Origin of the sequence: Bradyrhizobium stylosanthis, assembly GCF_001641335.1 — a bacterium.
Lineage (GTDB): Bacteria > Pseudomonadota > Alphaproteobacteria > Rhizobiales > Xanthobacteraceae > Bradyrhizobium > Bradyrhizobium stylosanthis.
The window spans coordinates 284,111-340,381 of the sequence record NZ_LVEM01000005.1; the positions used below are offsets into that span (position 1 = coordinate 284,111).

Below are 56,271 nucleotides of genomic sequence, written 5' to 3' on the forward strand. Positions count from 1 at the left end.
GTCCATCGCTTCAGCGCGGTCTCGGTCGGCAGCGTCTGCGTGCCCGGATAATCGATATGCTCGGTGGAAATGCCGATGGGCTCGACGGGGAGGAAGCTGGCCGGAACGGATGCCGGCAACAGCGCGCGCACGCGGGCGAGATAGGCGTCGGCGATCAGCACGTCGGTTTCGAGCGGCAGATGCGGGCCATGCTGCTCGGTCGCCGCCAGCGGCAGCACCGCGATCCAGCGCGACACATCCGCCGGGGCAGCATCGGCCCAGTTGATGTCGATCCAGTCGCGGGACGGCGTCATTGAATTGTCCTTGGAGGTTTCTTTGCCCGAATTTGTCACGTAATTTGGGGTAGGAGGGGACGCGGGCCTGGCCGGCTCGCGTCCCCGAACTTCATGCGGTTCTATCGCGTTGCCCTCACTTGAGCCAGACGCGATTGGGCCAGCCACGACGGAGTGCCATCATGACCCCCTCTCATCTGCGGCGAGCGCTGACGGCAGGCCTGCTGGCCGCTGTGGTCTCTCTTGCACCGGTTCACGCCGAGACGCTCGACAAGGTCACCTTCGGCACCAACTGGGTCGCGGAGGCCGAGCATGGCGGCTTCTTCCAGGCGGTCGCGGACGGCACCTACAAGAAATACGGCCTCGACGTCACCATCGTCCCCGGCGGTCCCAACGAGAACAACCGGATGCTGCTGATCGCCGGCAAGATCGATTTCTTCATGGCCGCGAACACGCTGATGTCGTTCGACGCGGTCGCCAACAACGTGCCCGTCGTCACCATCGCCGCGGTGTTCCAGAAAGATCCGCAGGTGATGCTGACGCAGCCCGACGCCAAGGTCGCCAAGATCGAGGACCTCAAGCCGCTGACGCTGTTCGTCTCCAAGGAAGGCATGACCAGCTATTTCCAGTGGCTGAAGTCCGAATACGGCTTCAACGAGAAGAACGTCCGTCCCTACAATTTCAACCCGCAGCCCTTCATCGCCAATCCCAAGAGCGCAATGCAGGGCTATGTCACCTCCGAGCCTTTCGCGGTCGAGAAGGCCGCAGGCTTCAAGCCGAACGTGCTGCTGCTCGCCGATTACGGCTTCAACACCTACTCGACGCTGATCGAGACCCGCCGCGACGTCGCCGAGAAGAAGCCCGACCTCGTGCAGCGCTTCGTCGATGCCTCCATGATCGGCTGGTACAATTACATCTACGGCGACAATTCCGCCGGCAATGCCATGATCAAGAAGCTCAATCCTGAAATGACCGACGATCTGCTCGCCTATTCCGTCGCCAAGATGAAGGAATACGGCATCGTCGATTCCGGCGACAGCTTGAAGAACGGCATCGGTGCGATGAGCGACGAGCGCTACGCTTCCTTCTTCAACAAGATGGTGAAGGCCGGCGTCGTGAAGGCCGATCTCGACTTCCGCAAGTCCTACACGCTGCGCTTCGTCAACAAGGGCGTCGGCGTCGAGCGGCGCCCGAACAAGCCGTAGCGCACGGTCGATGTCCGCTGCCCAAACCTCCTCGACCGTCGAAGCCGGCTTGACGCATCTCGCCGTCAGCCTGCGCGGCGTGACCAAGGCGTACGACAACGGCGTCATGGCGCTCGGCCCGCTCGATCTTGCCGTGCGCAAGGGCGAGTTCATCTCGCTGCTCGGTCCATCCGGCTGCGGCAAGTCGACCGCGCTGCGGCTGATCGCGGAGCTCACGGCGCCGTCTTCCGGGATCGTGCGGCTCGCACGTCACGAAGGTCCCGCGCAGCCCGGCCATGGTATCGGCTTCGTGTTCCAGGAGCCGACCCTGATGCCGTGGACCAGCGTGCGCGATAATGTGCGGCTGCCGCTGAAGCTTGGCGGCGTCCCCAAGGCGGAAGCGCGCGCGCGCGCCGATCAGGCGCTCGCCAGCGTCGGGCTCGCCGATTTCGCCGATGCCCATCCGCGCGAGCTCTCCGGCGGCATGAAGATGCGGGTGTCGCTGGCGCGCGCGCTCGTCACCGATCCCGATATCCTCCTGATGGACGAGCCGTTCGCAGCCCTCGACGAGATCACGCGCTTTCGTCTCAACAACGATCTGCTCGCGCTGTGGCGCAGCCTCGGCAAGACCGTCATCTTCGTCACCCATTCGGTGTTTGAATCCGTCTATCTGTCGCAGCGCGTCGTGGTCATGACGGCGCGGCCCGGCCGCATTCAGGCCGATATCCGCATCGAGACGGTCGAGCCGCGCGGTGAGGAGTTTCGCACCTCGGCGGCCTATTCCGATTATTGCCGGCGCGTGTCGGCCGCGCTGGCGCCGTCCTATTCGGGGCAGTCGACGCTATGAGCGCGCAAGCTGCCGTCACCGCAAAGCCATCCGGCGCCCAACGGGCGATGCGCTTCGTGCTGCCGATCATCGTGTTCGCGGCCGGTCTTCTCGCCTGGGAACTCATGGTCCGCATCAAGGACATCCCGCCTTACGTTCTGCCGGCGCCCTCGATCATCGTCCTGACGCTGATCAGGGATTGGGCGGTGCTGTCACAATCGCTCGCGACCACGCTTCTGACGACGCTCGAAGGTTTCGTGGCCGCCAGCATCGGCGGCATCGCGCTGGCGTTGCTGTTCAACCAGTCGAAATGGGTCGAATATTCGCTGTTCCCCTATGCAATCGTGCTTCAGGTGACGCCCGTGATTGCGATTGCACCGCTGCTGCTGATCTATCTGGAGCAGCAGACAGCGGTCGTGGTCTGCGCCTTCATCGTCGCCTTCTTCCCGGTGCTGTCCAACACCACGCTGGGGCTCAATTCGGTCGATCGAAACCTCGCCGGCCTGTTCCAGCTCTATGGCGCCTCACCGCCGCAAACCCTGCGGTTTTTGAAGCTGCCTGCGGCGCTGCCCTACATCCTCGGCGGCCTGCGCATTGCCGGCGGCCTGTCGCTGATCGGCGCGGTCGTGGCCGAGATCGCGGCCGGCACGGCCGGGGCGGGCTCCGGTCTGGCCTACAGGATCGCCGAGTCGGGCTACCGCTTGAACATACCCCGCATGTTCGCCGCGCTGCTTTTGTTGTCGCTCGCCGGGATTGTCATCTATGGGGTGCTGGCGCTAGTTTCCCACCTCGTTTTACGGCGCTGGCACGAAAGCGCGCTTGGAAAGGAAAGCTGATGTCTACCGGTTCGATTTCGTCCGACAAGATCGATCTTTTGATTTATGGACCGGTGCGGCCGATCCTCGAGAACGGGTTTTCCGACCATTTCGTCGTGCACAAGGCCGAGACGCGCGGTGACCTCGAACGGCTGACCCCGGCGATCCGCGAGAAGATCCGCGGCGTGGCCGTGACCTATCACACGGTCCGCGCGGACAAGGATTCGCTGTCGCAATTGCCCAAGATCGAGATGGTGGCGAGCTTCGGCGTCGGCTACGACCATATCGACGCGAAATACGCGGCCGAGCACAACATCATCGTCACCAACACGCCCGACGTGCTGACCGAGGAGGTCGCCGACGTCGCGATGGGCCTCCTGATCTCGACCCTGCGCGAGTTCATCAAGGCCGACCGTTACGTCCGCTCCGGCCTCTGGCAGACCCAGAACTATCCGCTCAGCGTCGGCTCGCTGCGCGACCGCAAGGTCGGCATCGTCGGCATGGGCCGCATCGGCCAGGCTATCGCGCGCCGCCTCGACGCCTCGCTGGTGCCGGTGGTCTACCACTCGCGCAACCCGTCCAAGGACGTCTCCTACAAGCACTACCCCGATCTGATCGAGATGGCGAAGGCGGTGGATACGCTGATGGTGATCGTGCCCGGCGGCGCCTCGACCAACAAGATGATCAACGCCGACGTGTTCAAGGCGCTCGGCCCGCGCGGCGTGCTGGTCAACGTCGCGCGCGGCTCGGTGGTGGACGAGGAGGCCCTGGTGCAGGCGCTCAAGTCCGGCACCATCCTCGCCGCCGGCCTCGACGTGTTCGCGGCCGAGCCGAACGTGCCCGACGAGCTCAAGTCCATGCAGAACGTCGTGCTGCTGCCGCATATAGGCTCGGCCTCGGTGGTGACGCGCAACGCGATGGACCAGCTCGTGGTCGACAATCTCAAGTCATGGTTCGCCGGCAAGGCGCCGCTGACGCCGGTCGCGGAAACGCCGTTCAAGGGGCGCTGATGAGAGCTCTTCAGGCCGTCGCATTCGCCGTCGTGGCCTCCTTGGCCGCGATCGGCGTCGCGCATGCGCAGGATGCGGCGAGCCTGAAGAAAACGATGCCCGGGCAGTGGGAGCTTTCCACCACCGAGCGCAGCAAGACCTGCGTCGTCACGCTCAAGGCCGACGCCGCGGGCCAGGGCTACAAGCTCGAGCTCGAGCCGGCCTGCAAGACCGCGCTGCCTTTCACCAAGGACATCGTCGCCTGGAGCGTGAAGGGCCTCGACATCGTCCGCCTGCAGGACGCGACCGGTGAAGCCGTGATCGACTTCACCGAGGTCGAGGCCGGCATCTTCGAGGGGCTGCGCCAGGGCGAGGGCGTCTACATCCTGCAGGACCTCGCTGCCGCCCGCTCGATGGCCAAGTCGATGGACCAGATGATCGGCGACTGGTCGATGGTGCGCGGCAACGGCCAGCCGGTGTGCGGGCTGACGCTCACCAACACGGAAACGGGCCAGGACAATTTCCAGGTCTTCCTCAAGCCGAAATGCGATCCGGCGATTGCGCAGTTCAACCCGACGCAATGGCGGCTCGAACGCGGCCAGATCATCCTGATGTCGAAATCAGGCGATGTCTGGCAGTTCGAGGCCGACGACAACGCGCAGTGGCGCCGCGTTCCCGACACCGCCGATCCCCTGATCATGCTGCGCCAGTAGGGGCGAGACGCCGCTTCATCCTGAGGGCCCGCCGCAGGCGGGCGCCTCGAGCGATGGCCGCGACTACGTCGTCACCTTCGGCGCCGGCGCGGTGCCCTGCGCCCATTTCTCCAGCTTGCCGAGCACGCCCCAGGCGGTGAGCGCGAGCGAGATCGGCATCGCGAACTGGCCGAGGCCCGGCACCGCCGAGACGATCGTGCCGAGCAGGCCGGCGATGCCGCCCGCATTGGGGCTTGCCGTCACCGACGACAGCAGCGCGGTGGCGAGCGTACCGCCGATGCCGAGCGCGGTCTTCCTGCCGTCGAGCAGCTTGCCGATGGTCTCGCCGAGCGCACCGTTGACCTGCCCGAGCATGGGCTTGCCGTTCTTGTTGAGCAGCGTGCTGAGCAGGTCGACGACCTGCTTCAACTGATCGACCGGGGCGGCGCCCGCCGGGGTGACGGGTCCCGGCACCGGCGTGGTCTTGTTGACGAGGGAGAACAGCCGCTCGAACAGGCTGATCGGATCGTTGGGAACCGGCAGCGTGTTGCCCGGCGTCGTCGGCACCGGAAGCGTTCCGCCTGCCGGCGGCCGCAGCACCTGCGCGAGGTCTTCCAGCCGTTTCAGGACCTGGGACAGGTCGCCGTTCTGCATGGCCCCTCCCGATTGCGCCGCGCGCGTGATGGCCGCGATCGTGGCGCCGTCGAGCAGGCCGGTGTCCCTGAGGCCGTTCTGCTGCTGAAACTGCGAGACCGCGGTTCTGGTCTTCGGACCGCTGATGCCGTCCTCGGCAAGCTGTGGATTGGCGCCGAGCCTGTTGAGCGCCTGCTGCATCAGGACGATCGTCGAGGCCGCATCGTCCTCCGGCTCGACGCGGCCCGCGAATTGCGGGTTGCCGTCGAGCGTGATCGAGGAATCCAGGTCCAGCATCGCATGCAGGATCACGGCCGTGCCGAGCTGGGAATCGACGTGGCCCGAGTCGAACACGTGATCGCGGACGAACTTGCCGGCCCTTGCCTCGGGCGGGCCGTACAGGTTCGAGCCGCCATAGAGATAGGGCGAGTTCACGCCCTTGGCGTGGTAGCCGAAGCCGTTGAACGCCTCGAGCCGGAACAGCATGCGCGCGATGCTCCAGTCCTGCGCGCCGATGAAATTCTCGATCCTGAACGCGTCCACAGCGCCGTCCACGAACGTGGCAAACGGGCCGCGTCCCTTCGGCACGAGCGTAGTCGTGCGATGAAGCGTCTCGCCGTTGCCGAGATAGGTGTCGAAATCGAAATTGGATTCGCGGTAATGGCAGAGCGCCGTGAAATACCAGGGAACGCCGGTCAGCCGCTCGATCTGCTGATAGGTCGCCTTGCCGTTGATCGCCTTGCGTGCGACCCCGCTCGCATCGGCGTGGCGTCCTGGCCGGATCTCGAGATTGGCCCAATTGCGCTCGTATTCGTTTTTCAAGCTCTCGAAGGACACCATGTCTCGCTCCCGCAATTAATGAATTATTGAATCTCCGTGCAGTCAGGATGAACCTGGCGCCGTGATCGGCGCGTGAGCCCAGCGTGATTGCCGCAAATCTGGCAGGTTGCCGGCGTTGTGCATGTGAACTGGGTTACAGCATCCGCGCGAAAATCAGCCGAAGGTGGCGGGATCGCCGCGAGGGAACCGGCGGCGTCGTTCGCCCGTTAGCTATGGCACAGGATCCTGCAAGGAGGCCTGCATGGCCAAGCGCGTCCTCGCGATCGGCATCGAACCCGGCGTTGCGGATTACAGCGCATTCCCGCAGCTCACGCCGGAGCTCGTGCGCGGCTACATCGAGGCGCAGCTGTTGCGGCTGCGCGATCGCGGCTTCGAGGTGACGAGCTGCCTGATCGATCTCGATGCGGCGGCCGAAGCCGCCGTCACCGCCGCGCTGCGCGAGGAATGCTTCGACTGCATCGTGATCGGCGCCGGCCTGCGCGAGCCGAAGGAGCGCTTGGTGCTGTTCGAGAAGGTGCTCAATCTCGTCCACCGCCTCGCGCCGGACGCCGCGATCTGCTTCAACACCACGCCGGCCGACACCGCCGAAGCCGTGCAGCGCTGGATCGAGCCCTGATGCCCGGTGTGCGCTCGCCCCGAGACCGGTGAGCATCGATTTCACCGATGCAACCACCCGTTGACGTCGCCAACGTTATCGCCAATCATGGTCGCGGGGTCGTCGCTGTCAGGGAATCCTCATGTCCAGATTTGTGCTGCTGCTCGCCTGCGCAATGATGCTCGCGGGCTGCGACGCCTTCAGCACGGTGACGGAGGGGTTCACGCAGTCGAAGGCCGTGGCGGCCGATCTCGAGCAATCGACCGGCGTCAAGCCGCAGGTCGGCTTCAACTGGCACAATGGCCGACTGGTGTCGGTCACGGTCCAGTTTCCGCGGCCCTATGAAGACAAGCCCCTGAACGAGCTCGCAGGGTTGGTCCGCGAGGCCGTCACCAGCGAATTCAAGCAGACGCCGGAGCACATCGTCGTCGCCTTCGTGCTCGTCAAGTGAGGCTGCCGCGACCGCAATCCTGATAGATCGCGTCGCTTCGCCTATTGTCCGTCCACGGAGAAGGCGAGCAGCACGTTGCCGGGCGTGGTCCCGTAATTCGTGTAGCCCGAGTTGACGTAGAGGATGCCTCCGGCGATCACCGGTCCCGGTCCATCGAGCGAGCCGCCATGCGCCGACACACCGTTGACGGTCGCATAGTCCCTGATGGTGTCGACGTCCCAGATGATTTCGCCGCTCTTGGCGGCATAAGCCCTGAGATGTCCGTCCAGCCCGCCGGAGAACACCACACCAGGCGTCGCCGTGACTGCAGCCGACTGCGCAGGGCTGCATCCCGGTCGATCTCCACAGCCCGGATGCGCGGTGTGCCAGACGATCTCGCCCGTCGCCTGGTTCAGCGCGTACAGCCCGCCGCCCTGACCTGGATCGAGCTTCATGGGGACCCCGAAGACCGATTTCTGCGCGCCGGCGGTGGACGGTGGCACGGTCTTCAGTCCGACATCCGACACCGCGACATAGACGTTCGCATCGTCCGCAGCCGAGCCCCATTGCACGCCGCCGAGCGTGCTGCCGAGTCCCACCCGGCGCTGCCAGATGATCGCACCATCGCGGTCCGGATCGAGCGCGTACACGATGCCGGATTTCTGGCCGGCAACGAGTGCACGGCGTCCGTCGGGTAGATCGACCAGGATCGGAGAGGAGCCGAAATCGAAATCGGGTCCCTTGGTGCCGGGGCAGTTGGCGCGATACTGGCCGCTGCATGCGATGTTGTAGGCATCGCCCTCGGTCATCTGTCGCGACCAGGCGAGCCGTCCCGTGCCCAGATCGAAGGCCACAAACGCGTCGGAGGTCGTGGAAGCCGGGTCCAGATAGCTGTCGCCCGTCGTCGCATAGATCCGGTTTGTCTTGAGGTCGACGGTCGGCGACGACCAGATCGCGCCCCCGGAAGGTCCGAATAGTTGGACGCCGATCTCGTTGAGGCGGATCGGCTGGGCCGGCGGGCTGACATAGCCGCGCCACAGCACCTCGCCGGTCCTGGCGTCAAGCGCGGCAATCAGTCCGCGGAACGTGCAGCAGGGATAGCGCGGATCGATCGCCAACACCTCCTCGACGGAGGAGACCGGCACGTAAAGCACATTGTTGGCCAATGTCGGTGCGCCCGTGATCACGGCTCCCGCATGCGTATCGACACGTCTCCTCCACAGCAGCTTCCCGCTCTCGGCATCGAGCGCATAGGCTTCGCCGCGCTGATCGCCGAAATAGGCGGTCGCGCCGCGCTCGTCCTCGCCGATGGTGATCGCGGTGCGTACGCCGAAGCCGGCGTCGAACACCCAGCGCTGGCAGCCAAGCCTGGCATCCAGCGCATAGACCTTGCCGCCCGCACTGCCCACGAAGATCCGGCCGCCCCAAACCGTCGGCTGCGCGTAGGCTCTGGTATCGCCGGGGAAGCCGAACGCCCATTTGAGCTTCAGGCGCGGAACATCGTCGGGCGAAAGCTTGGCCATGCCGGCGGGTTGAAACCGGTGCTGGGCGATGTCGACGCCCCAGCCGTTCCAGCGCGGCAAAGAAGCGTCCGCAAGCGCGGGGCCGCGTTCACCACAGGTGGAATCCGGCAGCGGCTGCTGCTGCTCCGGCGTTGTTCGGACGAGATACCGAACGATAGCCTGAATGTCTTCCTGGCTCAGGTCGCGCCCCTGCTGGCTCATCATGCCGAACATCAGAGTAAGCCCTATCCGCTCAGGCCTGAATTGCCGCAGCGCGCTGGTGTCAGGCGCGCGTGCCACGCCACCCTCGTGGCAGGATGCGCAGTGCGTGCGGTAGAGCGCCTCGCCACGCGCGTTCAGCGCCTCCTCCGCGTGATACGGACGCACGCCCATGAGCAATATGCCAACGCCAAGCAGGAGGCGTGCGGAGAGACCAAATCCGAAGCGGTGCCCGGCCGTACTCGTCATTCTCGCCACCCTCGCACAAATGAAGCGTGTTTCGGCAACAGAAGATCAGCGCGCGGTCGTCAACGCGTACCACGAATACACAACCAAAGCGAGCGCGAGGGATCCGGGTGACCGCTAGCTGACAGGTGGGCGGCCGACGGCCCGGCCTTCGTTCAATTCGACAATGGTGTCCGGAGCCGCAAGGTGCGCGAATTGATCTGGCTCGAATCCGCGCGAGGCGTTAAAACTCGCGTCTCCAAAAGGTGAGGGTGGCCATGCCTAGAAGTCTTCGCATTGGAAGTTTTTCGATCGCGGCCTGTCTGGCCGTTGCCATGACGATGCCGGTCCATGAAGCATCCGCCCAGGATGCCATCGGTGGCGCGATCATCGGCGGAGTCGGCGGGGCGATCCTCGGCGGCGCGCTCGGCGGAGGCCGTGGCGCTGCCATCGGCGCCGTCGTCGGTGCCGGCACGGGCGCCGCGATCGCCTCGGAAGGCGAGCGGCGCCGCTCCGGCTACTACGCCTATCAGCGCGGCTGCTACATGCAGCGCCCCGACGGCTATTACGTCCGGGTCGATTCCCGCTATTGCTATTGATCGATCGGCCGCCGGCGATCATTGGATCGGCGGCGGCCTGCGGATTGGACTGGGACGGGTGAGTGTCGGCCGGCGAGCCGCCATCCCGGGATGGTGGATCGCATGAGCTTTCGGTCTCGCATGTGCGGGTGGCTGATCGCCCTGTTTGTCGCGGGCGATCTCGCCGGGACCGGGGTCGCCCGGGCACAGCAAATTCCCACCGACGAGCCCGCGTTCACCGCTTTCGTGGCGGCGCGCATCCGTGCTGCGGTTCGTGACACCCCGGTCGATATCAAGGGGCCGCTGACGCTGTCGATCGGCCCCCTGCAAGCCAACCTCGACCGCGTCTATGCCTTCTGCAAGGCCAATGCGAGCGCCTGCAGCAAGGAGATCGGCACCTATGTCAGCGGCGTCGTGGCGACCACGGGCAATCGCAACGATCCCCCGAGCCGGGCAAACCTCCGCGTGGTGGTGCGCTCGGCCGACTATATGCGGCAGGCGCTCCGGGAGGTTGATGCGCGCGGCCCGGCCTTGATGCGGCCGCTCGCGGAGGGGCTGGTGCTCGTCCCGGTGCTCGACTCGCCGCAGACGGTCAAGGTGTTCAACGACAAGGACCGTGCCGCGCTCGGCCTGACGCCGGACCAGGTCTTCGACATCGCCATTGCCAATGTACGCAGCAATCTGAAGCCGCTGATGTCCGCTGCGAAGCCGGCCGTGCCAGGGCAGTTCGGCACGTTGCAGGGCGACTACTACGCGACCAGCCGGCTTGCGCTGGTCGACAGCTGGGCTCCGCTGGCGCAGGCCCAAGGCGGCGTGCTGATCGTGGCGGTGCCGTCCCCCGATCTCGTGATTTATTCAGGCCAGGACAGCAGCACCGCCATCGATGCGCTGCGGACGCTTGCGAAGAACATGATGGCGCGCACGCCGAAGCCACTGTCAGCCACGCTGCTGCGCTGGACACCGAAGGGCTGGCAGATCGTCCGGTAGGAAGCCCGCCACGGGGCGCTCCTGCCGACGACGAAGTGGGGTGCACGACATGCACCCCACCGATCCGCTCATCCGCGGAACGAAGTCAGCCTAGTTTCTTTTCTTGAAGACCTGCATCCTGCTCGAAAAATTGGCGAAGCCGACCACGCGTCCGTCGGCAATACCGGTCGCATCCGTGACTGCGCCGGCGGTCGAGGTCAGCTTCTTCAGCGTCTGGCCCGTATTCGTGCCGGTCGCATTGTAGGGAATGTCGTCGCCTTCCTCGGCAACGATCACATTGCCTCCCGAAAACGCGCAACTCGTTCGCGCCAATCCGATGAAGGCGCCGACAGCCGTATCCGTCGCAGGCTGAACGCCATAAAACAGATTGCAGACCGCCTGCTGGGCTGTAACGGCATGACCGTTGTAAGTCGCCCACACATGCCCCTTGTAGCAACCAAGCGCACCATCTCCATGCGTATGCTCGACCGCCATGCGCTTGCAGGCAAGGTCGATCGCCCTGAACAAGAGGGGCGTAGAGCCGGCTGTCCCTCCGATCGTGAATGTTGCGCCCGAACCGGAGCCGCTGGTCGACGCCTGTGTCGCGGTCGTCGGCAGGGTCGAATAAAGGCCGGTCCCCCAGATCGTGACCGATGCGACCGCGGTCCCCGTAACGGTCGCGACGCGCAGGATTGCGGCATTTGCATTGCCGACCAGGGTGCCGCCGGCCAGCACGATGAGGTCGCCAACCGCATAATTCGAACCGCCCGATGCGACCGTGACGGCGGAATAGATCCCTTGACCGCCGACGGCGTTGCAACTCGCGATGATGGCTTCGATATCTCCCGTGAGAACGCTCTCGCCATACATCGACCCCTGGACATCGATGAGAGGACGCGTGCAGCCGGTCGCGTCCAGCTTGGTGACGTTCTCGAACCGGCAACCATTCATGTTGCCGATCAGGATATGGCACCTGTCGTAATTGGGCAGGCGGAGCGCGTCATTCCAGCCCGGCAGCGTCAGATTGCGGAAGACGCATCTGTCCAGCGTGGTGGCGTTGGTGTTGCCGTTGGCCCGCTGGTTGTCGTCCCAGATAAAGGCATTTCCCAGGGCTTCGACGAACAACGCATCGAACGCGATGCCCGCGAGGAATGTTCCGGCGGGCGTCACCGGGTGGGACGCGGGCGTCGCCTCCTTGAAGAAGCAGAACGGTGACGTGCCCATGAACATGCGGCCTGATATCTGCCAGGTGCCCATGGCGCCGCCATAGGCGAAGCCGACGCATGCCATTCGGCAATTGCCGATCGAACATTTGCCGTCGGTCGCAAGGTCTCCGTACAGGTACGGCGAGTTCTGGTTGATGTACCAGCCGTAGTAACAACGGTCGACCTGCACATGCCTGAATGCCGTGTGATCGCCGACGATGTCGATGCCGGCATAGAATCCCGAAACTCGAACATTGGTCAGCATGCGGTGTGCTGCCCAGCAGATTCCGCTCACATTGCACCCGACGGCGCCGATCGTGGTGGTGCCGATGGCCGGTCCGACGAGGCAGAGATCGCGAAACCAGGCCGCGCTGGTTGCGCCATTGTTCGCCCAGTAGCGCGAGTCCGTCTGTTGATTGATCGGATCGCCGGCTTGCTGCCCGCACATGACGGCATAGGCCGTCCCCGGCGATGAGCCCATGTCGACGGTCCATTGAAGTTGAGTGATGATGTCGCCGTCACCCATCCAATGGACCTGCGCATTGTTTGGTCCCGGAGCCGCCGTGGCATTGTCGATGCGAAGAGGAAACTTGAGCGAGTTCGGCGCCGTGGCCGTCGACGCTGACATGATGTAGGTGCCGGCCGGTGAATAGATAATGCCGCCGCCGGCGGTCGTCGCCGTATCGATGGCCAATTGATGAGCGTGCCATTCGATGGACTCCGTGAGAGCTGTTGCCCGCGGATACACGGCCTGGGCCGCGGCAAGACTGGGAAAAAACCCACTTAGCGGATGCGCCAGTCCATCGCCGACCGCTCCAAAATCTTTCACATTGAATACACGTTCACCAAAACGCAGAGGTATGCCGCCTGACATTGATTGCTTTCCAAGATTTACAGAATGAGCCTTACGTGCTCTCGACAATTGCATCGGAGTCATGAAGCGATCCCGACGCAATATGCACGGTCAGGATGCAACATCATTCCGGTGGAATTACGACCCCGTCGCGTCGAAGCAGTGCTGCGTATTGAAAGACGTTTGATCGATGGCTGTTCACATCTGCGATACGGTCGCGCGCGTGATGCAGGAGATTGCACAGATCTGCGCCGATCCCATCGATCGTCTTGCGAGCGGAATGAACAGATCGCGCGTTAGGCAGTTTGTGCGGCCGGTTACGAGATGTTGATCTCGTCGTGCGCCTCTAGATCAATCGCATTCCGCGCAGGCTCGCATGCCCGTTCTTGCCCACGATGATGTGATCGTGCACGGCGATGCCGAGCGGCTTGGCGATGTCGATGATCGCCTTGGTCATCTGTATGTCGGCCTGCGACGGCGAGGGATCGCCCGACGGGTGGTTGTGCACCAGGATCAGCGCGGTCGCCGACAATTCCAGCGCGCGCTTGATCACCTCGCGCGGATAGACCGGGGTGTGGTCGACGGTGCCGGTCTGCTGCACCTCGTCGGCGATCAGCTGGTTGCGCTTGTCGAGGAAGAGCAGGCGGAACTGCTCCTTGTCGGCGAATGCCATGCTGGAGCGGCAATAGTCGATCACCTCGTTCCAGGACGACAGCGCATTGCGGCTGTTGACCTCGCCCTTCGTCACGCGGCTTGCCGCGGCGGCGATCAGCTTGAGCTGGTGGATCGTGGAGTCCCCGATGCCGTCGATCTCGCGCAGGCGTGCCACCGGCGCATGAACGACCTCGGCGAACGAGCCGAAGATCTTGATCAGCGTCTTCGCCAGCGGCTTGGTGTCGCGCCGCGGCAGCGCCGCAAACAGCGCCATCTCCAGCAGCTCGTAGTCGCTGAGCGCATCCGCGCCGGCGCTGTAGAAGCGTTCGCGCAGCCGCTCGCGATGGCCGTGATAGTGCGGCGTGTCCTCGGGCTTGTTCTTGTCGTGGTCCGGCTTGGCGGGCATCGGCCGCCAGCATCGCCGGGGCCTTCCGTATTTGCAACCGTCAATTGCGCCGCTCAGCGGTCGCGCTTCAACCCCGGCACCAGCGCGGCGAGCCGGTCCTTGATTGGCCGGCCGAACATGCCCGCGGGCGGCGGCCCAGGCGGCGGCCCGCCGCGCATTCCCGGCGGTGGCGGGCCGGCGCGTCCGACGGTTGTCTCCGCGCGGCGGTCGACGCCGAGCGTCAGGCTCGCAACGTAGCGGTCGCGCTCCTCCTTCACCGCGCAGAAGGCGCGATGCTCGGGGTCGGAGCGTTCGATGACGTGGTCGTTGGCGTTGATCACCATGCGCTGCCGTGCACGGTCACCGTAATCGGGCACATTGGTGTAGATGAATTCGTTCAGCGCGTCGGGCAAGAAGGTCTGTCCGGTCAGCACAGTCCGGTCGTCGAGAAACACCTTGAAGTGGATGTGTGTGGTGCGCCCGTCATACCAGCCGGGATAGATGGTGTTGAACGTGACCCATCCGGCCTCATCGGCAACTTGGGTGCCGCGCAGGAATGTCTTGCCGGTCTCGTCGACATTGTGCGCGTCGCTCTGGCCGGGAAAGGCCGAATACAGCCCCTTCGCATCGCAATGCCAGATGTCGACCCGCGCACCCCTGATGGCGGTGCACGGCCCGGCCTCGATGACGCGCAGGCGCAATGTCAGCGGCACACCCGGCCTGTCTTCGGCAATATCGGAACGAACCAGCTTGGGATCGGCGTAGAACGGCCCTTCCTCCGCATGCGGCGTCAGGATGCAGGCGGGCTCATCGCCCGGCGCAGCGGGGGCGGCATCTGCCCGGCTCTGCAACAGTCCGGCGGCAGTGGCCGATACAAACCCCAGGAATCCGCGCCGCGTCGAATTGTTCACCGCTCACTCCAGCCTGTTCGATCGGAGATCGTCATCGGCAAGCAGGATGGCAAGATCAGGCTTTGAAGATGGCGACAATCAGCCTCGTGGTTTCTGATCATGTCGCGCCGGCATGGTCACCGCCACCACACCGGCGAGAATGAGCACCATTCCGGCAAGACTCGACCAGCTAAAGTGCTCGCCGAGCCATGCGGTGCCGAGCGCCACGGCGAAGCCCGCGCGCAGATAGCTGCCGCTGGTCGCACCGAGCGGACCGAGCGTTCGGATCAGCCGGAAATAGATCACCATCGCGAAGGCCGTGCAGATGACCGCGAGCGCGACGACCGCCGTGATCGCCTGCGCCGGCGGCGGTGCCAGCGCCCACGGCCGCTCGATCACGGCGGCTGCGGGCAGCATCAGCATGGCGGCGCAGCTCATGGCCCCCGCCGCCGTGACGATTGCGGGAAGCCCCGAAAACCGCTGGCCCCAGATCGGTGCAAGCGCGTAGCAGAGGCTTGCGCACAGCACCGCTATCTGGGCCAGCGGCGCGGTCGTACCGATCCCGGAAAATGCGTCGGCGCCCATGGTCACCGCCACGCCGGCGAGGCCGAGCGCAACGCCGATGATCTTCCGGCCGCTGACGCTCTGCCGCCCGCGCCCGGTCATCAACGTGATGACAAGCACGAACATCGGCGGCGTCGCGTTGAGCACGCCGGCGAGGCCACTGGTGATATGCGCCTCGCCCCAGCTGATCAGGGTGAATGGCAGCGCACTTTGCAGCAGCCCCTGCACGAAGAACGCCGCCCACACCGATCCCTGGCCGGGAAGGGCGTGTCCCTGCGCGCGCGCGATCAGGACCAGGAGCGCGGCGGCGATCGTCACCCGCGCGGCGACCATCGTGAAGGGCGGGATGGTCGGGATCGCGATCTTGATCAGGGTGAACGAGCTGCCCCAGATCAGCGAGAGCAGCAGCAGGAGCCCGATCTCGAAGGCGAGCGTGGTTTGTGGTGACGTCGTCGATTGGGCCTGCGTGCTCATGCGATATGCTCCGGAAGGTCTCGGCACCATGGGCCGGAGCGGCGAGGCAGGCTGGCCGGATTCGGACCTCATCGCCCGATCGGGTCCGTTTTCGGCTACTCGACGTCAGGCGGGGCGATTATCCTTGCGTCATGACGACTGGCTCCACGCATCGGCAGACGCTGCCGCCGCATCTCGATTGGGACACCTGCGATCGGGCGCGGCTCGCGCGTGCACGCGCGTTCGACGGCCTGTTCTTCTCCGGCGTGCGCTCCACGCGGATCTATTGCCGGCCGGTCTGCCCGGTCCGTCCCGCCCGCTCCGAGAACGTCACCTTCTACCCGACCGCGGCCGCGGCCGAGCGCGCCGGCTTTCGTCCGTGCCTGCGCTGCCGGCCGGAAACCGCGCCGGGCTCGCCGGCCTGGATGGGAACGGCGACCACCGTGGCGCGCGGCATGAAGATGATCCATGACGGTTTTCTGGATCGTGCCACCACGGCGGAGCTGGCTGAAGCGCTTGGCGTCGGGCCGCGTCACCTGCTCCGCCTGTTCCTGCGCCATGCCGGCGCGAGCCCGAGCGAGATCGCGGCGACCCGGCGCGTGCAGGAGGCCAAGCGCCTGATCGACCAGACCGACATGAATTTGGCGGAGATTGCGTTTGCCGCCGGCTTTCGCAGCGTGCGCCGCTTCAACGACGCCTTTGCCGCGACCTACAAGCGGGCGCCGTCGTCATTCCGGCGCCGGCGATAGAAACGACGGGGCGAACTAGCCGATCTGCTTCTCGCCGTGCCGTTCCGACAGCGTGAAGATCTCGACGCCCGTGGCGGTGACGCCGACGGAGTGCTCGAACTGCGCCGACAGCGAACGGTCGCGGGTGACGGCGGTCCAGCCGTCGGAGAGGATCTTCACATGCGGCTTGCCGAGATTGATCATCGGCTCGATGGTGAAGAACATGCCGGGCTTGAGCTGCACGCCTTCGCCGGGGCGGCCGACATGGATGATGTTCGGCTCGTCGTGGAACATGCGCCCGAGGCCATGGCCGCAGAAATCGCGCACCACGCTCATGCCTTGCGGCTCGACGAAGCTCTGGATGGCGTGGCCGATGTCGCCGGTGGTGGCACCGGGCTTCACCGCGGCGATGCCGCGCATCATGGCCTCATAGGTCACCTCGATCAGCCGCTCCGCCTTGCGCGCGATCGGGCCGATCACATACATCCGGCTGGAATCGCCATACCAGCCGTCGACGATGAAGGTGACGTCGATGTTGACGATGTCGCCTTCCTTCAGCGGCCGGTCGCCGGGCATGCCGTGGCAGACCACGTGGTTGAGCGAGGTGCAGGTCGAGTAGCGATAGCCGCGATACATCAGCGTCGCCGGATAGGCGCCGTGGCTGAAGGCGAAATCGCGGACGAATTCGTCGATCTTCGAGGTCGGCACGCCCGGCCCGACGATGTCGGTGAGTTCGTCGAGGCACTTCGCCACCAGGGCGCCCGCCTTGCGCATGCCGGCAAAGGCGCTCGGCCCATGCAGCTTGATCTGTCCGGTCTTGCGCAGGGAGGTCTCGGTGGCTTCGACGTAGCTCATGCTTGTGCGGTCTTCCAGTGTGGTCTCGATCTCGGCGGAAAGGCTTGATTTCAGGCCCTAATTTAATGATTGCCCGCCTTCATGCAAGCTAAGGCAGGGCGTTTCGGGCGACGTGGCGACCGGTTCGCGCAAAGAAAACGCGTCAAAACGAGAATCTGACCGGCCCTTGCGCCCGAAAGCGGGCCTAATTCGGGACTTCTACGGTGGTTTCCACCGGCAGGGCCCCGCCGCGGACGCGGATTTCGCGGACCGGGTAGGGAACCCGGATGCCCTCGCGCTTGAAGGCGTCCCACAGCGCCAGCATGACGTCGCTCTTGACGTTGTCCATGCCGTCGGGGTCCGCGATCCAGAAGGTCAGCGAGAACTTCATCCCGGCCTCGGCGAACTCGGTCAAAATGCTGTTCGGCGGCTTGCCCTTGGTGGCGCGCGGATGGGCGGCGGCAGTCTCGGCGGCGAGCTTGGTGACGAGCCTGGGATCGGCGTCGTAGTTGGTGCCGAAGGCGATCTTCACCAGGGTGTTCTTGTCGGTATAGGTCCAGTTGACGACCTTCTGCGTCACCAGATCCTCGTTTGGCACCAGGAATTCGCGCCCGTCGCCGGCGGCTACCGAAATATAGCGTGTCTTCATCGCGCTGATGCGGCCGGTGTTGTCGCCGATGGTGACGAGGTCGCCCGGCTTCACCGATTTGTCGGCCAGCAGGATGATGCCCGAGATGAAATTGGCCACGATTTTCTGCAGGCCGATACCGATGCCGACGCCGACCGCGCCGGAGAACACCGCGAGCGCCGACAGGTCGATGCCGACCGCGCCGAGCGCGATCACGATGGCGATCGCAAGCAAGCCGATGCGGATGATCTTGACCAGCAGCACCTGCACCGACGGCGTCAGGTCGGTGGCCGAATTGATCCGGCTCTCGGCGAAATTGCTGGCGATGTTGGTGGCCCACAGCGCGATCAGCAGCAGCGCGCCGGCCTTGATCACCAGCAGCGGCGTCAGGCGGAGGCCGCCGAGCACGATCGCGAAGGAGTCGAGCAGGTCGATCGTCGCATCGAGCTGGCCGATGATGGACAGGGCCGCGACGAACCAGGCCGCGATCGACACCAGCTTGACGATGAAGGCGTTGCGCAGGACCGAGGTGACCAGCCGGATCACCAGCCAGGCCAGCCCCATCTTGGCGGCGACCATCAAGAGATAGCTGCGGCTCGGCCAGGTCGCATGGTACATCACGAAGCGGGAGATGATCACCAGCAGGGTGAACACCGCCGTCGAGGCGCTCGACATCATCACCCGCGAGAAGTGCCGGAGCGGCAGCGGCCAGCCCATCGCCAGCGAGGTCATGTCGACGCGATTGCGGACGCCGGCTTCCGCGGCATAGGCGATGCCGGCTGCCGCGAGAATGAGACCAAATTGCAGGTAGAACCAGGGTGAGGAAATCTCGGCCCCGACGCTGCGTGCGGTCGTCTGCACGAACTCCATGAAGTCTTTGAGGTCCATGTCCGTTGGTCTCGGTTCTTTGGTCTCGTCGGGAGGCGGGAGGGGATTGATTCGAGGGCGCCGCAGAATCCCACAATGGGTGCGCCCGGGCCATCGATACACCGTGAAGTGAAGCGCGTTAAGGCCGCAAAATACGGGCAGATTGCCGCGAGCCGCGAAAATGGGTTGGCGCCGGGGAATGCCGACGATAAGGATGAAATTCCAGCGATTTTTACCCGGAAGGTGGATGGCCTCCCTCGACTCCTTCAGCCTCGCCATATTGCTCGGTGCCGTCCTGGTGATGGCCGGTATCCTGTCGAGCCTGCTTGCGCTGCGCTTCGGCGCGCCCCTGCTGCTCGTGTTCCTTGTCATCGGCATGCTCGCGGGAGATTCCGGTCCCGGGCAGATCCAGTTCAACGACGTCGGCACCACCTACCTGGTCGGCTCGGTGGCGCTGGCCCTGATCCTGTTCGACGGCGGCCTGAAGACGCGCTTTGCCAGCATCCGGACCGTGCTTGCCCCGTCTTTGGTGCTCGCCACCGTCGGCGTGCTCCTGACCGCGCTGGTCACCGCGCCGTTCGCCAAATACGCGCTCGATCTCAACTGGGCGGAATCGCTGCTGGTCGGCGCCGTCGTGGCCTCTACCGACGCCGCGGCGGTGTTCCTGCTGGTGCACACCCAGGGCCTGCGCCTGCGTCCGCGCGTCGGCGCGACGCTGGAGGCCGAATCCGGCACCAACGATCCGTTCGCGATCTTCCTCACCCTGATGCTGGTCGAATACATCTCGATCGGATCGAGCTCGCCCGGCCACGTGCTGATGGAGTTCGTGCAGGAGGCGGCGCTGGGCGCCGTCGTCGGCGTGTTCGGCGGCCGCCTCGTCGTGATCGCGCTCAACAAGGTCGCGTTGCCGCAGGGCCTGCACGCGCCCTTCGTGACCACGGGCGCGCTGGTGATCTTCGGCGGCTCGCAGATCATGCACGCCTCCGGCTTCCTCGCGGTCTATCTCGCTGGCATCATCATCGGCAACCGGCCGACGCGCGCGCATAATTCGGTGGTGACGTTCCTCGATGCCGCCACCTGGCTGGCGCAGATCGTGATGTTCGTGCTGCTCGGCCTTTTGGTCTCGCCGAGCCGGCTCGGGGCCAGCGTGCTGCCGGCGGTCGCCGTCGCGCTGGTGCTGATGCTGGTGGCGCGGCCGCTCGCGGTGTTCGTGTGCCTGGCGCCGTTCCGCTTCAACTGGCGCGAGAAGATCTTCATCGCCTGGACCGGCCTGCGCGGTGCGGTCGCGATCTTCCTGGCCTCGATCCCGATGCTGGTCGGCCTGTCCAAGGCCTATCTCTATTTCGACGTCGCCTTCGTCGTCGTCATCATCTCGCTGCTGCTGCAGGGCTGGACGCTGGCGCCGGCCGCGCGCAAGCTGCACGTCGCGCTGCCGCGCGCCGAGCGCGGCCCGCGCCGCGTCGAGCTCGATCTGCCCGGCCAGCTCGAGCAGCAGCTGGTCGGCTATTCGGTCCGCCCCAAGAGCCTGTATTTCCGCCGCGGCCTGATCCCGTCCTGGTCCAAGCCGACGCTGGTGATCCGCAACCAGAACATCCTGACGCCCACGGAGGCCGATCCGATCGCGCCCGGCGACTACATCTACCTGCTGGCGCCGCCGGAGAAGGCCGAGTCGCTCGACCGCTTCTTCGTCGACATGCAGCCGAGCTCGGCGCCCGATCCGCATCTGCTCGGCGACTTCATGGTCTCCGGCGAGCACACGCTGGCGGAGCTTGCCGGGATCTACGGCGTCAAGGTCAGCGAGGACGAGAGCAAGCTGACGCTGGCCGACTATTTCGACGTCCATCTCGACCGCGCCCCGAAGGAGGGCGCCGAGCTCGCGCTGGACGAGATCGTGCTGGTCGCCCGCAGCATCTCCGGCGGCCGCGTCAACGTCGTCGGTCTGCGCCTGCCGGAAGACGACGAGACGCCGGCCCCGCTGACGCGCCGCCAGGCGCTGCGGAAGAAGCTCGCGGATGTCTGGAGCTCAGTGGCGGGGGTTTGACGACACTCTCGTGTCCCGGACGCGGTGCAGCGTGCAACGCTGCTCCGCAGAGCCGGGACCCATGGCGACCATCGTCGTCGCAGACAATGCCAACCACTCGTCATTGCGAGGAGCTCTTGCGACGAAGCAATCCAGAATCTCGCCGCGGAGAAATTCTGGATTGCTTCGCTGCGTTCGCAATGACGGAGTTCGTTGAAACGACTTGCTTCGATAGCGACGCCACGGCGTGCGGACATGGAACACCGACCGCCGGACAACCGCCACCAAATCGCCGCAAGCGCCGAAGATTTGCGCGGCGTCGTGCCTCCTGGTTCCGGAACGCTTCGCGTCGCAACTCGTTCTTAGCCGCGTAACGGTCAACGCATCTGACAGGGAGTACCGCATGCGCAATCTCATCCTGCCCGCCATCGTCGCCATCGGCCTGGGAACGGCGTCGCCGGCGCTGGCCTATGACAGTGGCGATCAGCTTTCGATGCAGGCCGCGCTCGATGTCGCCGCCGATCTCGGCGTCATGACCATCTCGCACACCGAGTTCGCCGGTGACGAATGGCAGATCGAAGGCCGCGACAGCCGCGGCCGCTGGATGGAGGTCGACGTCGATGCCCGCACCGGCGAGGTGCGGAACGTCGATCGCGGCTGGTAAAGCCAAGGCGACGGAAGCGCTGAACTCTCCACCGTCGTCCTGGCGAAAGCCAGGACCCATAACCACAGGGAGCAGCTTGGCGAAGACTCGTAGTTATTCTTTGCCGGGACTTGCACTGCGTTTAAATCGATAGATCACGCGGTATGGGTCCTGGCTTTCGCCAGGACGACAGCGGTGAGCGGGCCGGCGGTGTGCCTCACACCCCCGTCCCATCTCACGTCAGCACCTTCACCCCGCCAAAGCTCGTCACGCGGCCCTGCTTCAGCACCACGATCTGCGTCGCCAGCTGCCGCAGCTCGGCGGCGTCGTGGCTGACATAGACCATCGGCACATTGGCCTCGTCGCGCAGCCGCACCAGATACGGCAGAATCTCCAGCTTGCGGCCTTCGTCGAGCGCGCCGAGCGGCTCGTCGAGCAGCAGCAGGCGCGGCTTCGACAGCAGCGCGCGGCCGAGCGCGACGCGCTGGCGTTCGCCGCCGGAGAGCTTTCCGGGGCGGCGACCCAGCAGCGCGCCGATGTCGAGCAGGTCGATGATGCGCTTGTGCTGGGCGGGGTCGGGCGCAAGTCCGTTCATCCGCCGTCCGTAGTCGAGATTCTGCGCGACGCTGAGATGCGGAAACAGCCGTGCGTCCTGGAACACATAGCCGATGCGGCGGCGATAGGTCGGCACGTGAATGCCGGCCGCGGTGTCGTCCACGGTCTCGCCGTCGATGACGATGCTGCCGCGGTCGGGCCGCAGCAGCCCGGCGATCATGTTGACCAGCGAGCTCTTGCCGGCGCCCGACGCGCCGAACAGGCCGATGACGCGGCCCTCGCTGGCGAAGGACGCGGACAGCGAGAACTCGCCGAGCTGTTTTTCGATGTCGACCCGCAGCATGGTCAATTCCCGTGCAAGCGCTGCGTGGCGCGGCGGGCGAACCATTCGGCGGCGATCAGCGCGCCGATCGCGAGCACGATCGAGACGATCACCAGCCGGCCCGCCGCGGCATCGCCGTCGGGCGTCTGGATCAACGAGTAGATCGCGGACGAAATCGTCTGGGTCTCGCCTGGAATGTTCGAGACGAAGGTGATGGTCGCGCCGAACTCGCCGATCGCCTTGGCAAAGCCCAGCACCATGCCGGCGAGCACGCCGGGCAGCGCCAAGGGCAGCGTCACCGTGAAGAATACCTTCCAGGGCGCTGCGCCCAGCGTCTCGGCGGCCTGCTCGAGCCGGCGGTCGATCGCTTCGATCGACAGCCGCATCGGGCGCACCAGTAGTGGAAACGACATGATGCCGCAGGCCAGCGCCGCACCGGTCCAGCGGAACGCGAAGACGATGCCGAGATGGTCGGCGAGGAAGCCGCCGACGAGTCCCTTCCGGCCGAAGGTGAGGAGCAGCAGATAGCCGGTGACGACCGGCGGCAGCACCAGCGGCAAGTGCACCACCGCATCGAGAAATGATTTACCCCAGAAGTCACGCCGGGCGAGCACCCACGCCAGTGCGATGCCGAACGGCGTCGCGACCAGCGTGGCAATGACGGCGACCCTGAGCGAGAGCAGGATCGCGGTCCATTCGGCGGGAGAGATGTCGAACACGAAGGGTTTGGTTTGCGAGAATCAGGTCGTGGGGCTGACCAGGAATTTGAAGCCGTATTTTTCCAGAATGGTCTTGGCGGCCGTCGAGCGCAGGAAGGCGAGGTAGTCGCTGGTCACGCCCTTTGCCGTCGCGGTCGCCGCGACCGGATAGATGATCGCGGGATGCGAATCCGCCGGGAAGGTGCCGACGATCTTCACGCCCGGCTCGACCTTGGCGTCGGTGGAGTAGACGATGCCGAGCGCGGCCTCGCCGCGGGCAACCAGTGTCAGCGCGGCCCGCACGCTCTCGGCCATCGCGAATTTCGGCTCGGCGGCCTGCCAGGCGCCGAGCTTCTCCAGCGCGGCCTTGGCGTATTTGCCGACCGGCACTGACTTGACGTCACCGGTCGCGATCCTGCCGTCGCCGGCGAGTTTTGCGAGGTCGAAGCCTTGCGCGATCGCGACGTTGTCGATCTTGGAATCCTTCGGCGCGATCAGCACGATGCTGTTGCCGAGCAGGTTGACGCGCGTCGGCTCGTTGATGGTCTTCTTGGAGATGGCGTAGTCCATCCAGTCGGTGTCGGCGGAGACGAACACGTCGGCCGGCGCGCCCTGCTCGATCTGCTTGGCCAGCACCGAGCTCGCGGCATAGGAGACGCTGAACTTGACGCCGGTCTTGGCCGTGTAGGCGGCGTCGATCTCGTCGAGCGCGTTCTTCATCGAGGCCGCTGCGAACACGGTGATGGTCTTGTCCTCCGCCGCGGCGGGCGAAAGGCTCGCGCTCGCGAGGATGACGAAGGCGGTGAAAAGTCCGGCGATACGAACCATGGGGTGCGCTCCGTGCGAGCTCGCGCGCACAAATGCACGCGCAAATCTGGCGTTGGCTGGGTCTGGCTTGCGATGGGCGGACGCGCTGTTCCACGGGTCCTTGCGACGGCTTACGGCCGGCAGGGATATCGCGTTGCAAACATAGCAGGCCGGGGCCTCAGGTCAAAGGCGACCGTTTGTCTGGCCAAATGGCGCTATTGCGCCGGCAGGATCGCGATCGACAGCGAATTGTCCCTGGCGCCGCTGACCTGGAGCACGAAGGGCTTGTCCGACAGCTCGTATTTCATGGTCTTGCGGATGCCGTCGCAATTGGTGGCGCCGCTGAAGGCCACGGGCTTGAGGAAATGCCCGTCCTGGACCACGTCCACCCAGGCACCCGAGGAGAGGCTGATCGTATAGAGCCCGGCCTTCGGCGCCTTGATGCCGGTGAAGCCGGCAAAGGTGCCGTCCTTCGGTGCCCGCTCCGGCGGCGAGGGCAGTTTTGCGTCCTGCGGCGCGACCAGCGCCAGCGTGATGGCGGAGGACGGCAAGGCCCTTTGTTCGCTCCCCGAAGCGAGCTTGGCGCGATCCGGCGCAGTCAGCGCCGCGCGCTCGCGCTCGATCGGCCATTTGAACTTGTCGCAGCCGCTCGGCTCCTCGGCGGCCAGAGCGGAGGTCGCACTGAGCGAAAGCGCAGCGAGCAGGGTGAGGACGCGCATATGGAATTCCATCGTTGGCCACGCGAACGGCGCGGGGCGTGCGGTCAGGTTTGTTGAAGGACGGGATGCGCATCCCGGAGTGCCGCGGGCTTACGGCCGGGCGGCAGCTCATTCTATCGCATTCGCGCAGCGCAAACCACCATCGTCGTCCTGGACAAGCGCAGCGAAGCGGAGCGCCGATCCAGGACCCATTACCCCAAGGCGCAGTTTGGCGAAGACTCGGAGTTAGCAGGTCGCACCACGACTCCTCCCTGGGGTAATGGGTCCTGGCTTTCGCCAGGACGACGGCGGGGGTGTGTGGCGGCGACTTCAATCGCTCGCATGCGCCCCTACGGCTTCGCATCCCCCGCATGCAGCACCACCTTGCAGGCCGCCGGCATCTGCGCCAGCGTCATCGGCGGCTTGGGCTTCGGCGGCTCCGGCGGGGGCTTTGGATGCAGCACGCCGTCGCTGAACCAGTAGGCGAGATCGGCCTCCTTGCAGCCTTCGTCCTCCGACTGCGACGGTTGGCCCTCGCACTCCCCGGCGCCCGCGGGGCAGCGCATGCGGATGTGGAAGTGATAGTCGTGGCCCCACCAGGGACGGATCTTCGAGAGCCAGGAGCGGTCGCCCTTGGCCTCGCGGCACAGCGCCTTCTTGATCGCGGCATTGACGAAGATGCGTTGCACCGCCGGCTCCTGCGCCGCGTCGCGCAGCACCAGCACGTGGCCGGGCGTGAACACCCTGGGATCGACGTCGAGCCGGTCCTGCCGCACCATCATCACCGCCGACATCTCCTCGCGCTCCTCGCGCGAGAGCCGGCGATCCGGCATCGGCGTCAGCCAGATGTCGGCATCCAGACCGATCTGGTGGCTCGCATGGCCCGACAGCGCCGGCCCGCCGCGCGGCTGGGCGATGTCGCCGACCAGGATGCCCGGCCAGCCCGCGTCCTTGTGCGCCCTGGCGGAAAGCCGCTTGATCAGCGCGATCATGTCGGGGTGGCCGTAATTGCGGTTACGCGACAGCCGCATCACCTGCCAATTGTCGCCGTTGAGCGGCATCTGCGCGGCGCCGCCGATGCAGCCCTTGGTGTAGGAACCGATCACATGCGCCGCCCCTTTCGAGGGCAGCAGCTTTCGCGCGAACAGTTCCTTGGCGCCGAGATGCGGATCGTTGGGATTGGCGAGCGGCGGCAGCGGCTTCGGGTGGACGCTGCCCTTGTCCTGGGCCAGCGCGCCGCCGGCGGCCAGGACTTTTATGACGACGAGCGTCACGACAAGCAGGAGAGGGGCGATGCGGCGGGGACTCATGCCCGGCTGTTATAACCCAACGGCGCGTCAGGGTTAAGAATTAGGCTTTCAATCCGGCGTCTGCTCACAGCGACTTTACAGCCGCAAGCCGCGGGCGACATCATGCCCCCGAGGCAAAGGACTTTTCATTATGACATTTTCTATGGCGCGGCTCGCGAGGCGGGCCGCCATGGCATTTTTTGGACTGATCCCGCTGATCGCGCCCCCGGCGCGGGCCGATCTCAGGGTCAACATCGACAAATCATCCCAGCGGATGTCGGTGCGTGTCGACGGCGCGCCGCGCTATTCCTGGCCGGTGTCGACGGGGCGCAACGGCTACGGCACGCCGAGCGGCACGTTCCATCCGCAGGCGATGATGCGGCGCTACTTCTCACGCAAATACTACAATGCACCGATGCCGCACGCGATCTTCTTCTATCACGGCTTCGCCATCCACGGCACGAACGACATCTCGCGCCTGGGCGGCCCGGCCTCGCATGGCTGTGTCCGCCTGCATCCCGCGCATGCGGCAGCCCTGTTCGCATTGGTCCAGCGCGAGGGTGCGCGCAACACCACGATCCGCATTTCGAACTAGGACCATCGCCGCTTTCTGCGCCGGACGGCCGCATTTTTAACGGCGCGATAACCGTATCCTGCATTGACCAAAATTCGTGCGCGGCGCGGGCGATTGCCGGCGCGCGCATGCAATCGAGCGCGATTTCGTAAACGATTCAACCGAACGCGTAATTTTGCGCCAGCACGACCTCCGATCGTGATGGCCGATCAGGTTGGATGCGTCCGCCGGCGCGTCTTGCGCCTCGCAAACAGGCACGATCGGCGGCTCAACGCCTGCTCCGGCCATCGCGAGGCGGGCGAAGATTACTTTTTTTTCAGACACTTGCCTCAAGACTTCGCCCGCAAGACTTGCGTCCGCAAGGCGCGACTGGGACATGTGACGTTGAGTTTGGGGTCTCCAAAACCAAGAAAGCGAAAGCGCATATCGCTCGCCGGCCTGGCGCCGCGAAAGCCGCGCTTCGCGCGCGCGCCCCGTCCTCTGCCTGCACCCGATGAGCTCCTGCAGAGCCGCGCGGAGGCGGAAGCCGCGATCGCGGAGGCGCGCAAGTCCCATGAGCGGCTGCGCCAGGCCATCGACCTCCTGCCGCAGGGCATCGTGTTCCTGGATGCGGAGGGCCGTTACGTCCTCTGGAACAAGAAATATTCCGAGATCTACAGCAAGACCGCCGACCTCTTCGCCGAAGGCGCGCGCCTCGAAGACACGCTGCGTGTCGGCGTCGCGCGCGGCGACTATCCCGAGGCCGAAGGCCACGAGGACGAGTGGATCGCCGAGCGGCTGCAAAGGCTCTATCAGCCCGGCGCACGCCATGAGCAGAAGCTGGCGGACGGCCGCGTCATCATGATCGACGAGCGGCTGACCGACGACGGCGGCGTCGTCGGCCTGCGCGTCGACATCACCGAGCTGAAGCAGCGCGAGGCCTCGTTCCGCCTGCTGTTCGACGGCAATCCCGTGCCCATGATCGTCTGCGCGCTCGACGACGAGCGCATCCTTGGCGTCAATGACGCCGCGATCGCCCATTACGGCTATAGCCGCGCCGAGTTCGAGAAGCTGACGATACGGTCCCTGCAGGCCTTCGACAGCGAGCCGCCCTGGACCACGGACCGGTCCAGCGATGAACAGGTCGCGCGCACCTGGAAGCACGTCAAGGCCGACGGCGCCCTGATCGACCTTGCGATCTATTCCCGCGAATTGACCTATGCCGAGCGGCCCGCGGTGCTGCTGGCGCTGATGGACATCACCGAGCGCAAGCGCGCCGAGGCGCGGCTCGCCTTCATGGCGCAGCATGACGGGCTGACCGGCCTGCCGAACCGCAACCTGCTGCGCCAGCAGGCCGACGAGATGCTGCAGCATACGCGCCGCAGCCCCGAGAAGGTCGCGCTCTTGATGCTGGGGCTCGACAATTTCAAGTCGGTCAACGACACGCTGGGACACGCCGTCGGCGACAAGCTGCTGCGCGGCGTCGCCAAGCGGCTGCGCTCCACCTTGCGCGAGGAGGACGCGCTGGCGCGCCTCAACTCCGACGAGTTCGCGATCGTGCAGAGCGGCCTGACCCGGCCGGAAGATGCGGCGGGGTTGGCAAAGCGTCTGCTGGAAGCCATTTCCGATCCCTATCTGCTCGACGGCCATTCCGTGGTGATCGGTGCCTCCATCGGCATCGCGATGGCGCCGGGCGACGGCGACGATTCCGAGAAGCTGCTCAAGAGCGCCGACATGGCGCTGTCGCGCGCCAAGCAGGACGCGCGCGGCAGCTTCGCGTTTTTCGAGGCCGCGCTCGATGCCAAGGCGCAGAGCCGCCGCAAGATCGAGGTCGAACTGCGCGACGCCATCCAGAACGACGTGCTGCGACCCTATTACCAGCCGCTGATCGACCTCCAGAGCGGCCGCATCACCGGCTTCGAGGCGCTGGTGCGCTGGCCACATGCCGAGCGCGGCATGGTCTCGCCGGCCGAGTTCATCCCGGTCGCCGAGGAGACCGGCCTGATCAATCCGCTCGGCGGCCTGATGCTGCGCCGGGCGTGCCAGGACGCCGCCACCTGGCCGGACGACGTCCGCGTTGCGGTCAATTTGTCGCCGCTGCAGTTCCGCAGCGGCAATCTGCTGTCGATGGTGACCGACGCGCTGAAACATTCCGGTCTGCCGCCGCGCCGGCTCGAGCTCGAAATCACCGAGACGCTGCTGCTGGAGAAGAGCGCCCAGGTGCTGGCGACGCTGCATGCGCTGCGCGCGCTCGGCGTGCGCATCTCCATGGACGATTTCGGCACCGGCTATTCCAGCCTCAGTTACTTGCGCAGCTTCCCCTTCGACAAGATCAAGATCGACCAGTCCTTCGTGCGCGATCTCGGCGCCAACCGCGAGGCGCAGGCGATCATCCGTTCCATCGTCAGCCTCGGCAAGGGCCTGGGCGTCACCATCACCGCCGAAGGCGTCGAGACCGAAGCCGAGCTGAGCTGCCTGCGCGCCGAAGGCTGCGACGAGGGCCAGGGTTTTCTGTTCAGCAAGGCGAGACCGAACGCGGAGATCATCAGCCTCCTGGCCGCGCAGCGCGGCATCGATGGGAATACGGCGCTGGTGGCGTGAGTTCTTACCTCGCCCCGCTTGCGGGGAGAGGTCGGATTGCATCGCAGATGCAATCTGGGTGAGGGGGTACAGGCCTCACGGACTTCTCATCCGTGGAGCGAGCCCCTCACCCCAACCCTCTCCCCGTAAGAACGGGGCGAGGGAGCACATCTTCAGCGCGGCCGCTGTCTTGCTAAGCCGCCCGCAGTCCCGCCAGGAACGTATCCACGCTCTGCCGTAGCGCAGACGCATGTTGCCCGAGCTCGCCCGACGCCACCATCACATTCCCCGCCAGCGCGCGCGACTGGTCCGCTGACTGGCTGGCGCCGGCGACATTGGCCGAGACGTCGGTGGTGCCGGCGGAGGCCTGCTGCACGCTGCGGGCGATCTCGCGCGTCGCAGAACCCTGTTCCTCGACGGCGGCGGCAATCGTTGTGGCGATGCCGCTGATCTCGCGGATGGTGTCGCTGATGCCGGAGATCGCGGTGACGCAATTGCCGGTGGCGGCCTGGATTGCCGAGACCTGGCTGGCGATCTCGTCGGTCGCCTTCGCGGTCTGGCTGGCGAGCCCCTTCACCTCCGCGGCGACGACGGCAAAGCCGCGGCCGGCTTCGCCCGCACGCGCGGCCTCGATGGTGGCGTTGAGCGCCAGAAGGTTGGTCTGACTCGCGATCTCGCTGATCAGCCGCAGCACGTCGCCGATGCGCTCGGCGGAGGCGGCAAGGCTCGTGACCATCTCGGTGGTCTCGGTCGCCTTGATCACGGCATTGCTGGCGACCTGGCTGGAATGGGTGACCTGGCGGCCGATCTCGCTGACCGACGAGGCGAGTTCCTCGGTTGCCGCCGCGACCGCATTGACGCTGGTCGAGGCTTCCTCGGAGGCCGTCGCTGCGGCCGAGGCGCGCTGCGAGGTGCCGTTGACGCTGGTCGTGATCTCGCCGGCGACGCTCTGCATGCCCTCGGTCGCCTTTGCGACCGCGGCCACTACGCCCTTGACGTCGGCCTCGAAACGATCGGCCATCTGGCGCTGCAACACCTGTTTCTCGATTTCTGCCTTGGCCTTGTCCGCCTCCTGCGCTTCGCGCAAGGCGCCGGCTTCGAGCATGTTCTGACGGAACACGTCCACGGCCTTGGCCATGGTGCCGAGCTCGTCCGGACGCTCGCTGCCGGGAATGGTGACGCTGGTGTCGCCGCTCGACAGCCGGTTCATCACGGCGGTGATCGCGGTCAGCGGCCGCGACAATCCGCGTCCGAGCAGGAACGCCAGCAGGACGGCGGCGGTGAGGATCGCGACCGTGCCGAGGATCAGGTTGCGCTCCGCGGTGGAGAAGGCGGCCTCGTACTCCGTCGTGTCCTTGATGATCTCGAGCACGCCGACCGGCTGGCCCGCATAATTCTTGATCGGGCCGGCATAGACCGCGACCGGATGGCCGTCGAGTTCGGCCTCGCGCAGCAGCGGCGCGCCGTCGATCGCGGCCTTCAACTCGTCGGGCTTGGCGACCGCGTTCTCGCCGAAGGTGGAGGACAGCTTGTTGAGGTTCTTGCCGTCGACCGAATAGACCGCGAGGTCGATGCCGAAGCGCTTCTTGGCGCGGTCGACGAATTCCTTGCCGAAGGCGGCGCCGACGTCGACATTGGCGATGTTCTTGCCGTCGCGCACGATCGTGGTCATGCCGAAGATGCCGAGCGCTTCGCGGCCGGGCTCGACGCCGACGATCTGCCGGCCGGTCTTGAGCGCCTCGACCACGGTGGCGCGGCGCGAGGAGACGTCGTCACCGAAGGTCTTCGGGGTGTGGACGCGATAGAACGAGATCGCCGGCGGAAGCTGGAAGGTGATCAGCGGGATGCCCTGCGCCTTCAGCGCCTTGTTGGCGTCGCCGAGCAGCACGCCGAGCGCGTCGCGGTCGCCCTTGGCGATGGCGTCGCCGACCGGCGGCAGCGCCGCGATCGCGGCGGACACGGCCAGTGCCGACCGCCCCTCGTAATCGATCGCCGCGATCACGCTGTCATATTGCAGCTTGAGCTGCTGATCGAGCGCGAGCCGTGTCAGCGCCCGCTGCTGGGTGATCGAGAAGCCGGAGAGGATGGCGCAGGCCACCGCGACGGTGAGTGCGATGGCGAGGATCAGGCGGGCGGCAATCGACTTGATCTTGAACATCAAAAATTCCCAGGCATTTCCAAATCTTGCTTTGGTGGAAAGGTCCCAGAAATTGCTTAACAACAAGGACGACGCTGCCCCCGTGTTTCAACGGAAACGCACCCGTCCTTTTGCATGACTCAATGCAGCGGACGCATGGAAGCTGTGGTCGTTCGTCGCAAGTCGTGACAATGCGCCGCGGTCCGCCGGCGACTATCGGTTTTCGGCAAGGATCATCTTACCGACATCCTCGTAATGCGTATCCCGCGCCTGGATCTGCTGCGCGATCGCGTGCATGTCGCGAAAGCGCCGTTCGAACGGATTGCTGCGGAACACGGCGGTCGCGCCGGCCATGTGATAGGCGGCGTCGACCACCTTCGCCGATTGATGGATGGTCCAGGTCGCGGCCAGGCGGACCGCGCTGCGATGCGCCGCGCTGAATTCGCCGGTGGCATTGAGGTCGCGCCACATCGCATTTGCGGTGGCATAGAGATAGGCGCGCGCGGCGCGCAAATCGCCCTCGGTGCGGCCGATCAGGCCCTGGACCGCTCCGTTGTCGCGCATGGCGCCGGCTGCGAGCGACTGGTGTTTTCCGCGCGCCAGCGCGATGGCCGCATCCAGCGTGGCACGCGCGACGCCGAGCGAAACCGCGGCAAAGCCGAGGCTGAAGCTCGATCCGGTGCCGATCCTGTAGACCGGGCCCTTCTCAATCAGCGCATGCGGCACGTCGCGGAACGCGGTGAACCGCTCGGGGATGAAGAGGTCGCTCACTTCATACGAGTCGGTGCCGGTGCCGGCGAGCCCGATCGCCTGCCAGACGTCGTGCAGCACGGCGCTCGCGACCGGAAACAGGATGGTGCGCACCTCCGGCGAGCCGTCTGCGTTTTTGCGCGGCGTCCCGTTGCTGCCGAGGATGCGCACATGCGCCCCCAGCCAGCTCGCCTGCCGCGAGCCCGACGCAAAATCCCAGCGTGCCGTGACGCGATAGCCGCCCTCGACGCTGCGCGCCTGATGCGCGATCGCGCCCCAGGCGAGGATACCGGGCGCGGTGTTGAAGATCTCGTGCGCGGTATCGCGGTCGAGCGATGCTGCGATCATCGCGCAGACGCTGCACTGGCCGAGACACCAGGCCGTGGAGGCATCCGCCTTCGCGATCTCCTCCAGCATCTGCATGAACGTTTCGATCGGCGCTTCCGCGCCGCCGAGGCTCTGCGGCAGCAGCGCGCGATAAAGTCCGTTCTCGATGAGGACGGAGACCACGGCAGGCGTCAGCCGCCGCGTGCGTTCGATCTCGTCGGCTTCGCCTGCGATCAGCGGCGCGAGCGCGCGGGCACGTTCGATCAGGCTGACGCCGGGAGTTGCGTTCATACGCATTTTCTCGCCCATTCTGTCGTGAGACGTGGTCCTACTCTATCACCTCGTCCGCAAATGCCAGCAGACCGGGCGGGATCTCGAGGTTCAGCGTTTTTGCGACCTTCAGGTTGATCACGAACTCAAACCTGGTGGGCTGCCAGATCGGCAGGTCGGCCGGCCTGTCGCCGCTGAGAATGCGGCCGGCATAAATCCCGCCTTGCCGAAATGCATCGGTCAGACTGTTGCCGTAGCTCATCAAGCCGCCGGCGTCGGCAAAATCGCGCCAGGGATACATTGCAGGCATGGCGCTACGCGCCGCCAGATCAACGACACGGCGGCGCTCGAGATTGAAGAGGCGGTCGGAGGTGACAAGCAGCGCGCTCGCGCGATGTTCGACGGATCTCGCAAACGCCGTTTCGAGTTCGGCGAGATTTCGCGCTTCGAGAATCAGCAGCTGCAGCCCCGAGGACGATGCCGCCGATCGCAATGCCGTGACATCCGCATTCGGGTTGTCCGGGTTGATCAGGGCGGCAACCAGGGACATGTGGGGCAGAAGCGCGTGCAGCAGTTCGAACCGCTTCGGCTCCAGCGCGCTGGCCTGGAACGCCACCCCGGTCGCGTTGCCGCCCGGGCGATTGATGGACGATGCAAGACCCATTGCAACGGGATCGAGACCTACCACGAACACGATGGGAATGTCCGACGTCGTCGCTTTGGCGGCCAGCGCCCCGCCATTATCCGCGGTGAAGATCAGAGCAACACGCCTGCGCACCAATTCGGCTGCGGCGTCTCGCAGCTCTTCGTTGGCGTTTGGCCAGCGTCCCACGATGGAAATGTTTTGGCCCTCGACAAATCTCATCTGCTTGAGGCCGCGACGAAACGCTTCCGCGAACGTTTCCGTGCCGGCGCTTGGACGGTTGAGGGAACCGATCACCGGCATCGACGATTTCTGTGCCTGGGCCGCCGACGACAAGGTCATTGCCGCAGCGCCCAGGCCGGTCATGAATTCGCGCCGTTTCATGCGTGTGACCTTGGAAAGGTCTTGGACCAACCGAAAGTCGAGGTGCCGACGATGCAGACCGGGCGAAAGGAGACCGCCCGGCCGTCGTTGGCTCGCGAGCCATTGAGCCTAGTTTGCCGGTGCGTCGGCCCCGTGACAATGATCCTCTTGTCGCCGCCGCCGCAAGAGGCCCGCGGCTCGGTCTTGCAGCCGTTCGCGGCGTGGAACCAGCTATCGCTTGACTGGATCGGAGACCGGCTTCCCCTTCTCGACCACGAATACGTTGAAGGTCTTTGCGGTGCCGCTTGCCTTGTTGTTCGCCTCGTGAACCACGCCGGGTTCGTTGTGGTAGGACTGACCCGCCGTATAGGTCTTGGCTTCGCTGCCGTCCTTCCGGCCAACCACTTCGCCTTCGAGCACGGTCGTGTATTCGTCGCCGGGATGCGTATGGAGGCCGGTGCCGGAGCCGGGCGGCCATTCGACGATCACGGAGATGACTTCCTTGTCCGGCTGCCCCGTCAGCGGCTCCTTCTGCAGCGGGGTCACTTTCAGCTTTGGAGCCTCCTGTGCGAGAGCGGCAGGCGCCATTGCAACGGTCGCGACCAACGCAATAGACGACAACAAATGAGCGAGCTTCATCGAGATCTCCCCCAGTTTGATAAAGACAAAAAGACAGACGTCAATTTCATGGAAACGCGACCAGACTATTCGTCGCGATGCCTGTTGCCAAGGCCGTCGGGTGCGGGCCCGGCGATCACGCTCGCGGGCAATCGCGTCATGGCAAGTTTTCGCGTCTTCCTCTACGATCCCTCGAGCGAGTTCGGGAGATGCCGGGATGCGAACCATTGGCCTTATCGGGGGCATGAGCTGGGAGAGCACCGCGCTCTATTACAAGCTCATCAACGAGCGCGTCCGCGACCGCATGGGCAAGCTGCATTCGGCCCCGCTGCTGATGTACTCCTACGACTTTCAGGGCATCAAGGAGATGCAATATGCCGGCCGCTGGGACGAGGCGGCGGCCAGCCTTGCGGAGGTCGCGCAGCGCCTTGAAGGCGCCGGCGCGCGGGCGATCGTGCTGTGCACCAACACGATGCACAAGCTGGCGCCCGAGATCGTGCCGAATCTGACCATTCCCTTCATCCATATCGGCGACGCCACGGCGGAGCGCATCCGGTCCAAAGGCTACCGGCGCGTCGGGCTGCTCGGCACCAAATTCACGATGGAGGAAGACTTCTACATCGATCGGCTGCGCGCCCACGACCTCGACGTCCTGGTGCCTCCCGCAGACGCGCGAGCCGACGTGAACCGCATCATCTACGACGAGCTGTGTCTCGGAAACGTCACCGCTCCCTCGCGCCGCCGCTATCAGGAGGTGATGGCGGCGCTCGTCGCAGGCGGTGCCGAGTGCATCATCCTCGGCTGCACCGAGATCACGATGCTGGTCGGTGCGGACGACACGTCGGTCGAGACATTCGACACGACGGCGATTCACGCTGAGACCGCGGCCGATTTCGCGATTCTGTGATGGCGATGCCGGCGGGTGCGCTTGCTGACTTCGTCCAGGCGCAGTGATAGCATGCGCCTCGTCGCCGGCCTGCGGGTTTGTTCTCGTACGCGCACCCGCAAAGAGCGTGTGGGGAGGCAAGTCCAATGAACAGGGAAGCACTCCGTAGGCCGCGCAGTTGCCGCAGGCTCGTATTGCCTTTCATTCTCGCCGCGGTCTGGTCGCCCCTGGCATGCGCCGAGGACGTCCAGAAATCCTCCGGCGCAGTAGGCCCGGTCTTCTCGGACAGCGGTCCCGATGCCGAGCTCTACGGCGCGGCCGCGGGTTATCCGGTCGGCACGCGCGGGACCGCCACCCAGCTCGACAAGCTCGTCGGCGTGTACACCCATTTCGGCGAGATCTACCCGTCGCGCCCGGTCGTTCGCGCGACGACGCCCTGGCAATTCAAGCGCGCCCCGGAGCCGCAGATCGCCTACAGTTTCGGTACCGAGCAGCTGACCATCGCGGACTACCTCAAGCGCAATCCGGTCACGGGGCTTCTGATCGCCCGGGACGACACCATCCTGTACGAGCACTATCAATATGCGCGGACCGACCGCGACCGTTTCCTGTCGCAGTCCATGGCCAAGACGCTCGTCGGGATGCTGGTCGGGGTCGCGGTGTCGGAGGGGCGGATCAAGTCGATCGACGATCCCGTCTCGACCTACGTCTCCGGCCTTGCAGGAACGGAGTATGGAAACACATCCATCCGGGCCCTGCTGAACATGTCCTCGGGCGTCGCGTTCTCGGAGGTCTATGACGGGCAGGATGACATCGCCAGGCTCGGGCGAGCCCTGTTCGTCGACGAGCCCAGGGATCCCGCGGCCGTCGTCGCGCAGTTCAACACGCGCACTGCGCCGGCCGGCACCAAATGGCACTATGCGAGCGTGGAAACCGAGATCCTCGGCCTGGTCCTGCGCGCCGCCACCGGCACGCCCGTGGCCGATTATCTTCATGACCGGATCTGGAATGCCATCGGCACCGAAGCGGATGCCTCATGGGCGATCGACGGCACCGGGCAGGAGATTGCGTTCTGCTGCTTCAACGCGACCTTGCGCGACTATGCGCGCTTTGCCCGCTTGCTCGCACATGACGGCAGCTGGGAAGGGCGCCAGCTGATCCCCCGGCAATGGCTGCTGGATGCCACGACCGTCAGGCCGGACGATGGTCATCTCGCACCGCGCGTGGCCACGCCGTTTTTCGGCTACGGCTATCAGGTCTGGCTCCTCCCCGGCGAGCAGCGCCGGTTTGCCCTGCTCGGCATCCGCGGCCAGGTCATCCTGGTCGATCCGGCCTCGAAGCTCGTCATGGTGCACACCGCCGTTCGCCAGAAGCCGTCCGAGCCGGGCGCCCTCAGGGAGCCGCTCGCGCTGTGGTCCGCCGTGCTGCAACAGCTCGGGCAATGACGACGGCCGGCAATCTCTTCTGTGGCCATCCTTCGAGACGCCCGCCCTTGGCGGGCCCTCAGGATGAGGACCGAGTGCGTGGCCGCAGTTTCCGCGGGTACCGATACAGCTTAGCTTCATCCTGAGGAGACCGCTGAAGGCGGTCGTCTCGCAGGACGAGGCGCGCGCTCAAGTCGCGCCAAATGGGCTAGTGCCTGGCCGGGACCGGCCGACCGGCAGGCGGCTGCATTGAACCTGCCCGGCTTCCGGGAGCACCAACGTCGCGGAAGTCCCCGCGGCGAAGGAGCGCGCGATGAAAGCCCTGAGAGCATCGATCTGTGTCGCGGTCACCGCGCTCGCCCTGAGCCTGTCGCCCGGCGCGCCGTCCTACGCCCAGGACGATGAGGCCGGCATCGCCACCCGCCAGATGAAGGAGCTCTATCGGGCCGGAAAATACGCCGAAGCGCTGCCGCTCGCCCAGAAGGCGCTCGCCCTCCGCGAGAAGGAGTTCGGCCCCGACGATGCCAATGTCGCGATGCCGCTGAACGATCTCGGCACGATTCACTACAATCTCGGCCAGTACGCCGTGGCGGAGCCGCTGTACAAGCGCGCGCTGGTCATCAGGGAGAAGACGCTCGGCCCGGATCATGAGGAAGTCGCCATGGTCCTGAACAATCTGGGCGATCTCTACCGCGCCGAGGAGCGTTATGCGGAAGCCGAGCCGCTGCTGAAGCGATCGATCGCCATCGACGAGAAGACGATCGGCCCCAACGATCCGTCAATCGTATTGCCGTTGAGCAATCTCGGCGCCGTCTACAGCAGCCAGGGCCGGTACGATCAGGCCGAGCTGCTGTTCAAGCGGGGACTCGCCGTGCTGCGGAAAGCGCTCGGCCCGGACGATCCCGAAGCCACCGTGCTGATGAACAATTTGGCCGATACCTACATCAATCTGCATCGCTATGCCGATGCCGAACGGCTGCTGAAGCGGTCGATGGTCGTGACGGAGAAGGCGTTCGGTCCCGATCACGCCGACATCGCACAGGCGCTCAACAATCTGGCCGCACTCTATGCGCGTCAGGGGCGTAACGCCGAGGCCGAGCGGCTGTTCAAGCGGTCGGCGGCCACTTTCGAGAAAACCCTCGGTCCCAATCATCCGGATCTCGCCGGTGTTCTGGATAACCTCGCCGGTCTCTACAGGGATCAGGGCCGCTATGCCGATGCCCAGCAGGTCATGAAGCGATCGATGGCCATTCGCGGCAAGACGAGGCCGATCTGAGCGGGTCGGCGAGGCCGGTCGAGACGTCTTTCGTTGAGGGATCATCGCGGATTGCGTTGAGGGGGCCATGACGAAGCACGCGCGACTGCTCAAGATTGTCGTCGCCCTGACGTGGCTCGGATTGTCTGCGGCAACGGCGGCCGGCGGCCCATCGAAGGACATGTGGAGCGGTGCCTGGACGTTCGAAATGGACCGCCAGGATCGGCCATGGCTCGCCTTTTCCGACCCGCATGGCAAGACGGTCTTCCGCATCGGCTGCGGTACGCATTTCGAGCTGGATGCGGTCTATCCGGGGGATGCGCCGAAACAGGAGCACACCGAGGCCTCGATCACGATCGGCAACGGCAAGACACAGATGGATTTCGCCGGCTTCACATACGCAGGTCCCGAGTCCTTCCCGCCGAACACGTCGATGTTCAACCAGCCGGACCTCGGGCATCCCGAGCTTGCCGGCGACAAATGGCGCGCGCTGGAAAACCGCGTCCTGGACCTCATGGGGGCCGGGCAGCCCCTGAAGGTGTCGGCCGAGGGCAAGAGCTACATGCTGCCGCCGGTCAAGGCGCCTCGGTGGCGCGCGCGCTTCCAGAAGGTCTGCTGACGCCCTGACGGCGAGCAGGGGGCACGCGTCGCCCCATAGCCGCTTTTTTTATCGTATTGATGGCTCGACCATGTCGGTATCGACGGGGCTCGATCGTCCTTTGGTGGACATGTCACGAACGAGCGGTGCATGGACCCCGCACGGGTGAATCGATGTCACCTCGAGCCGTCACAATCGAACCGGAGCAATACCCATGAGGATTACCGTCGAAACCAGCGTCGCAGCCCCGATCGATCAGGTCTGGCGTGCCTATACGACGCCAGCCGACATCGTGAAGTGGAACGCCGCGTCGGACGACTGGCATACGACCAAGGCGACGGTGGACCTGCGGGAAGGCGGCCTGTTCTCGTCCCGCATGGAGGCCAAGGACGGCAGCATGGGCTTCGACTTCGCCGGCACCTACACGACGATCGTCGAGCACAAGCTGATTGAATACGCGTTCGGCGAGCGCAAGGCCGAGGTCGAGTTCGTGCCCGGCCCGAAGGGCGTCCTCGTCCGCGTCGTCTTCGACAGCGAGCCGACGCACTCGGTCGAGCAGCAGCAGGGCGGCTGGCAGGCGATCCTCGACAGTTTTGCACGGTACGTGGAAGCGAAGAAGTCGTGAGACCTAGCGCGCGGGATGGCTCAGCCCATCCTGCGCGCTGCGGCCCGCGGTGTCTCAGTTGCTCAGAGCCCTGAAAGCACTGATGAGGATGAAAGCCCCCAGCGCATAGGCGAGCGCATTCACGACCCACGCAATCGCAACGCCCATCAAGGCGGAGCCGCCTGTCGCTCCCCAGAAGAAATACGCCGCGGTGATGCCGGGCCATTCCAGTGACAGGAGCGCGTAGCCGGTCGGCGACTCCAGCACGAGCAGCGCCGACGAGATCAGCGCTCCGATCGCCAATGCGATGATGAGGATCACTTTCAAGGAGGGCATCACAATCCCAGCAGCCCGGCCAAAACCGGAATCAGGAAATAGGCGGCGACTCCGAGCAGAAGCCCCACGACGATCCGCGTCCTGCGGCCGGGCACCCTGGCATCCAGCCACGCGCCCGCCTTCAGCACGGCCCGTTCGAGCAGTCCCCCGATCAGGGACCTGGCGAGCTCGAACAGCAATTCTCCGAAAAATTTGGCCATCTCCCGCGATTAGTCTGTTCCATCGCCCCGTGGGTTCAAGCCCTGGCGAGGCCGGCCCGCCGGCGACGTGAGAATGAACGCTCAGCGCTTGCCGAACCATTCTTCGTAGATCCTCTGGTAGGTGTCGTTCTCACGCAGCGCCAGCAGCGCTTCGTTGACATGCTTGCGCAAGGGGCTGCCGGTCGGAAACACGATGCCGTAGTCTTCCCTGTGGAACATGGTGCCGACGATCCTCGCCAATCCTCTGCCGTCGTGGGTCTCGTAATAGTGCAGTGCGGGCGCATCGAACACGACGGCGTCCACCTCCCGGTCGAGCAGGGCATTGTAGAGGTCGTCGACCTTCTCGAACTCGATGACTTCGGCCCTGGCCTCGTGCAGGTAAGTTGCTGCCGTGCTTCCCCGTGTCGTCCCGACGGGCTTTCCGACGAGATCGCGGGGATCGTTGATCGGTCCCCTGATCTGCTGCACCGTCAGTGACGCCGTCAGCTGCGCCGTGTAGAACGCCACGAACACGACGCCCGTGAACATCCACAGCACTGCCACGATCCGTGCCATCCAGTGCCGCGGCATTTGATCCGCCTGCGTCGCCAGCGTGCCCGCGGCCCAGAACATCGCATGGAAGATTCCCGGAAAGTATTTCCTGCTCGGAATGATTCCATCGTGATGGTGCCGTTCCACCAGGAACATCAGATGCGCCGGAATGAGGATCAGGAGCAGCGCAATGCCGAGCCAGATCAGGAGCGTGCGGGAGAAGAACAGTCGCATCAGCTCGTGCAGCGGGTTCGGCTCGACATGGGGCGCGGTGCCGCGGATCAGGATCTGCAGGCCCGAATTCATGATCGGCTGAGAAAAATCGAACCTGTTCTCGCGGTCGGATGTGATCGAGACGGCTGCGATGGCGAGATCCGCCCGGCCGCTCTCGACGGCATCGAGCAATTCGCCGACATCCGACATGACGACGTATTCGGTCTCGCGGTTCAGCCGGCTGCCGATGCTGTTCCAAAGCTCGATGCTGAAGCCGCTCAAAGCTCCGTTTTTCTCGATGACCATGGGAGGGATGACCCTGGTCGCCACCCTGAGCTTGGCGGTCTCCCCTTCGGCCATGGACCAGGTGATGCACGTGAGCAGCGCCAACACCAGCCCGCGCACGACGTTGGCAGCAAGCGCGCCGCGCAGCCGGACACCGCCTGCACGAAGCCGGATCGCGAGATCGGGACGGGACATCGATGGTCTCCCAGTCGAGAGTCGCGTTGCGGTCGGGAGCTTGCGCCGCTTCACGTCATTGTCCTTGATCGGTCAAGGATGGGTTTCGCAAGCGCTCAACCCATCCAAACCCGAAGGTGCTGCGATCAGATCGACCTCACGCCGCTTTCGTCAGCACGTCCGTCAGCCAATCCGGCTCGACGATCATGACCGAGTGGCCGGACGTCGTGTTTTCGAGCACGGTCCAGGAACTGTCCGCCTTGCACTCTGCGGCCGCCTTGTCCATGGCGGCCGCCTGGAATTTCGGCAAGCGGATGTAGGTCTTCCTGGCGACCTTTTCGCGGGCGCCCGTCAGCTTGACCGGTTGCAGGAACGTGCCGATGGGGTGCGGCGTGACTTTCGACAACACCCAGGCAACGTCCTTCGGGTCGTTGAAGGACGTCGGAGGAATGGCTTTCGGCGCGGGCCGGCTGATCGCACCTTCTTCGATCGGGAAGGGGACCAGGTCTCGAAACGCCTGGCCGTCCGCGGGCTTGATGGCGTCGACCCAGACGATGGACGACACCCGGCCTCCGATGCGCTCGAGCGCGCCCGATGCCGGACAGCCGCCGTAGGAATGGGCAACGAGGCAGATGTCCGTCAGGTCTTCCCATTCGACGAGATTGGCGATGTCGGCAATGTGCGTGTCGAGCGTGATGTCCTTGTTCAGCAGGTGCGAGCGTTCCGCGAGGCCCGTCAGCGTCAGCGCATAGACGCGATGACCCTGCTTTTGCAGGCGCTCGGTGACGCGGTGCCAGGACCAGGCGCCGTAATACGCGCCGGGAACGAGCACATAGGTCTTCTGTGCCGATTGCGCGTGGGCCGGACCGATGAATGCGCCCGACGCCAATGCCGAGGCCGAACCTGCCGCAGCCCCAAGTCCGCCGAGTAACCTGCGCCGCGTGATGATTGAACGGACCATGCAATGACTCCGTCAGATTGAATGATTGATGCTTGAAAAGAATGGACGTGAATGCTCGAGCGGGCCCATCGGGCCCGCTGCGATGATGGCATCATGCGCCTGTTTTGCCCGACGGGTCAAATGGATTTCGGCAAATCGAAAAGCTCAGTGCACGCAAGACCCGGCTACCGTGCATGGGGCTTCTTCGCAGCGCGTGAGATAGGTTGAGCGCTTGCGAAATCCATCAAGCTTCATTTCCACGACCGGATCGAACCAGCGAGAATGACGAGAGGCCCTCGAACCGTTGTGGCTACGGGTTTCGCAACCGTTCATCCGATACTGCGAGCCGAGAGAAGCTGCGATACGCCGGCTTCGTGAGACCAGGGCCGGTTCTCCACCCGCCCAAATCCGATCGTTTCCCAAAACCGGGCAGCGCCATCATTTCCCGCGTGGACGGAGACAATAGAGACCTTCCCCGCGGCCTCCAGCAGCAAGGCGTCCGCGATCGCCTGGGCGATCCCGCGTCTTCGATAGTGCTGGTGTACGTAAAGCCGGCGCATCCGCCACATGGGCAGCAAAGTCGGCGTGGGCTCGTCGGTGATCGCGCCGATCCCCACCAGCCGGCCCTCCGAATGGCAGGCGAATATCGCGTGAAACATGGCGCGATCCCCTGTGAATTCCGCGGCCAGGCGGGTCATGTGCGCATGGCCGCCGGCTTTGGCGTCGGCTTCCAGGTCAGGAAAAGCTTGGGGAATATTGCCGTCGAGGCGTTCGAGGGAGATCATCGTCATGAAGCAATCACCGCCGGGCGGGCAATCAATCGAGTTTGGCCAGGACGTCCCGGATGAAAGGATCCGTGCCGATCAGGTATTGTTGGATGCCGGAGCTATTCTGTGGCTAGTGAGCGGCAGTCGCGCGATGGTGGTCTATTTGGTGGGGAGGATCAAGCTGCCACAGGGCAGTCATCTAGGGCGAGCAAAGCGGCATCATTATCCCCTGGACCGAACATAGCCCATTGCTGGCGCGGGCGGACCAACACAATGGTGAGGACAATCTGTCATGCAAGGCCCTATACATTGAACGTACGACCAGTTAACATTTACAGATAGCTGTCAATAATATTTCTACCTATGGTATATTGCCCTGCTTTGATGAGACACCCTCGCTCGCTTCGAGAGACTTTTTGGAAAATTGAGGCACACGATTGACTGACGACCCATCTGAGGGCCCCCGGGGGAAGTTCGGAACTTCGCTCCAAGGTTTTCAAGCAGCCCGTCGAGCTATAATCAACAATGCTCTTCGACGACAGCAGAAGAGTCTCGACTTGTCAGGCTACGGCCTAGAAATGTTGCCGCCGGAAATTGGGCGATTAGAGAATCTCGAAACCCTTATTCTGAGCCGAAATTATCTTAAGACTCTTCCGCCAGAAATCGGCGGGTTGGTGTCATTGAAATGGCTCTATCTCTATAGGAATGAACTCGAAGTTCTCCCACCAGAGATTGGCCAGCTCACTGAGCTCAGGGTTCTAAGCCTGGACCACAATCAATTAGAAACGCTTTCTATCGAGATAGGACAGCTTTCGAAACTCACGGATATATCAGCGAGAGACAATTCGATTACATCGTTGCCGCAATACATCTGCGAATTGCCTTTGTTGGAGTCTTTAGAACTTAAGGGCAATCGCCTTACGGTTCTTCCACCTCAAATCGGTCAGTTGTCGCGGTTGGAGTCCGCTTCCTTCGAGGGCAACAAGCTCAAGGAATTACCAAGGGAAATTGGTCAACTTGCATCGTTGATACGTCTCGATGTCAGCAACAATCAATTGAGGTCTGTTCCAAAAGAACTCGCTAGGCTCGCAAAGCTCTCATCCTTGGACTTAAGGGCGAACTGGCTGAGTTCGCTCCCCGAAGAGCTTGGCCAGATGCGTTCGGTGGCAATGGCCGCTGAACGAGACCGCAAACCCTACACGGAAGGCATATTGTTAGAAGGCAATCCGCTGGAGCATCCCCTTCCTGCCCTTATCGCTGAAGGTCAACCCTCCGCGACCACAAATGTCCTTGCGTGGCTTCGTGGGGAGTTGGACCTTTCTGCATTGGCGGGAATTCGAGATGACCTCGATCAAGCACTCGAACCTCCAGTGCTTCCAAAACAAGGGCATGGGCCTCATTTTGAGATCGATGATAAAGGCGTCATAAAGTTTGCTCCACCACAGAATTTAGATCGGCAGGGAAACAATCTCGGTCGGTTGAGAAAACTCCATCCAAGCCTGCAGGCTCTCTCTTCCAGTTTGATGGAGGGCTTGGGCCAAGGCAATGTGCCACATTGGCACCTGAGAGATCGTGCTTCGGCTTACTCAAAGCTCATAGAACAAAATCTCGAAGAGATAGACTTTTCTTTACTGTATGTTGAAGGTGTCAGGCTTGCGAATGCAGATAGGGCAGCGAAGAGCAAAGTCCAAGAGGGCGAGTTGCCTTCGTTAGAAAATCAGGTTCATGAAACAGTCGATAGTCTCTTGCAATTGCATGGAGCGTTTATGCTCTCAACTGTGGAGGGGCAGGAACTCCTTGCAGATGAAGAGCGATTTCAGCGGAATGTCGAAGAGGAGCAACAGTATCGCGAAGTCGCGTTCGAGTTTGCTCAGAGCCTTCAAAACAGGCCAGAGATCATAGAAAAAGATGCTGCAACCTTTGTTCTGAAGACAACAGAAGAGATAGGGCAAGGACATAATCCCGAGCGCAGCGCTATCGTCGCTAACGCCACAATCAAGAATGTTGCAATTACTGTCTCAACTGCCGCTGTGCTCGCAACCCTATCGGCGGGAGCATTTGCGTCAGGTTCTGCGCCATTAATGGTCGGCGCCGCCGCGACCGCGCTGGTAGCGGGCGAAGGATTAAAGAAGTCAAAGTCATTTGCGGTAGTGGCTTCGCTGATTACCCGGAGTCTTGACAAGGCCTCAGACGTGGACTTGCTCAGCTATTTTGAGCGATATGGCGAAAGCTCTAAGGCTCATCTTAGGTATGTTTTTTCCTTTGAACGAGAATTGCGACAATTGGCAGAAAAGGGCAGAGGTTTAAGTTGGCTCTCTCGGACGATAGACTGGATCAGAAGCAAGTCGACCCAATAGGTTGGGAGTTTCTGAAGGCAACTTGGTCGTCTCAGCTCCCCATAGTGTAGTGATCAAGGAGTCTCGCAACGCATCTTCTTGCCGTGTGGGGGATATTTTCTCTCTCCAACTGCTGGCGCTCGTGCAAAATGCACGTAGCAGTTTACAGCAGCACTCCCTGCCTAGGGTGTATGGTCGCATTTGCGATCAACGACGCCAAGTTGCGGACACGTTCGACGAGATCAAGCCTTGCGGTCTGTTCATATGCAACCGCGTCACGCCGCGGCGCGGCCAAGGTCGAGTGACGGCCTGCGTCTGGTCGGGAAGCTCAGCGCCACCGCGACGGCGGCGAGCCCGATCGCGAAGGAGCCGACGTGCAGCCAGGTGTATTGCTGGAAGCTGTCGAACACGAGCCCGCCGGCCCACGGGCCGAGCGCCATGCCGAGGCTGGCAAAGGCCGACACCGCGCCGAACACGGTGCCCATGATGCGCGCGCCGAAGAATTCGCGGACCAGCACGGCATAGAGCGGCATCACGCCGCCATAGGCGAGGCCGAACACGACGGAGAGCGCGTAGAATTCGCCGAGCTGGGCCACCGCGAGATAGGTCGCGATGCACATCGCCTGCACGAAGAGGCCGCCGACCAGCACGGGCTTTGCGCCGATGCGATCGGCCAGCGTGCCCAGCAGCAGGCGTCCGCCGAGCCCGGAGACGCCGGCGACGCTGTAGACCGTCACCGCCGTGAGCGGGGCGATGCCGCACACCATCGCATAGGACACCATGTGGAAGATCGGGCCGGAATGCGCGGCGCAGCAGGCGAAATGCGCCGCAGCGAGTGCAATGAATTGCGGCGTGCGCAGTGCCTGCGCGGCGGTCAGCTCGACCGCTGGCGCGGCATCTGAGGTCGCGCCGTCCGCCGTGCGAGGAGCGGGCCGCACCAGGAAGCAGGCCGGGATCAGCAGCGCCCATGCCGCACAGCCGATCACCAGCATCGCGGTGCGCCAGTCATAGGCCGTGATCAGCCAGCTCGCAGTCGGCGCGATCGTCACCGGCGACACGCCCATGCCGGCGGAGACCAGCGCCACCGCAAGGCTTCGGTTCTTCTCGATCCACGCGCTCGCGAGCGCCATCATCGGCGCGTAGAAGCTGCCGGCGGCAATGCCGATCAGCACGCCGAAGAACAACTGGAATTGCCACAGGCTCGTCGCCTGGCTCGCGGTGACGAGGCCGAGCCCCAGCAGAACGCTTCCTGCGAGAACCACGATGCGCGTGCCGAACCGGTCCGACAGCGTGCCCCATAGGAACGCGGCAAATCCCATGCAGAGGAAATCCAGCGTCGCCGCCGCCGACACGCCGGCGCGCGACCATCCCATCGCTTCCGAGATCGGCTGCAGGAACACCGCCAGCGACAGCATCGTGCCGAACCCGACACACGTCATTAGCGCGCCCGCGGCGACAATGACCCAGCCATAGTCGAAGCCAGACGGCTTGCTCATGCGTTTCCTCGCGCTTTTGGTTTTGTTGGTGGTGCGCAGAAGGGATGGTGGCCTATCTGCCGGGGAAGGGCAAGGTGACCTGCTATGCGCGATTTGCCACTCTGCCGTGAGCGAGATCTATTCCGTCGCGATGATCAAGGTCTTGGTCGCGGAATGACGATCTGACGGACGCCGCCATGATCGCATTATGCCCCTGTTTTGCCCGACGGAGCAAATCGAATTCCGAAAATCGAAAACATCAATCCGGACAGTGCCCGGTCTACTGTGCATGGGGTTGTTTTCGAGTTTTTGTTTGGCGGGTCGCAAGAGCCTTCGCCGTCATGGCCGGGCTCGAGCCGGCCATCTACGTCTGCGCCAGGCCCCAAAAACGTGGATGCCCGGGACAGGCCCGGGCATGACGGCAGTTGGGGTCACTTTCGAGCCTTAAGCCTTGCCTCAGCTATCCACCTTCAGCGCGGCAATGAAGGCTTCCTGCGGGATGTCGACCTTGCCGAACTGCCGCATCTTCTTCTTGCCTTCCTTCTGCTTCTCCAGAAGCTTGCGCTTACGCGTGATGTCGCCGCCGTAGCACTTGGCGGTGACGTCCTTGCGCAGCGCGCGCACCGTCTCGCGCGCGATCACCTTGCCGCCGATCGCTGCCTGGATCGGAATCTGGAACATGTGCGGCGGGATCAGCTCCTTCATCTTCTCGACCATGGCGCGGCCGCGGCCTTCCGCGCGGGTGCGATGGACCAGCATCGAGAGCGCGTCGACCGGCTCGGCATTGACCAGGATCTGCATCTTGACGAGGTCGGCCGGCTTGTAGTCGGTGAGATGATAGTCGAACGAGGCGTAGCCCTTCGAGACCGACTTCAGGCGGTCGTAGAAGTCGAACACGACCTCGTTGAGCGGCAGATCGTATTTCACCATGGCGCGGGAGCCGACGTAAGTGAGCTCCTTCTGCGAGCCGCGGCGGTCCTGGCACAGCTTCAGCACGCTTCCGAGATATTCGTCGGGCGTCATGATCGTCGCCTCGATCCAGGGCTCCTCGATCTCGGCGATCTTGACGACGTCGGGCATGTCGACGGGATTGTGGATCTCGATCTCGGAGCCGTCGTTGAGCTTCATCTTGTAGATGACGCTCGGCGCGGTCGCGATCAGGTTCAGGTCGAACTCGCGCGACAGCCGCTCCTGGATGATCTCGAGGTGCAACAGGCCGAGGAAGCCGCAGCGGAAGCCGAAGCCGAGGGCGGCCGAGGTCTCCATCTCGAAGGAGAAGCTGGCGTCGTTGAGGCGCAGCTTGCCCATCGCGGCGCGCAGCGTCTCGAAGTCGTCGGCATCGACCGGGAACAGGCCGCAGAACACCACGGGGATCGCCGGCTTGAAGCCCGGCAGCATCTCCGTGACCGGCTTGCGGTCGTCGGTGATGGTATCGCCGACGCGGGTGTCGGCGACTTCCTTGATCGCGGCGGTGATGAAGCCGATCTCGCCGGGGCCGAGCTCGTCGACCTGCTGCATCTTCGGCGTGAAGAAGCCGACGCGCTCGACGTCGTAGGCAGCGCCCGTGCCCATCATGCGCACGCGGCTGCCCTTCTTCATGACGCCGTCGACGACGCGAATGAGAACGACGACGCCGAGATAGACGTCGTACCAGCTGTCGACCAGCAGTGCCTTCAGCGTCGCGTCGCGATCGCCCTTCGGCGGCGGCAGGCGGGTGACGATGGCTTCCAGCACGTCGGGGATGCCGAGGCCGGTCTTGGCCGAGATCATCACCGCGTCGGAGGCATCGATGCCGATGACGTCCTCGATCTGCTGCTTGACCTTCTCGGGCTCGGCCGCGGGCAGGTCGACCTTGTTCAGGACCGGAACGATCTCGTGATTGTTGTCGAGCGCCTGGTAGACGTTGGCGAGCGTCTGCGCCTCGACGCCCTGGCTGGCGTCGACCACCAAGAGGGAACCCTCGCACGCCGCCAGCGACCGCGATACTTCGTAGGCGAAGTCGACATGGCCGGGCGTGTCCATCAGGTTGAACACGTAATCCTTGCCGTCCTTGGCGCGGTAGGCGAGGCGCACCGTCTGCGCCTTGATGGTGATGCCGCGCTCGCGCTCGATGTCCATGGAATCGAGCACCTGCTCCTTGCCCGCCATTTCGCGGTCGGAGAGGCCGCCGGTCATCTGGATCAGACGGTCGGCCAGCGTCGATTTGCCATGGTCGATATGGGCGACGATGGAGAAATTGCGGATGTTGGAAATGGGGGCGGTCGTCATGGGCGCGGGATACCACTCACATCCTCGTGCGGCAACCATATTGCTGTAATTTCAGGGCCTTTGTTCACGCCAAGCTGATTCCACGCGGGGCCAAAACGCGCTAGCAAGCGGGCCATGTCGACCACCGCGATACCCTCCGCCAGAGCGCGGGCGAAGACCCGCCTGGGTTACAACCGTTTCCGGGCCTGGCTGGTTGCCTGTGCAACCCGCCCCGAGGCGCGCCTGTGGCTGGTGATCCAGCTCGCCATCCTGCATGCGGTGCTCTGGACCTTCATCCTGATCAATTTGAAGGCGGCGCAGGACGTTCACATGGACGTCGCAGAAGCCTGGGGCTGGGGGCAGAAATTCCTGTGGGGCTACGGCAAGCACCCGCCGCTGTCGGGCTGGGTCGCAGGCCTCTGGTTCATGGCGTTCCCGGCGACGGACTGGGCGACCTACGCGCTGGCGATGGCGACCGTCGGCACCGGCATGGTGATCTGCTGGCTGGTGGCCTTGCGCGTGGTGGATGCGCGGCGCGCGTTCCTGATCGTGGTGATGATCGCGCTCTATCCGATCTTCAATTTCAAGGGGTTCAAGTACAACCCCGACCTGCTCCAGCTCGTCACGCTGCCGCTGCTGGTGCTGGCCTATCTCAACGCCTTCGAGAAGCGGAGCTGGCAGTCCGGCATCTGGCTCGGGCTTGCCGGCGCGCTGGCGCTGATGACCAAATACTGGGTGCTGACCATGATCGGCGCCATCGGCCTTGCCGCGCTGCTTCATCCGCAGCGGATGAGGTTCCTGCTCTCGCCGGCGCCATGGGTTGCGATCGCGACGATGGTCGTGGCGATGATCCCGCACATCGTCTGGCTGGCGGACGTGCATTTCGTGCCGCTGACCTATGCCGGCGACACCTACAGCCTGCATGACGACCGTCTCCTGCATCAGCTCGTGGGCGGCTATGCCTTGCATAATTTCGCGCTGCTGGCTTTGCCGGTGGCGCTGGCCGCGCTCGCGATGGCGCTGGTGCCGCCGTGGCTCAAGCTGCTGCTGCGCGCACCATGGCGCATCGTCACGCGCGCCTGGGCGCGCGGTGCCAATCCCGGCGTCAACCTTTCGCAGGCGCTGAACGTCTGGATCGTGCAGATCATCGTCGCGGTCGGCCCGCCGGTCGGTGCATTGGCCTTCAGCATCTACATGAAGACCGATTGGGGCATCTCGCTGTTCTTCCTGGTGCCCTTGGCGCTGGTCGCGATTCCGACGCTGCGGGTGCAGAGCGCGGTGCTGTTCAACATCGCCGCGATCTGGCTCGTGCTCAGCGCAGCGACGCTCGCCGCCTCGCCCTGGATCGCCGCGCGCGAGATGGCGGCCAATGCCGGCAACGCACAGATCTATGGCGCGCGCTCGGAGCTCGCGCGCGAATTGACCCAGGCCTGGCACAGCCGCTTCGGCTCGCGCTGGGCCGTCGTGGCCGGCACGATGGAGCAGATCCAGCCGCTGGTGTTCTACAGCCCGGATCATCCGGCCGCGCTGCTGCCGCTGGAGGCCTGGGATTCCGGCCTGACCTCGCGCGAGGATGCGAAGAAATACGGCTTCATCGGCGTGTTCGATCCGACCGACGGCCGCCTGCCGGCATTCGAGAAATGGGTGTCGGAAACAGCGCCGAACGCCGAGCGCATCGTCATGACCACGCGCCGCTTCACCCACGGCAAGGCCGGCCCGGCGATGAGCTGGAACATTTATATCGCGCCGCCGGCGAAGTGAGACGGTGCCGTAGGGTGGGCAAAGCGCAGCGTGCCCACCACCTTCATCGACGAGGGAAGATCGTGGGCACAGCGTGTTGCGCCTTTGCCCATCCTACGGCACCGAGCGTTTGGCTCAGATGCCTTCCTCGTTGAACTTGCTCTCGACGAGCTCCGTGATCGCCGCAAGCGCAGCATCCGCCTCTTCACCGGCGGCGGCGACGGTGATCGTCGTGCCCGGTCCCGCAGCCAGCATCATCAGGCCCATGATCGAGGTGCCGCCGACGGTCTCGCCGGCACGCGTCACCCACACCTGCGCGTTGAAGCGCTCGACCGCCTGGACGAATTTCGCCGAGGCGCGCGCATGCAGGCCGCGCTTGTTGATGATCAGGAGCTCCTTGGAGATCGCGCCCGCGGGCACGCCGGTCCCGGCTTGAGGCGCGTCGTCGCTCATTTGCCGGCGAGCACGCGGCTGGCGATGGTGACGTATTTGCGGCCTGCTTCCTGGGCCATCGCGATCGCGTCGGGCAGCGGACGCTCCTCGCGCACCTTGGCGAGCTTCACCAGCATGGGAAGATTGATGCCCGCGAGCACTTCGACCTTGGGCCGGCTCATGCAGGAGATCGCAAGGTTGGACGGCGTGCCGCCGAACATGTCGGTGAGAATCGCAACGCCGTCGCCCGAATCGACGCGGTTAACCGCTTCGATGATGTCGCTTCGGCAGAGATCGGAATCATCTTCGGCGCCGATCGTGATCGCTTCGATTTGCTTTTGTGGGCCCATGACATGTTCAAGCGCTGCCTTGAATTCATCGGCAAGGCGCCCGTGGGTCACAAGTACTAGACCAATCATCGGAAAACTCCTCGCGGGCGCTTTTGGTGCACCGCACGAACGCGCCACTTTGACCATCCAGAGCCCCCGCGCAAGAGGGGATGTTGCGTATCTCCCTGAAACTAGACGGATGGATGAGGGGAGCTGCGCCGGTCTATTCGGTCGCGATAGTGGGGTTCATATGGTTACCATTTCCCTTCAAACAATTGCCTGAAGGGTTAGGAGGAGGTTAACTCTTGGTAGTGGTCAAGGCCGCGACAACCAAAGGGAGGGGCGAATAGTCGCGGCTGACGGGGATTCGCGGTATTTCGACACCGAAAATGCTTGTTTTCAGCGATTCGGCCGGAGGAAGCCGTTCCGCGTCCGCGGCGTCCAGATCGACCACGAGACCGACGGTCGCATGCTCCACGAAGTCGCAGCGGCGGATTCCGAGACCGCGGATCTCGATCAGGCCGGCCAGCATGCGGGCAGGGCGGACTTCAATTTCATCGCCGACTGTCGCCAGATGGACACGGTCATCGCCGACCAGAACGGCCCTTTCGACGATGCCCGCGCGTCCGGCCATGATCAAATCGAAGGCAAGGCGCGATTTGCCGGAGCCCGAGGGACCGCGGATCAGCACTGCCAGATTGCCGACTTTCACCGCGGAGGCGTGCACGCTGGGCGCGCCTTCGTTCGAGCGGCCTTGGCTCATAGCGCCGGCAGCCGCACCACGAAGCGCGCGCCGGCAACCGTCGGCACACCCTCCTCGTCCGGCGGGCCTGCGCGATTCTCCGCCCAGATCCGCCCGCCATGGGCGTCGACGATCTGCTTGGAGATCGACAGACCGAGGCCGGAGTTCTGGCCAAAGCCCTGATGCGGGCGATCGGTGTAGAAGCGCTCGAAGATGCGCTCCAGCGCGTCATCGCGAATGCCGGGACCGTCGTCGTCGACCACGATCTCGATCTCGCCGCGGACGCGGCGGCAGGTGAGGCGCACCTTGCTGCCGGGTTCCGAGAACGATTGCGCGTTGGAGAGCAGGTTGGAGACGACCTGTCCGAGCCGTGAATCGTGCCCGGTCACGGCGAAACTGTCGGTCGGGCTGCGGCCCTCGAAGCGCGTTTCGACCGCGACGTCATGGCCGAGCTTGGTTTCGTTGGCGACGGAGACGAGCGTCGTCAGCAGGCGGCGCAGGGCGACGGGGATCGCGTCCTGGCGCTGCAGCTCGGCGTCGAGGCGGCTGGCGTCGGAGATGTCGGAGATCAGGCGGTCGAGCCGCTTGACGTCGTGCTCGATCACCTCGAGCAGGCGGGCGCGGCTGTTCTCGTTGCGCGCCAGCGGCAGCGTCTCGACAGCGGAACGCAGCGAGGTCAGCGGGTTCTTCAGTTCATGCGCGACGTCGGCGGCGAACATCTCGATCGCCTCGATGCGGCTGTAGAGCGCGCTGGTCATGTCGCGCAGCGCACCGGAAAGATGGCCGATCTCGTCGCGGCGGCGGGTGAAGTCGGGGATCTCGACGCGGGTCTTGATGCGGCGGCGGACGCGCTCGGCGCTGTCGGCGAGCCGGCGCACCGGGCCGGCGATCGTGCTGGCCAGCAGCAGCGACAGCATGATCATGACCGCGGCGGCGACGCCGCCGACTTTCAGGATGGCGAGGCGCTCGGCGGTGACCATCTGGTCGATGTCGTCGCCCTGGGTCGAGAGCATCAGCGCGCCATGGATCGCGCGCGAGCGCAGCACGGGCACGGCCACCGAGACGATCACCTCGCCGCGCGCATTGACCCGCACCATCGAGCGCTTCTGGCCCTGCAGCGCGTCGCCGACTTCCGCATAGCCGTTGCCGTTCTCGGGGCCGAGCTCGCGATAGAGCGGCAGGTCGCCGCGGTTCAGCCAGGTGCGCACCGCGACCATGCCGCGCTCGACCACGCCGGGCTTCTCGGCGGAGACAGGCGGCAGCGGGAAGCGCAGCACGTTTTCGAGGTTGCGGCTGTCGAGCAGCAGGCTGCCGTTCGGATCGTAGATGCGGGCGCGCGTCTTGGTCGGCGAGATCAGCGTGCGCAGCACCGGCGCGACGCGCTCCGGATTGATCGGGAAATCCAGCGGGGAATAGTCGTCCGAGCCGCCATAGGTCTCGCCCGGCTTGAGGTCGAGCAGACGGTCGGGATCGATGGTGATGGCGTTGGTCTGCACGGTCGCGGAGGCCGCGATCGCGCCGGCGATGATCTCGGCCTGCACCAGCAGGCTCTGCGCGCGCGCGTCGATCAGGCCGGCGCGGAACTGCGACAGATAGAGGATGCTGGCGACCAGCGCGACGAGGCCGGCGAGGTTCAGCGAGACGATGCGGCGGGTCAGGCTCGAGAAGGACAGCGCGAAGAAGAACTGTCCGGCGCGCTTGAGCCAGTTCAGCGGCCGCCAGCCCTGCGGCGCCGGCTTGTCCTCGACGTGCTCCGGAACGCCCTCGGACGGGATATCCGCGGCGTTCTGGTTCTCGTCAGGCTGCGTCCGGTCAAGCAATGCTCACGCCCGCGTTAGGACATCTCGTGCGAAGGGTCCTCGCATCCTAGAGCATGATCCGGAAAAGTGTGCAGCGGTTTTCCGATAGGGATCATGCTCAAACAATCAACCAAAGCGCGGTCCCGATCGCGCTTTGGAGCCATCCCGGTCGTGATGGAATCAGAACCGGCGATGCTCTCGGAGTTTCGTGCAAGGCGTGCGAACGCCCTCAGGCTTCCTTGAAGCGGTAGCCGACGCCGTACAGCGTCTCGATCATCTCGAACTCGTTGTCGACCACCTTGAACTTCTTGCGCAGCCGCTTGATGTGGCTGTCGATGGTGCGGTCGTCGACATAGACCTGGTCGTCATAGGCGGCGTCCATCAGCGCGTTGCGGCTCTTCACCACGCCGGGCCGGGTCGCGAGCGCCTGCAGGATCAGGAATTCGGTGACGGTCAGCGTCACCGGCTCGTTCTTCCAGGTGCAGGTATGGCGTTCGGGGTCCATGCGCAGCAGGCCGCGGTCGAGCGCCTTCGCGTCGTTCTCCTTCGGCGCGACGGTCGGGTCCTTCGGCGCCGAGCGGCGCAGCACGGCCTTGACGCGCTCGACCAGCAGGCGCTGCGAGAACGGTTTGCGGATGAAATCGTCGGCGCCCATCTTGAGGCCGAACAGCTCGTCGATCTCTTCGTCCTTGGAGGTCAGGAAGATCACCGGCAGGTCGGACTTCTGGCGCAGGCGGCGCAGCGTCTCCATGCCGTCCATGCGCGGCATCTTGATGTCGAGGATGGCGAGGTCGGGCTGGGTGGTGCGGAAACCGTCAAGCGCGGACGCGCCGTCGGTGTAGGTCATGATGCGGTAGCCTTCGGCTTCCAGCGCGATCGAGACGGATGTGAGAATGTTGCGGTCGTCGTCGACCAAAGCGATTGTGGGCATGAGCCTCTGCTTTCTGCTTTCCGTTTGGGTCGTGGCTTGAAACGGCGAGCAATCCACTGATGCGCCGCATACATGGGTGCCGAAGTTGGCGTTCGAACCTTGTCACCGAGCAATGCAAGCTGGGCTGAAGTGTGACCAAGTTCCACGAAACGCGGCAGATTCGCCGCGTTTCGACCCATAACCTGAGCCCCGTTTACCCGAAAAAAGCCCCTCCTTGCAACCACCTGAGCCGAGAAAGCCGATGCAACCGACCCCCGATTTCGACCCCGCAAAGCTCGCCAAATCGCTGCTGAGGCGGTCGCGGCAGGGCGCTCTCGCAACATTGATGACGGGCTCCGGCGATCCCTATTGTTCCCTGGTCAATCTGGCGAGCCACCCGGATGGCTCGCCCATCCTGCTGATTTCTGGACTGGCCGTTCACACCAGGAACATCCTCGCCGACAGCAGGGCCTCCCTGATGCTGGATGAGCGCGCTTCCGGCGATCCCCTGGAAGGCGCCCGGATCATGCTGTCGGGACGGGCGGAACCGGCCGGGGCCGACAGGGATCTCCTCCAGCGGCGGTATTTGAGTGTCCATCCGTCGGCTGAAGCCTTTGTTTCATTTAAGGATTTCTCGTTCTTCCGGATCCGGCCCACGGGCACCCATCTGGTCGCCGGCTTCGGCCGGATCGTCGATCTCAAGCCCGAGCAGTTCCTGACCGGTCTCGATGGCGCCGAGGACCTGCTGGCGGCCGAGGAGGGCGCCGTCGAGCACATGAATGCCGACCACCGCGAGGCCATGAACCTCTATGCCACCAAATTGCTCGGGGCAGCGGACGGCGACTGGCGCTGCACCGGCTGCGACCCCGAGGGCCTCGACATGCAGGACGGCCAGACCGCGCTGCGGCTGGATTTCCCGGAGCGCGTCACCAACGGGACGGCTCTGCGCAAGATGCTGGTTCGCCTCGCCGGCGAAGCGCGCACGAAGGTGGACTAACGCGCAAGCCTTTGAACGCTGCCCCCCGCCGCGGCGACCCAACACCGTAATGGTTCGAGGTCCGGCCGCGAGAGGGTTCATGACACGCCGTCGTTTGACGCTGGTTGCAGGGTTGGCGCTCGCGATTACCGCATCGCTTGCGACGCCCTGCCTTGCGCAGAAAGGTCTCGCCGCGGAGAGCGCGCGGCTCAACGCGCTCATCGGTGCCGGAAAATATTCGGAAGCGCTGCCGCTCGCGCAAGCGATGGTCGCCAGCCTCGAGAAGGACAACGGGCGCGATCTTTCCGGCGCGTTGAACAATCTCGGCCAGGTCCATGCCGGTCAGGGACGGGACGATCTGGCTGAGCCGCTCTACAAGCGCGCGATCGCGCTCATGGAAAAATCGCTTGGCCTCGACAACGCCCTGGTTGCGGCCGAGCTGACCAATCTCGCTGCGCTCTATCAGCGGCAGGGTCGCTTCGCGGAGGCCGAGCCGCTGTTCAAGCGTGCGCTCGCCGTGCGCGAGAAGGCGCTGCCGCGCGAGCACCCCGATGTCGGCCAGTCCCTCAACAATATCGCCACGCTCTACGCCAAGCAGCAGCGCCCGGCCGATGCCGAGCCGCTGTTCCAGCGGGCGCTTGCGATCTACCAGAAGGCCGCGGGGCCCGAGCATCCCGCAGTCGCTACCGTCCTGAACAACATCGGCCAGGTCTATCGCGACCTCAACCGCGATGCCGACGCCGAGGCGCCGATCAAGCGCTCGCTCGCGATCCGCGAAAAGGTGCTGGGGCCCGATCATCCCGACGTCGCGCGCTCGCTGAACAATCTCGCCGGCCTCTACGAGCACCAGAAGCGCTATGCCGATGCCGAGCCGCTGTACCGTCGTGCGCTGGCGATCCGCGAACGCGCGCTCGGGCCGGACCATCCGGACACACTGACCTCGACCGGCAATCTCGCTTATTTCCTCTACGT

Annotated in this window: 53 protein-coding genes and 1 pseudogene (2 of these 54 only partly in view); 24 read left to right on the forward strand and 30 right to left on the reverse strand. The window is 64.6% G+C overall.

The window, feature by feature from the left end:
* Positions 1-293 carry the 5' portion of a creatininase family protein gene (locus A7X65_RS32605; RefSeq protein WP_063693048.1) on the reverse strand. 514 nt of this gene lie to the left of the window's left edge, so 293 of the gene's 807 nt are visible here — the first part of the coding sequence; the start codon lies at positions 291-293; its stop codon lies off the left edge, out of view.
* 161 nt (positions 294-454) lie between these two features.
* Between A7X65_RS32605 and A7X65_RS32610 the strand changes: the two genes are divergently transcribed.
* Genes A7X65_RS32610 through A7X65_RS32630 form a run of 5 tightly spaced genes read left to right on the forward strand, consistent with a single transcriptional unit; the run spans position 455 to position 4,799 of the window.
* Complete coding sequence (locus A7X65_RS32610; protein WP_063693054.1) at positions 455-1,477, forward strand: ABC transporter substrate-binding protein; 1,023 nt, start codon at positions 455-457, stop codon at positions 1,475-1,477.
* Between the two features lie 10 nt (positions 1,478-1,487).
* Entirely contained in the window at positions 1,488-2,303 is an 816-nt protein-coding gene (locus tag A7X65_RS32615) for an ABC transporter ATP-binding protein (RefSeq protein WP_063693055.1), read from the forward strand.
* Positions 2,300-3,118 carry an ABC transporter permease gene (locus A7X65_RS32620; RefSeq protein WP_063693056.1) on the forward strand — a complete coding sequence of 273 codons (819 nt, stop codon included), beginning with the start codon at positions 2,300-2,302 and terminating at the stop codon, positions 3,116-3,118. The genes A7X65_RS32615 and A7X65_RS32620 overlap by 4 nt, the downstream gene beginning before the upstream one ends.
* Positions 3,118-4,107: a 2-hydroxyacid dehydrogenase gene (locus A7X65_RS32625; RefSeq protein ID WP_063693059.1), complete on the forward strand. Its 990-nt coding sequence runs from the start codon at positions 3,118-3,120 to the stop codon at positions 4,105-4,107. Before A7X65_RS32620 ends, A7X65_RS32625 begins: the two co-directional genes overlap by 1 nt.
* Positions 4,107-4,799: an AprI/Inh family metalloprotease inhibitor gene (locus tag A7X65_RS32630; RefSeq protein ID WP_063693061.1), complete on the forward strand. Its 693-nt coding sequence runs from the start codon at positions 4,107-4,109 to the stop codon at positions 4,797-4,799. The genes A7X65_RS32625 and A7X65_RS32630 overlap by 1 nt, the downstream gene beginning before the upstream one ends.
* A gap of 63 nt (positions 4,800-4,862) precedes the next feature.
* On the opposite strand, the gene A7X65_RS32635 is transcribed toward A7X65_RS32630, so the two are convergent.
* Complete coding sequence (locus tag A7X65_RS32635) at positions 4,863-6,251, reverse strand: peptidoglycan-binding protein (protein WP_063693064.1); 1,389 nt, start codon at positions 6,249-6,251, stop codon at positions 4,863-4,865.
* A 241-nt stretch (positions 6,252-6,492) separates the two neighbouring features.
* Between A7X65_RS32635 and A7X65_RS32640 the strand changes: the two genes are divergently transcribed.
* Together A7X65_RS32640 and A7X65_RS32645 are read left to right on the forward strand one after the other, a co-directional pair.
* Entirely contained in the window at positions 6,493-6,867 is a 375-nt protein-coding gene (locus tag A7X65_RS32640; RefSeq protein WP_063693067.1) for a hypothetical protein, read from the forward strand.
* 121 nt (positions 6,868-6,988) lie between these two features.
* Positions 6,989-7,297 carry a hypothetical protein gene (locus A7X65_RS32645; protein ID WP_063693069.1) on the forward strand — a complete coding sequence of 103 codons (309 nt, stop codon included), beginning with the start codon at positions 6,989-6,991 and terminating at the stop codon, positions 7,295-7,297.
* 41 nt (positions 7,298-7,338) lie between these two features.
* Here A7X65_RS32645 and A7X65_RS32650 read toward each other — a convergent pair whose 3' ends face one another.
* Positions 7,339-9,246, reverse strand: a complete 1,908-nt coding sequence (locus A7X65_RS32650; RefSeq protein WP_156528322.1) for an outer membrane protein assembly factor BamB family protein — start codon at positions 9,244-9,246, stop codon at positions 7,339-7,341.
* Positions 9,247-9,500: 254 nt separating this feature from the next.
* Here A7X65_RS32650 and A7X65_RS32655 point away from each other — a divergent pair, with 254 nt between their 5' ends.
* Entirely contained in the window at positions 9,501-9,821 is a 321-nt protein-coding gene (locus A7X65_RS32655; protein ID WP_063693073.1) for a YMGG-like glycine zipper-containing protein, read from the forward strand.
* A gap of 102 nt (positions 9,822-9,923) precedes the next feature.
* Positions 9,924-10,787 (forward strand): DUF1444 domain-containing protein, encoded by an 864-nt coding sequence (locus A7X65_RS32660; protein WP_245324014.1) that lies wholly within the window; start codon positions 9,924-9,926, stop codon positions 10,785-10,787.
* Between the two features lie 90 nt (positions 10,788-10,877).
* Here A7X65_RS32660 and A7X65_RS32665 read toward each other — a convergent pair whose 3' ends face one another.
* The 4 genes from A7X65_RS32665 to A7X65_RS32680 all read right to left on the reverse strand — a co-directional run bounded on the left by A7X65_RS32665 (position 10,878) and on the right by A7X65_RS32680 (position 15,791).
* Entirely contained in the window at positions 10,878-12,908 is a 2,031-nt protein-coding gene (locus A7X65_RS32665) for a hypothetical protein (protein ID WP_167358317.1), read from the reverse strand.
* 262 nt (positions 12,909-13,170) lie between these two features.
* Positions 13,171-13,884, reverse strand: a complete 714-nt coding sequence (radC, locus tag A7X65_RS32670; RefSeq protein ID WP_063693078.1) for a RadC family protein — start codon at positions 13,882-13,884, stop codon at positions 13,171-13,173.
* Positions 13,885-13,937: 53 nt separating this feature from the next.
* Positions 13,938-14,774 (reverse strand): intradiol ring-cleavage dioxygenase, encoded by an 837-nt coding sequence (locus A7X65_RS32675; RefSeq protein WP_063693080.1) that lies wholly within the window; start codon positions 14,772-14,774, stop codon positions 13,938-13,940.
* Between the two features lie 78 nt (positions 14,775-14,852).
* Positions 14,853-15,791, reverse strand: a complete 939-nt coding sequence (locus tag A7X65_RS32680; protein WP_063693082.1) for a DMT family transporter — start codon at positions 15,789-15,791, stop codon at positions 14,853-14,855.
* Between the two features lie 131 nt (positions 15,792-15,922).
* Here A7X65_RS32680 and A7X65_RS32685 point away from each other — a divergent pair, with 131 nt between their 5' ends.
* Entirely contained in the window at positions 15,923-16,519 is a 597-nt protein-coding gene (locus A7X65_RS32685; RefSeq protein WP_063693084.1) for a bifunctional transcriptional activator/DNA repair enzyme AdaA, read from the forward strand.
* Positions 16,520-16,534: 15 nt separating this feature from the next.
* On the opposite strand, the gene map is transcribed toward A7X65_RS32685, so the two are convergent.
* Positions 16,535-17,353, reverse strand: coding sequence for a type I methionyl aminopeptidase (gene map, locus A7X65_RS32690; RefSeq protein ID WP_063693086.1), 819 nt, complete (start codon positions 17,351-17,353; stop codon positions 16,535-16,537).
* A gap of 184 nt (positions 17,354-17,537) precedes the next feature.
* Positions 17,538-18,848: a mechanosensitive ion channel family protein gene (locus tag A7X65_RS32695; protein ID WP_063693088.1), complete on the reverse strand. Its 1,311-nt coding sequence runs from the start codon at positions 18,846-18,848 to the stop codon at positions 17,538-17,540.
* 226 nt (positions 18,849-19,074) lie between these two features.
* Between A7X65_RS32695 and A7X65_RS32700 the strand changes: the two genes are divergently transcribed.
* Positions 19,075-20,868, forward strand: coding sequence for a potassium/proton antiporter (locus tag A7X65_RS32700; protein ID WP_063693090.1), 1,794 nt, complete (start codon positions 19,075-19,077; stop codon positions 20,866-20,868).
* A gap of 382 nt (positions 20,869-21,250) precedes the next feature.
* Positions 21,251-21,511 carry a PepSY domain-containing protein gene (locus tag A7X65_RS32705; RefSeq protein WP_063693092.1) on the forward strand — a complete coding sequence of 87 codons (261 nt, stop codon included), beginning with the start codon at positions 21,251-21,253 and terminating at the stop codon, positions 21,509-21,511.
* A gap of 214 nt (positions 21,512-21,725) precedes the next feature.
* Here A7X65_RS32705 and modC read toward each other — a convergent pair whose 3' ends face one another.
* From modC to mepA, 5 genes are all read right to left on the reverse strand, one after another.
* Positions 21,726-22,388, reverse strand: coding sequence for a molybdenum ABC transporter ATP-binding protein (gene modC / locus A7X65_RS32710; RefSeq protein ID WP_063693094.1), 663 nt, complete (start codon positions 22,386-22,388; stop codon positions 21,726-21,728).
* Positions 22,389-22,390: 2 nt separating this feature from the next.
* Positions 22,391-23,086, reverse strand: coding sequence for a molybdate ABC transporter permease subunit (gene modB / locus A7X65_RS32715; RefSeq protein ID WP_063693096.1), 696 nt, complete (start codon positions 23,084-23,086; stop codon positions 22,391-22,393).
* 21 nt (positions 23,087-23,107) lie between these two features.
* Positions 23,108-23,893 carry a molybdate ABC transporter substrate-binding protein gene (gene modA, locus A7X65_RS32720; RefSeq protein WP_063693098.1) on the reverse strand — a complete coding sequence of 262 codons (786 nt, stop codon included), beginning with the start codon at positions 23,891-23,893 and terminating at the stop codon, positions 23,108-23,110.
* Between the two features lie 194 nt (positions 23,894-24,087).
* Entirely contained in the window at positions 24,088-24,591 is a 504-nt protein-coding gene (locus A7X65_RS32725) for a hypothetical protein (protein WP_063693844.1), read from the reverse strand.
* 329 nt (positions 24,592-24,920) lie between these two features.
* Positions 24,921-25,880, reverse strand: coding sequence for a penicillin-insensitive murein endopeptidase (gene mepA / locus A7X65_RS32730; RefSeq protein WP_063693100.1), 960 nt, complete (start codon positions 25,878-25,880; stop codon positions 24,921-24,923).
* 169 nt (positions 25,881-26,049) lie between these two features.
* On the opposite strand from mepA, the gene A7X65_RS32735 reads away from it, so the two are divergent.
* A complete protein-coding gene (locus tag A7X65_RS32735) occupies positions 26,050-26,454 on the forward strand; it encodes a L,D-transpeptidase (RefSeq protein WP_063693845.1) in 405 nt (134 codons plus the stop codon).
* Between the two features lie 459 nt (positions 26,455-26,913).
* Positions 26,914-29,013, forward strand: a complete 2,100-nt coding sequence (locus tag A7X65_RS32740) for a putative bifunctional diguanylate cyclase/phosphodiesterase (protein ID WP_245324031.1) — start codon at positions 26,914-26,916, stop codon at positions 29,011-29,013.
* A gap of 172 nt (positions 29,014-29,185) precedes the next feature.
* Here the strand turns inward: A7X65_RS32740 and A7X65_RS32745 are convergent, their stop codons facing one another.
* From A7X65_RS32745 to A7X65_RS41075, 4 genes are all read right to left on the reverse strand, one after another.
* A complete protein-coding gene (locus A7X65_RS32745) occupies positions 29,186-31,150 on the reverse strand; it encodes a methyl-accepting chemotaxis protein (protein ID WP_063693101.1) in 1,965 nt (654 codons plus the stop codon).
* Positions 31,151-31,342: 192 nt separating this feature from the next.
* A complete protein-coding gene (locus A7X65_RS32750) occupies positions 31,343-32,497 on the reverse strand; it encodes an acyl-CoA dehydrogenase family protein (RefSeq protein ID WP_063693103.1) in 1,155 nt (384 codons plus the stop codon).
* 37 nt (positions 32,498-32,534) lie between these two features.
* Positions 32,535-33,503, reverse strand: coding sequence for an ABC transporter substrate-binding protein (locus tag A7X65_RS32755; protein ID WP_063693105.1), 969 nt, complete (start codon positions 33,501-33,503; stop codon positions 32,535-32,537).
* A 210-nt stretch (positions 33,504-33,713) separates the two neighbouring features.
* Entirely contained in the window at positions 33,714-34,328 is a 615-nt protein-coding gene (locus A7X65_RS41075) for a cupin domain-containing protein (protein ID WP_167358318.1), read from the reverse strand.
* Here A7X65_RS41075 and A7X65_RS32765 point away from each other — a divergent pair.
* The 5 genes from A7X65_RS32765 to A7X65_RS32785 all read left to right on the forward strand — a co-directional run bounded on the left by A7X65_RS32765 (position 34,318) and on the right by A7X65_RS32785 (position 38,888).
* Complete coding sequence (locus A7X65_RS32765) at positions 34,318-35,007, forward strand: aspartate/glutamate racemase family protein (RefSeq protein ID WP_063693108.1); 690 nt, start codon at positions 34,318-34,320, stop codon at positions 35,005-35,007. The two genes, A7X65_RS41075 and A7X65_RS32765, sit on opposite strands and share 11 nt — an antisense overlap.
* Before the next feature lie 173 nt (positions 35,008-35,180).
* On the forward strand, positions 35,181-36,431 hold the full coding sequence (locus tag A7X65_RS32770) for a serine hydrolase domain-containing protein (protein ID WP_167358319.1): 1,251 nt from the start codon (positions 35,181-35,183) through the stop codon (positions 36,429-36,431).
* Between the two features lie 292 nt (positions 36,432-36,723).
* Positions 36,724-37,686 (forward strand): tetratricopeptide repeat-containing protein, encoded by a 963-nt coding sequence (locus tag A7X65_RS32775; RefSeq protein ID WP_063693110.1) that lies wholly within the window; start codon positions 36,724-36,726, stop codon positions 37,684-37,686.
* A gap of 67 nt (positions 37,687-37,753) precedes the next feature.
* Entirely contained in the window at positions 37,754-38,284 is a 531-nt protein-coding gene (locus A7X65_RS32780) for a hypothetical protein (protein ID WP_063693111.1), read from the forward strand.
* 193 nt (positions 38,285-38,477) lie between these two features.
* Positions 38,478-38,888, forward strand: coding sequence for an SRPBCC family protein (locus tag A7X65_RS32785; RefSeq protein ID WP_063693112.1), 411 nt, complete (start codon positions 38,478-38,480; stop codon positions 38,886-38,888).
* Between the two features lie 54 nt (positions 38,889-38,942).
* Here A7X65_RS32785 and A7X65_RS32790 read toward each other — a convergent pair whose 3' ends face one another.
* The 5 genes from A7X65_RS32790 to A7X65_RS32810 form a co-directional block, all read right to left on the reverse strand.
* Positions 38,943-39,203, reverse strand: coding sequence for a hypothetical protein (locus A7X65_RS32790; protein WP_063693114.1), 261 nt, complete (start codon positions 39,201-39,203; stop codon positions 38,943-38,945).
* The gene (locus tag A7X65_RS32795) at positions 39,203-39,403 is read right to left on the reverse strand and encodes a hypothetical protein (RefSeq protein ID WP_063693116.1); all 201 of its coding nucleotides are present in this window, start codon (positions 39,401-39,403) and stop codon (positions 39,203-39,205) included. Before A7X65_RS32795 ends, A7X65_RS32790 begins: the two co-directional genes overlap by 1 nt.
* An 81-nt stretch (positions 39,404-39,484) precedes the next feature.
* Positions 39,485-40,627 carry a transporter substrate-binding domain-containing protein gene (locus A7X65_RS32800; RefSeq protein ID WP_063693118.1) on the reverse strand — a complete coding sequence of 381 codons (1,143 nt, stop codon included), beginning with the start codon at positions 40,625-40,627 and terminating at the stop codon, positions 39,485-39,487.
* 136 nt (positions 40,628-40,763) lie between these two features.
* Positions 40,764-41,567, reverse strand: a complete 804-nt coding sequence (locus A7X65_RS32805; RefSeq protein WP_082885141.1) for an alpha/beta hydrolase — start codon at positions 41,565-41,567, stop codon at positions 40,764-40,766.
* 308 nt (positions 41,568-41,875) lie between these two features.
* A complete protein-coding gene (locus tag A7X65_RS32810; protein WP_063693121.1) occupies positions 41,876-42,337 on the reverse strand; it encodes a GNAT family N-acetyltransferase in 462 nt (153 codons plus the stop codon).
* Between A7X65_RS32810 and A7X65_RS42220 the strand changes: the two genes are divergently transcribed.
* Positions 42,336-42,557: a hypothetical protein gene (locus A7X65_RS42220; protein ID WP_156528332.1), complete on the forward strand. Its 222-nt coding sequence runs from the start codon at positions 42,336-42,338 to the stop codon at positions 42,555-42,557. The genes A7X65_RS32810 and A7X65_RS42220 overlap by 2 nt on opposite strands.
* Positions 42,558-42,870: 313 nt before the next feature.
* Positions 42,871-44,670, forward strand: a complete 1,800-nt coding sequence (locus A7X65_RS41080; RefSeq protein ID WP_156528334.1) for a leucine-rich repeat domain-containing protein — start codon at positions 42,871-42,873, stop codon at positions 44,668-44,670.
* A gap of 254 nt (positions 44,671-44,924) precedes the next feature.
* Here A7X65_RS41080 and A7X65_RS32825 read toward each other — a convergent pair whose 3' ends face one another.
* Together A7X65_RS32825 and lepA are read right to left on the reverse strand one after the other, a co-directional pair.
* Complete coding sequence (locus A7X65_RS32825; protein WP_063693126.1) at positions 44,925-46,145, reverse strand: MFS transporter; 1,221 nt, start codon at positions 46,143-46,145, stop codon at positions 44,925-44,927.
* Positions 46,146-46,580: 435 nt separating this feature from the next.
* Positions 46,581-48,392: a translation elongation factor 4 gene (lepA, locus tag A7X65_RS32830; RefSeq protein ID WP_063693129.1), complete on the reverse strand. Its 1,812-nt coding sequence runs from the start codon at positions 48,390-48,392 to the stop codon at positions 46,581-46,583.
* Positions 48,393-48,506: 114 nt separating this feature from the next.
* Between lepA and A7X65_RS32835 the strand changes: the two genes are divergently transcribed.
* On the forward strand, positions 48,507-50,132 hold the full coding sequence (locus A7X65_RS32835; protein WP_063693131.1) for a glycosyltransferase family 39 protein: 1,626 nt from the start codon (positions 48,507-48,509) through the stop codon (positions 50,130-50,132).
* Positions 50,133-50,246: 114 nt separating this feature from the next.
* Here A7X65_RS32835 and A7X65_RS32840 read toward each other — a convergent pair whose 3' ends face one another.
* From A7X65_RS32840 to A7X65_RS32860, 5 genes and pseudogenes are all read right to left on the reverse strand, one after another.
* Positions 50,247-50,564 carry an HPr family phosphocarrier protein gene (locus tag A7X65_RS32840; protein ID WP_063693133.1) on the reverse strand — a complete coding sequence of 106 codons (318 nt, stop codon included), beginning with the start codon at positions 50,562-50,564 and terminating at the stop codon, positions 50,247-50,249.
* Complete coding sequence (locus tag A7X65_RS32845) at positions 50,561-50,962, reverse strand: PTS sugar transporter subunit IIA (RefSeq protein ID WP_007597752.1); 402 nt, start codon at positions 50,960-50,962, stop codon at positions 50,561-50,563. The genes A7X65_RS32840 and A7X65_RS32845 overlap by 4 nt, the downstream gene beginning before the upstream one ends.
* Before the next feature lie 133 nt (positions 50,963-51,095).
* Positions 51,096-51,635: pseudogene (locus A7X65_RS32850) on the reverse strand (HPr kinase/phosphorylase).
* Positions 51,632-53,434, reverse strand: coding sequence for a sensor histidine kinase (locus A7X65_RS32855; protein ID WP_063693137.1), 1,803 nt, complete (start codon positions 53,432-53,434; stop codon positions 51,632-51,634). Before A7X65_RS32855 ends, A7X65_RS32850 begins: the two are co-directional and overlap by 4 nt.
* A 208-nt stretch (positions 53,435-53,642) precedes the next feature.
* The gene (locus tag A7X65_RS32860) at positions 53,643-54,344 is read right to left on the reverse strand and encodes a response regulator transcription factor (RefSeq protein ID WP_008542552.1); all 702 of its coding nucleotides are present in this window, start codon (positions 54,342-54,344) and stop codon (positions 53,643-53,645) included.
* Positions 54,345-54,585: 241 nt separating this feature from the next.
* Between A7X65_RS32860 and A7X65_RS32865 the strand changes: the two genes are divergently transcribed.
* Both A7X65_RS32865 and A7X65_RS32870 read left to right on the forward strand, forming a co-directional pair.
* The gene (locus tag A7X65_RS32865) at positions 54,586-55,320 is read left to right on the forward strand and encodes a HugZ family pyridoxamine 5'-phosphate oxidase (protein WP_063693139.1); all 735 of its coding nucleotides are present in this window, start codon (positions 54,586-54,588) and stop codon (positions 55,318-55,320) included.
* A 79-nt stretch (positions 55,321-55,399) separates the two neighbouring features.
* Positions 55,400-56,271, forward strand: the start of a protein-coding gene (locus A7X65_RS32870; RefSeq protein WP_063693141.1) for a CHAT domain-containing tetratricopeptide repeat protein. Its footprint extends 1,717 nt past the window's final position; the window shows 872 of its 2,589 coding nt (coding positions 1-872); the start codon lies at positions 55,400-55,402; its stop codon lies off the right edge, out of view.

Coding starts and splice junctions, on each gene's coding strand:
- mepA (WP_063693100.1), bottom strand. CDS start 25,880: ATGAGTCCCCGCCGCATCGCCCCTCTCCTGCTTGTCGTGACGCTCGTC.
- A7X65_RS32840 (WP_063693133.1), bottom strand. CDS start 50,564: ATGAGCGACGACGCGCCTCAAGCCGGGACCGGCGTGCCCGCGGGCGCG.
- A7X65_RS32655 (WP_063693073.1), top strand. CDS start 9,501: ATGCCTAGAAGTCTTCGCATTGGAAGTTTTTCGATCGCGGCCTGTCTG.
- A7X65_RS32790 (WP_063693114.1), bottom strand. CDS start 39,203: ATGCCCTCCTTGAAAGTGATCCTCATCATCGCATTGGCGATCGGAGCG.
- A7X65_RS32635 (WP_063693064.1), bottom strand. CDS start 6,251: ATGGTGTCCTTCGAGAGCTTGAAAAACGAATACGAGCGCAATTGGGCC.
- A7X65_RS32755 (WP_063693105.1), bottom strand. CDS start 33,503: ATGAAACGGCGCGAATTCATGACCGGCCTGGGCGCTGCGGCAATGACC.
- A7X65_RS32625 (WP_063693059.1), top strand. CDS start 3,118: ATGTCTACCGGTTCGATTTCGTCCGACAAGATCGATCTTTTGATTTAT.
- A7X65_RS32765 (WP_063693108.1), top strand. CDS start 34,318: ATGCGAACCATTGGCCTTATCGGGGGCATGAGCTGGGAGAGCACCGCG.
- A7X65_RS32700 (WP_063693090.1), top strand. CDS start 19,075: ATGGCCTCCCTCGACTCCTTCAGCCTCGCCATATTGCTCGGTGCCGTC.
- modA (WP_063693098.1), bottom strand. CDS start 23,893: ATGGTTCGTATCGCCGGACTTTTCACCGCCTTCGTCATCCTCGCGAGC.
- A7X65_RS32695 (WP_063693088.1), bottom strand. CDS start 18,848: ATGGACCTCAAAGACTTCATGGAGTTCGTGCAGACGACCGCACGCAGC.
- A7X65_RS32835 (WP_063693131.1), top strand. CDS start 48,507: ATGTCGACCACCGCGATACCCTCCGCCAGAGCGCGGGCGAAGACCCGC.
- A7X65_RS32780 (WP_063693111.1), top strand. CDS start 37,754: ATGACGAAGCACGCGCGACTGCTCAAGATTGTCGTCGCCCTGACGTGG.
- radC (WP_063693078.1), bottom strand. CDS start 13,884: ATGCCCGCCAAGCCGGACCACGACAAGAACAAGCCCGAGGACACGCCG.
- A7X65_RS32825 (WP_063693126.1), bottom strand. CDS start 46,145: ATGAGCAAGCCGTCTGGCTTCGACTATGGCTGGGTCATTGTCGCCGCG.
- A7X65_RS32735 (WP_063693845.1), top strand. CDS start 26,050: ATGGCATTTTTTGGACTGATCCCGCTGATCGCGCCCCCGGCGCGGGCC.
- A7X65_RS32785 (WP_063693112.1), top strand. CDS start 38,478: ATGAGGATTACCGTCGAAACCAGCGTCGCAGCCCCGATCGATCAGGTC.
- A7X65_RS32775 (WP_063693110.1), top strand. CDS start 36,724: ATGAAAGCCCTGAGAGCATCGATCTGTGTCGCGGTCACCGCGCTCGCC.
- A7X65_RS32810 (WP_063693121.1), bottom strand. CDS start 42,337: ATGACGATGATCTCCCTCGAACGCCTCGACGGCAATATTCCCCAAGCT.
- A7X65_RS32645 (WP_063693069.1), top strand. CDS start 6,989: ATGTCCAGATTTGTGCTGCTGCTCGCCTGCGCAATGATGCTCGCGGGC.
- lepA (WP_063693129.1), bottom strand. CDS start 48,392: ATGACGACCGCCCCCATTTCCAACATCCGCAATTTCTCCATCGTCGCC.
- A7X65_RS32615 (WP_063693055.1), top strand. CDS start 1,488: ATGTCCGCTGCCCAAACCTCCTCGACCGTCGAAGCCGGCTTGACGCAT.
- A7X65_RS32860 (WP_008542552.1), bottom strand. CDS start 54,344: ATGCCCACAATCGCTTTGGTCGACGACGACCGCAACATTCTCACATCC.
- A7X65_RS32725 (WP_063693844.1), bottom strand. CDS start 24,591: ATGCGCGTCCTCACCCTGCTCGCTGCGCTTTCGCTCAGTGCGACCTCC.
- A7X65_RS42220 (WP_156528332.1), top strand. CDS start 42,336: ATGAAGCAATCACCGCCGGGCGGGCAATCAATCGAGTTTGGCCAGGAC.
- modC (WP_063693094.1), bottom strand. CDS start 22,388: ATGCTGCGGGTCGACATCGAAAAACAGCTCGGCGAGTTCTCGCTGTCC.
- A7X65_RS32640 (WP_063693067.1), top strand. CDS start 6,493: ATGGCCAAGCGCGTCCTCGCGATCGGCATCGAACCCGGCGTTGCGGAT.
- A7X65_RS32795 (WP_063693116.1), bottom strand. CDS start 39,403: ATGGCCAAATTTTTCGGAGAATTGCTGTTCGAGCTCGCCAGGTCCCTG.
- A7X65_RS32705 (WP_063693092.1), top strand. CDS start 21,251: ATGCGCAATCTCATCCTGCCCGCCATCGTCGCCATCGGCCTGGGAACG.
- A7X65_RS32865 (WP_063693139.1), top strand. CDS start 54,586: ATGCAACCGACCCCCGATTTCGACCCCGCAAAGCTCGCCAAATCGCTG.
- A7X65_RS32685 (WP_063693084.1), top strand. CDS start 15,923: ATGACGACTGGCTCCACGCATCGGCAGACGCTGCCGCCGCATCTCGAT.
- map (WP_063693086.1), bottom strand. CDS start 17,353: ATGAGCTACGTCGAAGCCACCGAGACCTCCCTGCGCAAGACCGGACAG.
- A7X65_RS32650 (WP_156528322.1), bottom strand. CDS start 9,246: ATGACGAGTACGGCCGGGCACCGCTTCGGATTTGGTCTCTCCGCACGC.
- A7X65_RS32620 (WP_063693056.1), top strand. CDS start 2,300: ATGAGCGCGCAAGCTGCCGTCACCGCAAAGCCATCCGGCGCCCAACGG.
- A7X65_RS32630 (WP_063693061.1), top strand. CDS start 4,107: ATGAGAGCTCTTCAGGCCGTCGCATTCGCCGTCGTGGCCTCCTTGGCC.
- A7X65_RS32660 (WP_245324014.1), top strand. CDS start 9,924: ATGAGCTTTCGGTCTCGCATGTGCGGGTGGCTGATCGCCCTGTTTGTC.
- A7X65_RS32805 (WP_082885141.1), bottom strand. CDS start 41,567: ATGGTCCGTTCAATCATCACGCGGCGCAGGTTACTCGGCGGACTTGGG.
- A7X65_RS32800 (WP_063693118.1), bottom strand. CDS start 40,627: ATGTCCCGTCCCGATCTCGCGATCCGGCTTCGTGCAGGCGGTGTCCGG.
- A7X65_RS32745 (WP_063693101.1), bottom strand. CDS start 31,150: ATGTTCAAGATCAAGTCGATTGCCGCCCGCCTGATCCTCGCCATCGCA.
- A7X65_RS32665 (WP_167358317.1), bottom strand. CDS start 12,908: ATGACTCCGATGCAATTGTCGAGAGCACGTAAGGCTCATTCTGTAAAT.
- A7X65_RS32610 (WP_063693054.1), top strand. CDS start 455: ATGACCCCCTCTCATCTGCGGCGAGCGCTGACGGCAGGCCTGCTGGCC.
- A7X65_RS32845 (WP_007597752.1), bottom strand. CDS start 50,962: ATGATTGGTCTAGTACTTGTGACCCACGGGCGCCTTGCCGATGAATTC.
- A7X65_RS32750 (WP_063693103.1), bottom strand. CDS start 32,497: ATGAACGCAACTCCCGGCGTCAGCCTGATCGAACGTGCCCGCGCGCTC.
- A7X65_RS41075 (WP_167358318.1), bottom strand. CDS start 34,328: ATGGTTCGCATCCCGGCATCTCCCGAACTCGCTCGAGGGATCGTAGAG.
- A7X65_RS32680 (WP_063693082.1), bottom strand. CDS start 15,791: ATGAGCACGCAGGCCCAATCGACGACGTCACCACAAACCACGCTCGCC.